General features: G+C 73.8%; 49 protein-coding genes and 1 rRNA gene (1 of these 50 only partly in view). 25 read left to right on the top strand and 25 right to left on the bottom strand.

Features of this window, described 5'->3' with window-relative positions; genetic code table 11:
* Together ACGFI1_RS33725 and ACGFI1_RS33720 are read right to left on the bottom strand one after the other, a co-directional pair.
* On the bottom strand, nt 1-46 hold the beginning of the coding sequence (locus tag ACGFI1_RS33725) for a carbohydrate ABC transporter permease (RefSeq protein WP_138641576.1). The gene continues 947 nt to the left of window position 1, outside the view; only the first 46 of its 993 coding nucleotides appear in the window; the start codon lies at nt 44-46; its stop codon lies off the left edge, out of view.
* Nucleotides 43-1335: an extracellular solute-binding protein gene (locus tag ACGFI1_RS33720; protein WP_392791231.1), complete on the bottom strand. Its 1293-nt coding sequence runs from the start codon at nt 1333-1335 to the stop codon at nt 43-45. The genes ACGFI1_RS33725 and ACGFI1_RS33720 overlap by 4 nt, the downstream gene beginning before the upstream one ends.
* A 274-nt stretch (nt 1336-1609) precedes the next feature.
* Here ACGFI1_RS33720 and ACGFI1_RS33715 point away from each other — a divergent pair, with 274 nt between their 5' ends.
* From ACGFI1_RS33715 to ACGFI1_RS33705, 3 genes are read left to right on the top strand one after another with little or no spacing between them, the layout of a single operon-like run.
* Nucleotides 1610-2656: a LacI family DNA-binding transcriptional regulator gene (locus ACGFI1_RS33715; RefSeq protein ID WP_392791681.1), complete on the top strand. Its 1047-nt coding sequence runs from the start codon at nt 1610-1612 to the stop codon at nt 2654-2656.
* Complete coding sequence (locus ACGFI1_RS33710; RefSeq protein WP_392791229.1) at nt 2653-5001, top strand: glycoside hydrolase family 3 N-terminal domain-containing protein; 2349 nt, start codon at nt 2653-2655, stop codon at nt 4999-5001. Before ACGFI1_RS33715 ends, ACGFI1_RS33710 begins: the two co-directional genes overlap by 4 nt.
* The gene (locus ACGFI1_RS33705; protein ID WP_392791227.1) at nt 4998-6533 is read left to right on the top strand and encodes a glycoside hydrolase family 43 protein; all 1536 of its coding nucleotides are present in this window, start codon (nt 4998-5000) and stop codon (nt 6531-6533) included. The genes ACGFI1_RS33710 and ACGFI1_RS33705 overlap by 4 nt, the downstream gene beginning before the upstream one ends.
* On the opposite strand, the gene ACGFI1_RS33700 is transcribed toward ACGFI1_RS33705, so the two are convergent.
* The gene (locus ACGFI1_RS33700) at nt 6530-7735 is read right to left on the bottom strand and encodes an ROK family transcriptional regulator (RefSeq protein ID WP_138640826.1); all 1206 of its coding nucleotides are present in this window, start codon (nt 7733-7735) and stop codon (nt 6530-6532) included. The genes ACGFI1_RS33705 and ACGFI1_RS33700 overlap by 4 nt on opposite strands.
* An 89-nt stretch (nt 7736-7824) precedes the next feature.
* On the opposite strand from ACGFI1_RS33700, the gene xylB reads away from it, so the two are divergent.
* Nucleotides 7825-9207, top strand: a complete 1383-nt coding sequence (xylB, locus tag ACGFI1_RS33695) for a xylulokinase (protein ID WP_386866681.1) — start codon at nt 7825-7827, stop codon at nt 9205-9207.
* 11 nt (nt 9208-9218) lie between these two features.
* Entirely contained in the window at nt 9219-10379 is a 1161-nt protein-coding gene (gene xylA, locus ACGFI1_RS33690; protein WP_364554790.1) for a xylose isomerase, read from the top strand.
* A gap of 85 nt (nt 10380-10464) precedes the next feature.
* Here the strand turns inward: xylA and ACGFI1_RS33685 are convergent, their stop codons facing one another.
* The 4 genes from ACGFI1_RS33685 to ACGFI1_RS33670 form a co-directional block, all read right to left on the bottom strand.
* Nucleotides 10465-11718 carry an ABC transporter permease gene (locus ACGFI1_RS33685; RefSeq protein WP_392737919.1) on the bottom strand — a complete coding sequence of 418 codons (1254 nt, stop codon included), beginning with the start codon at nt 11716-11718 and terminating at the stop codon, nt 10465-10467.
* A 151-nt stretch (nt 11719-11869) separates the two neighbouring features.
* Complete coding sequence (locus ACGFI1_RS33680) at nt 11870-12559, bottom strand: ABC transporter ATP-binding protein (RefSeq protein ID WP_386866685.1); 690 nt, start codon at nt 12557-12559, stop codon at nt 11870-11872.
* Nucleotides 12556-13584, bottom strand: a complete 1029-nt coding sequence (locus ACGFI1_RS33675; RefSeq protein ID WP_387067403.1) for an efflux RND transporter periplasmic adaptor subunit — start codon at nt 13582-13584, stop codon at nt 12556-12558. The genes ACGFI1_RS33680 and ACGFI1_RS33675 overlap by 4 nt, the downstream gene beginning before the upstream one ends.
* 14 nt (nt 13585-13598) lie before the next feature.
* The gene (locus ACGFI1_RS33670) at nt 13599-14144 is read right to left on the bottom strand and encodes a hypothetical protein (RefSeq protein WP_386866689.1); all 546 of its coding nucleotides are present in this window, start codon (nt 14142-14144) and stop codon (nt 13599-13601) included.
* A 179-nt stretch (nt 14145-14323) separates the two neighbouring features.
* Here ACGFI1_RS33670 and ACGFI1_RS33665 point away from each other — a divergent pair, with 179 nt between their 5' ends.
* The 3 genes from ACGFI1_RS33665 to ACGFI1_RS33655 are packed head-to-tail and all read left to right on the top strand — an operon-like array spanning nt 14324 to nt 16747.
* A complete protein-coding gene (locus tag ACGFI1_RS33665; protein WP_392791224.1) occupies nt 14324-14980 on the top strand; it encodes a response regulator transcription factor in 657 nt (218 codons plus the stop codon).
* Nucleotides 14977-16227, top strand: a complete 1251-nt coding sequence (locus ACGFI1_RS33660) for a sensor histidine kinase (protein ID WP_392791222.1) — start codon at nt 14977-14979, stop codon at nt 16225-16227. Before ACGFI1_RS33665 ends, ACGFI1_RS33660 begins: the two co-directional genes overlap by 4 nt.
* Nucleotides 16228-16237: 10 nt before the next feature.
* Nucleotides 16238-16747, top strand: a complete 510-nt coding sequence (locus tag ACGFI1_RS33655; protein ID WP_392791221.1) for a mycothiol transferase — start codon at nt 16238-16240, stop codon at nt 16745-16747.
* Nucleotides 16748-16773: 26 nt separating this feature from the next.
* On the opposite strand, the gene ACGFI1_RS33650 is transcribed toward ACGFI1_RS33655, so the two are convergent.
* From ACGFI1_RS33650 to ACGFI1_RS33625, 6 genes are all read right to left on the bottom strand, one after another.
* Entirely contained in the window at nt 16774-18492 is a 1719-nt protein-coding gene (locus ACGFI1_RS33650) for a GAF domain-containing sensor histidine kinase (RefSeq protein ID WP_392791219.1), read from the bottom strand.
* Nucleotides 18493-18529: 37 nt separating this feature from the next.
* Entirely contained in the window at nt 18530-19825 is a 1296-nt protein-coding gene (locus ACGFI1_RS33645) for a glycosyltransferase family 4 protein (RefSeq protein ID WP_392791217.1), read from the bottom strand.
* 127 nt (nt 19826-19952) lie between these two features.
* Nucleotides 19953-21086 carry a L,D-transpeptidase gene (locus ACGFI1_RS33640; protein WP_240807754.1) on the bottom strand — a complete coding sequence of 378 codons (1134 nt, stop codon included), beginning with the start codon at nt 21084-21086 and terminating at the stop codon, nt 19953-19955.
* 242 nt (nt 21087-21328) lie between these two features.
* Entirely contained in the window at nt 21329-22498 is a 1170-nt protein-coding gene (locus tag ACGFI1_RS33635; protein ID WP_392791214.1) for a L,D-transpeptidase, read from the bottom strand.
* A 107-nt stretch (nt 22499-22605) separates the two neighbouring features.
* Nucleotides 22606-23331, bottom strand: coding sequence for a VC0807 family protein (locus ACGFI1_RS33630; RefSeq protein ID WP_240807755.1), 726 nt, complete (start codon nt 23329-23331; stop codon nt 22606-22608).
* Between the two features lie 183 nt (nt 23332-23514).
* Nucleotides 23515-24438 carry a LysR family transcriptional regulator gene (locus tag ACGFI1_RS33625; RefSeq protein WP_386866702.1) on the bottom strand — a complete coding sequence of 308 codons (924 nt, stop codon included), beginning with the start codon at nt 24436-24438 and terminating at the stop codon, nt 23515-23517.
* A gap of 143 nt (nt 24439-24581) precedes the next feature.
* Here ACGFI1_RS33625 and ACGFI1_RS33620 point away from each other — a divergent pair, with 143 nt between their 5' ends.
* Nucleotides 24582-25919 carry a pyridoxal phosphate-dependent aminotransferase gene (locus tag ACGFI1_RS33620; protein ID WP_386866704.1) on the top strand — a complete coding sequence of 446 codons (1338 nt, stop codon included), beginning with the start codon at nt 24582-24584 and terminating at the stop codon, nt 25917-25919.
* A gap of 297 nt (nt 25920-26216) precedes the next feature.
* Nucleotides 26217-26789 carry a hypothetical protein gene (locus tag ACGFI1_RS33615; protein ID WP_138637468.1) on the top strand — a complete coding sequence of 191 codons (573 nt, stop codon included), beginning with the start codon at nt 26217-26219 and terminating at the stop codon, nt 26787-26789.
* 26 nt (nt 26790-26815) lie between these two features.
* Here the strand turns inward: ACGFI1_RS33615 and ACGFI1_RS33610 are convergent, their stop codons facing one another.
* On the bottom strand, nt 26816-28411 hold the full coding sequence (locus ACGFI1_RS33610; protein ID WP_392791211.1) for a Na+/H+ antiporter: 1596 nt from the start codon (nt 28409-28411) through the stop codon (nt 26816-26818).
* A gap of 221 nt (nt 28412-28632) precedes the next feature.
* On the opposite strand from ACGFI1_RS33610, the gene ACGFI1_RS33605 reads away from it, so the two are divergent.
* Nucleotides 28633-29190: a CGNR zinc finger domain-containing protein gene (locus ACGFI1_RS33605; RefSeq protein WP_138637470.1), complete on the top strand. Its 558-nt coding sequence runs from the start codon at nt 28633-28635 to the stop codon at nt 29188-29190.
* Between the two features lie 40 nt (nt 29191-29230).
* Here ACGFI1_RS33605 and folP read toward each other — a convergent pair whose 3' ends face one another.
* Nucleotides 29231-30091: a dihydropteroate synthase gene (folP, locus tag ACGFI1_RS33600; protein WP_138637471.1), complete on the bottom strand. Its 861-nt coding sequence runs from the start codon at nt 30089-30091 to the stop codon at nt 29231-29233.
* A 179-nt stretch (nt 30092-30270) separates the two neighbouring features.
* Here folP and ACGFI1_RS33595 point away from each other — a divergent pair, with 179 nt between their 5' ends.
* From ACGFI1_RS33595 to ACGFI1_RS33575, 5 genes are all read left to right on the top strand, one after another.
* Nucleotides 30271-31305 (top strand): GDP-mannose 4,6-dehydratase, encoded by a 1035-nt coding sequence (locus ACGFI1_RS33595; protein ID WP_138637479.1) that lies wholly within the window; start codon nt 30271-30273, stop codon nt 31303-31305.
* 67 nt (nt 31306-31372) lie between these two features.
* Nucleotides 31373-31600, top strand: a complete 228-nt coding sequence (locus ACGFI1_RS33590) for a UBP-type zinc finger domain-containing protein (protein ID WP_240807757.1) — start codon at nt 31373-31375, stop codon at nt 31598-31600.
* Entirely contained in the window at nt 31600-33165 is a 1566-nt protein-coding gene (locus ACGFI1_RS33585) for an MFS transporter (RefSeq protein ID WP_392791208.1), read from the top strand. Before ACGFI1_RS33590 ends, ACGFI1_RS33585 begins: the two co-directional genes overlap by 1 nt.
* Nucleotides 33166-33237: 72 nt before the next feature.
* Nucleotides 33238-34113: a LysR family transcriptional regulator gene (locus tag ACGFI1_RS33580; RefSeq protein WP_386866712.1), complete on the top strand. Its 876-nt coding sequence runs from the start codon at nt 33238-33240 to the stop codon at nt 34111-34113.
* A gap of 56 nt (nt 34114-34169) precedes the next feature.
* Nucleotides 34170-35762 carry a Na+/H+ antiporter gene (locus ACGFI1_RS33575; RefSeq protein WP_386866714.1) on the top strand — a complete coding sequence of 531 codons (1593 nt, stop codon included), beginning with the start codon at nt 34170-34172 and terminating at the stop codon, nt 35760-35762.
* A 57-nt stretch (nt 35763-35819) separates the two neighbouring features.
* Here the strand turns inward: ACGFI1_RS33575 and ACGFI1_RS33570 are convergent, their stop codons facing one another.
* Nucleotides 35820-36734, bottom strand: a complete 915-nt coding sequence (locus ACGFI1_RS33570; protein WP_138637476.1) for an Lrp/AsnC family transcriptional regulator — start codon at nt 36732-36734, stop codon at nt 35820-35822.
* 771 nt (nt 36735-37505) lie between these two features.
* Between ACGFI1_RS33570 and ACGFI1_RS33565 the strand changes: the two genes are divergently transcribed.
* From ACGFI1_RS33565 to ACGFI1_RS33550, 4 genes are all read left to right on the top strand, one after another.
* Entirely contained in the window at nt 37506-38942 is a 1437-nt protein-coding gene (locus ACGFI1_RS33565; protein WP_392791204.1) for a GuaB1 family IMP dehydrogenase-related protein, read from the top strand.
* Between the two features lie 190 nt (nt 38943-39132).
* Nucleotides 39133-40605 carry an LCP family protein gene (locus ACGFI1_RS33560; protein ID WP_386866718.1) on the top strand — a complete coding sequence of 491 codons (1473 nt, stop codon included), beginning with the start codon at nt 39133-39135 and terminating at the stop codon, nt 40603-40605.
* 62 nt (nt 40606-40667) lie between these two features.
* On the top strand, nt 40668-41726 hold the full coding sequence (locus tag ACGFI1_RS33555) for an enolase C-terminal domain-like protein (RefSeq protein ID WP_392791202.1): 1059 nt from the start codon (nt 40668-40670) through the stop codon (nt 41724-41726).
* Nucleotides 41723-42310 carry an AAA family ATPase gene (locus tag ACGFI1_RS33550; RefSeq protein WP_301177797.1) on the top strand — a complete coding sequence of 196 codons (588 nt, stop codon included), beginning with the start codon at nt 41723-41725 and terminating at the stop codon, nt 42308-42310. Before ACGFI1_RS33555 ends, ACGFI1_RS33550 begins: the two co-directional genes overlap by 4 nt.
* Before the next feature lie 89 nt (nt 42311-42399).
* On the opposite strand, the gene ACGFI1_RS33545 is transcribed toward ACGFI1_RS33550, so the two are convergent.
* Together ACGFI1_RS33545 and ACGFI1_RS33540 are read right to left on the bottom strand one after the other, a co-directional pair.
* Nucleotides 42400-42630 carry a hypothetical protein gene (locus tag ACGFI1_RS33545; RefSeq protein WP_386866724.1) on the bottom strand — a complete coding sequence of 77 codons (231 nt, stop codon included), beginning with the start codon at nt 42628-42630 and terminating at the stop codon, nt 42400-42402.
* A gap of 850 nt (nt 42631-43480) precedes the next feature.
* Complete coding sequence (locus ACGFI1_RS33540; RefSeq protein WP_392791199.1) at nt 43481-46153, bottom strand: hypothetical protein; 2673 nt, start codon at nt 46151-46153, stop codon at nt 43481-43483.
* 214 nt (nt 46154-46367) lie between these two features.
* Here ACGFI1_RS33540 and ACGFI1_RS33535 point away from each other — a divergent pair, with 214 nt between their 5' ends.
* The gene (locus tag ACGFI1_RS33535) at nt 46368-46550 is read left to right on the top strand and encodes a hypothetical protein (RefSeq protein ID WP_089327385.1); all 183 of its coding nucleotides are present in this window, start codon (nt 46368-46370) and stop codon (nt 46548-46550) included.
* A gap of 53 nt (nt 46551-46603) precedes the next feature.
* Here ACGFI1_RS33535 and ACGFI1_RS33530 read toward each other — a convergent pair whose 3' ends face one another.
* The gene (locus ACGFI1_RS33530; protein ID WP_392791197.1) at nt 46604-47281 is read right to left on the bottom strand and encodes a hypothetical protein; all 678 of its coding nucleotides are present in this window, start codon (nt 47279-47281) and stop codon (nt 46604-46606) included.
* Nucleotides 47282-47571: 290 nt separating this feature from the next.
* Here ACGFI1_RS33530 and ACGFI1_RS33525 point away from each other — a divergent pair, with 290 nt between their 5' ends.
* The gene (locus ACGFI1_RS33525; protein WP_392791194.1) at nt 47572-47787 is read left to right on the top strand and encodes a hypothetical protein; all 216 of its coding nucleotides are present in this window, start codon (nt 47572-47574) and stop codon (nt 47785-47787) included.
* A 106-nt stretch (nt 47788-47893) separates the two neighbouring features.
* On the opposite strand, the gene ACGFI1_RS33520 is transcribed toward ACGFI1_RS33525, so the two are convergent.
* The 4 genes from ACGFI1_RS33520 to ACGFI1_RS33505 are packed head-to-tail and all read right to left on the bottom strand — an operon-like array spanning nt 47894 to nt 54340.
* A complete protein-coding gene (locus tag ACGFI1_RS33520; RefSeq protein ID WP_392791191.1) occupies nt 47894-49048 on the bottom strand; it encodes an acyl-CoA dehydrogenase family protein in 1155 nt (384 codons plus the stop codon).
* Nucleotides 49045-51018: an acetyl/propionyl/methylcrotonyl-CoA carboxylase subunit alpha gene (locus tag ACGFI1_RS33515; protein WP_392791188.1), complete on the bottom strand. Its 1974-nt coding sequence runs from the start codon at nt 51016-51018 to the stop codon at nt 49045-49047. The genes ACGFI1_RS33520 and ACGFI1_RS33515 overlap by 4 nt, the downstream gene beginning before the upstream one ends.
* Nucleotides 51019-51026: 8 nt before the next feature.
* Nucleotides 51027-52619: an acyl-CoA carboxylase subunit beta gene (locus ACGFI1_RS33510; RefSeq protein WP_392791185.1), complete on the bottom strand. Its 1593-nt coding sequence runs from the start codon at nt 52617-52619 to the stop codon at nt 51027-51029.
* Nucleotides 52616-54340: an acyclic terpene utilization AtuA family protein gene (locus ACGFI1_RS33505; RefSeq protein WP_392791183.1), complete on the bottom strand. Its 1725-nt coding sequence runs from the start codon at nt 54338-54340 to the stop codon at nt 52616-52618. Before ACGFI1_RS33505 ends, ACGFI1_RS33510 begins: the two co-directional genes overlap by 4 nt.
* A gap of 100 nt (nt 54341-54440) precedes the next feature.
* On the opposite strand from ACGFI1_RS33505, the gene ACGFI1_RS33500 reads away from it, so the two are divergent.
* The gene (locus ACGFI1_RS33500) at nt 54441-55049 is read left to right on the top strand and encodes a TetR/AcrR family transcriptional regulator (RefSeq protein WP_301177792.1); all 609 of its coding nucleotides are present in this window, start codon (nt 54441-54443) and stop codon (nt 55047-55049) included.
* Nucleotides 55050-55085: 36 nt separating this feature from the next.
* Here the strand turns inward: ACGFI1_RS33500 and ACGFI1_RS33495 are convergent, their stop codons facing one another.
* Entirely contained in the window at nt 55086-55511 is a 426-nt protein-coding gene (locus tag ACGFI1_RS33495; RefSeq protein ID WP_392791180.1) for an SAM-dependent methyltransferase, read from the bottom strand.
* A 232-nt stretch (nt 55512-55743) separates the two neighbouring features.
* On the opposite strand from ACGFI1_RS33495, the gene ACGFI1_RS33490 reads away from it, so the two are divergent.
* Entirely contained in the window at nt 55744-56094 is a 351-nt protein-coding gene (locus tag ACGFI1_RS33490; protein WP_386866734.1) for a peptidase inhibitor family I36 protein, read from the top strand.
* A 75-nt stretch (nt 56095-56169) separates the two neighbouring features.
* Nucleotides 56170-57033, top strand: a complete 864-nt coding sequence (locus ACGFI1_RS33485; RefSeq protein WP_392791178.1) for a hypothetical protein — start codon at nt 56170-56172, stop codon at nt 57031-57033.
* A 49-nt stretch (nt 57034-57082) separates the two neighbouring features.
* Here the strand turns inward: ACGFI1_RS33485 and rrf are convergent.
* Nucleotides 57083-57177, bottom strand: a 5S ribosomal RNA gene (rrf, locus tag ACGFI1_RS33480); the annotation flags it as partial.

Below are 57177 nucleotides of genomic sequence, written 5' to 3'. Positions count from 1 at the left end.
GTGCGGCGTGCCGCGGCCGGTCGTCGGTCGTGGCGGACAGGGTCATTGGCTCTTGGCCACCTTGGTGACCGACTCCGTGACCTGCTGGGGCGTCTTCTTGCCGCCGATGAGCGCCGCCACGCTGTCATTGACCTCCTGGCCGACCGCGGGCGGGAACGCCTGGTCCAGGTAGAGCTGGAACCCGGTGGAGCTGTTCAGCGCGTCGGCGACGAGCTTGCGGTTCTTGTCGAGCTCGCTCTCGGCGCCCTTGACGACCGGCATGAAGGCGCCGGACGAGACGAGCTTCTTCTCGTTCTCCTGGTTCATCAGGAAGGCGAGGAAGTCGATGGCCTCCTTGGGGGCGTCCTTGCTGAGCGCGTGCCCGTTGCCACCGCCGAACACCTCGGTCGCCTGGCCCTGGCCGCCCTCCACGCTCGGGAAGGGGAACCAGCCGAGGTCCTCGCCGAGGTCCTTGCCGGAGGCGTCCTTCTGCACCGCGGGCGCCCACTGCCCCATCAGCTCCATGGCGGCCTTGCCGGCGCCCATGGTCGCGGCCTGCCCGCCTGGCGTGTCGTAGCCGGCGTTCTGGAAGCCCTTCTGGAAGGGGTCGAGGTCGGCGAGCTCCTTGACCTTCTGGCCCGCGGAGACGAAGGCGGCCCCGCCGAAGTCGTTGGCCTTCTCGGCCTGCTGCAGCGCGGGCAGGCCGCCGATGCGCATCGCGAGGTAGGCCCAGTAGTACATCTCGGGCCACTTGTCCTTGCCCGCGACCGCGATGGGGGTGACCCCCGCGGACTTGAGCTTGCGGACCGCGTCCAGGTACTCGGTCCAGGTCTTCGGGGTGTCCTTGATCCCGGCCTTGCTGAAGAGGGCCTTGTTGTACCAGAAGCCCACCCCGCCCATGTCGTACGGGATCGCGTAGGTCTTGCCGTCGAACTGGTAGGGCTTCTGCGACACCGGCGTCATCGTGTTCAGGATGGCGGAGCCGTCGGAGGTGACGTCCTTGACCAGGCCGGCGTCGATCTGCTGCTTGAGGACCCCGCCGCCCCAGGTGACGAAGATGTCCGGCAGCTTCCCGGAGGCGGTCAGCGCGGTCATCTTCGACTTGAACGCCTCGTTCTCCAGGTTGGTGAGCTTGACCCGCACGTTCGGGTGCGCGGCCTCGTAGGCCTTGGCGATCTGCGGGTAGAGCGTCTTGGACGGCTCGGTGGTCGCGATGTCCATCCACTCGATGGTGACCTTGCCGCCTCCCGAGTCGCCGTCGCCGCAGGCGGCGAGGAGGGGCGCGGCGGTGATCGCCACGGTGCCCGCGGAGACCGCGGTCAGGAACGAACGGCGCGACAGGTGCGGAATGCCCATGGTGGCCTCCTGGATCGGGGGTGGGCTTGGCCGGGGACCGGCGGGCGGGGGGAACCGTCCCGCTTCGAAAGCTTTTCGAAACTCTTCGAGCTTGCCGTTGCCGTGGAACTCTAAGAAAGGGCCACCCCAGGGTCAAGGCTTCGCCGCCCGTTGACCTAAATGAAATGTTGAGAAGTGGATCCGGGGGGCTAGGAGCGAGCGAAACATTGCGATACTGTTCGCAATCGTTTCCCTCGGGGAGGAGTGAAGCGTGCCCGTGCGCACCACCGATGAGATGCCGGACCCGCCGGCCCGGCCCACCCTGGCGCTGATCGCGTCGCAGGCGGGGGTCTCCCCCGCCACGGTCTCCAAGGTCCTGAACGGCCGCACCGACGTGGCCGCCGCGACCCGCGAGCGGGTGGAGGCGCTGCTGCGCACCCACAACTACCCGGGCCCGGGCGGCTCCCGCCGGGCCCGCAGGTCCGGCCTGATCGACCTGGTCCTCGCCGGCCTCGACAGCCCGTGGGCGGTGGAGATCCTGCGGGGCGTGGAGGCCGAGTGCGCCGAGCACGGCACCGGCGTCGTCGTCTCGCTCGTCCGCGACGACGACGCCCGGCCGCCGAGCTGGCAGAACCTGCCCGCGCTGCACCACAGCGACGGGGTCATCCTCGTGACGTCGCGGATGACGCGCCGCCACCGCGAGCAGCTGGAGCGGGCCGGTGTCGGCCTCGTCCTGGTCGACCCGGTGAACCTGCCGGACAGCGACATCGCCAGCGTCGGTGCCACCAACTGGGCGGGCGGCCTCGCCGCCACCGAGCACCTGATCGAGCTCGGCCACCGCCGCATCGCGATGATCGGCGGCCCCGCCGACATGCTCTGCACCCAGGCCCGCCTGGACGGCTACCGGACGGCGCTGGAGCGCGCCGGGATCGAGGTCGACAAGGACCTCGTCCGCTACGGCGACTTCCACCACCAGGGCGGGTTCGCCCGCACCCGCGAGCTGCTGGAGCTGCCCGTGCCGCCGACGGCGGTGTTCGCGGGCAGCGACGAGCAGGCCATGGGCGCCTACCAGGCGGCCCGGCTGGCCGGGCTGCGCATCCCCGAGGACCTCAGCGTCGTCGGCTTCGACGACCTGCCCACCTGCGAGTGGCTCTCGCCGCCGCTGACGACCGTCCGGCAGCCGCTGGAGGAGATGGGCCGCGTCGCGGCCCGCACCCTGCTGCAGCTGCTGGACGGCCGCCCGCCGCTTACCCCGCGCGTGGAGCTGGCCACCGACCTGCGTGTCCGCGCCTCCACCGCGCCGCCGCCCCCCACCCCGCCGGTCCACACGGAGGAACGATGACCGAAGCCGTCCCGGCCGCGAGCGCGACCCGCGAGCCCTGGCAGGACCGCGAGTCGCCGGTCGCCGAGCGGGTCGCCGACCTGCTGGCCCGGATGACGCCGGAGGAGAAGGCGGGGCAGCTCGCCGGGTTCTGGGCGATGCCCGCCGAGCCGGGCGAGCCGGTGGCCCCGATGGAGGACGACTCGCACGAGACCGCCCCGGCGCTCGCGGACGTCGTCGACCGCGGCCTCGGCCAGCTCACCCGCGTGTTCGGGACCGCTCCCGTCCCGGCCGCCGAGGGCGTCGCGCGGCTCCGCGAGCTGCAGGGCCGGGTCGCCGCCGGCAACCGGTTCGGCATCCCGGCGATCGCGCACGAGGAGTGCCTCAACGGCTTCATGACGTGGGGCGCGACCGTGTTCCCGAGCCCGCCCGCGTGGGGCGCCGCCTTCGACGCCGAGCTCGTCGGCGAGATGGCCGCCGCGATCGGGGCGAGCCTGCGCGCGGCCGGCGTGCACCAGGGCCTCGCGCCCGTGCTCGACGTGGTCCGCGACGCGCGCTGGGGCCGGACGGAGGAGTGCATCGGCGAGGACCCGTACCTCGTCGGGGTCCTCGGCACGGCCTACGTGCGGGCCATGGAGGGGGCCGGCATCGTCACGACGCTGAAGCACTTCGCCGGCTACTCCGCCTCCCGCGCGGGCCGCAACATGGCGCCGGTGGCGATCGGGCCGCGCGAGTTCGCCGACGTCGTCCTCGAACCGTTCGCCATGGCGCTGCGCGCCGGCGCCCGCTCGGTCATGCACTCCTACACCGACGTGGACGGCATGCCCTCCGCCGGCGACGAGCGGCTGCTGACCGGGCTGCTGCGCGGCGAGCTGGGCTTCACCGGCACCGTCGTGGCCGACTACTTCGGCATCTCGTTCCTGGAGACCCGGCACCGGGTGGCCGGGTCGCGGGGCGAGGCCGGCGCCCTCGCGCTGCGCGCCGGGATCGACATGGAGCTGCCGACGGTCCGCTGCTACGGCGAGCCGCTGATCGAACTGGTCCGGTCGGGCGCGGTCCCCGAGGAGCTGCTGGACCGGGCGGCGGGCCGGGTGCTGGCGATGAAGGCCGAACTCGGCCTGCTGGACGGCGTGCCCGGTGATGACGTGCCCGGTGATGACGTGCCCGACGACGGGGACGCGCGGGCCCTCGATCTCGACCCGCCCGAGCACCGCGCGATCGCGCGGCGGCTGGCCGAGGAGTCGGTGGTGCTGCTCGCCAACGACGGCGTGCTGCCGCTGCGCTCGGGCGACGGCGTCGTGGTGGCGGGGCCGCTCGCGGAGGACCCGTTCGGGATGATGGGCTGCTACACCTTCCCGGCCCATGTCGGCCGCCAGCACCCCGAGCTGCCGCTCGGCGTGGAGATCCGCACCGTCGCGGACGCGCTGCGCGCCGAGCTGCCCGGCGTCCGGGTGGCGGGCTCGAAGGACGTGTTCGTCGCCGACGACGCCGACATCGAGGCGGCGGCCGCCGCGGCCGCGGACGCCGAGGTGTGCGTGCTCGTGCTCGGCGACCGGGCGGGGCTGTTCGGCCGCGGCACGTCCGGGGAGGGCTGCGACGCCGAGACGCTCGCGCTGCCGGGGCGGCAGGCGGAGCTGGCCGAGGCCGTGCTGGACACCGGCACGCCCACGGTCCTCGTGATGCTGAGCGGGCGCCCCTACGCGATCGAGGGGCTCGCCGACCGCGCCGCCGCCGTCGTGCAGGCGTTCTTCCCGGGCGAGGAGGGCGGCCCGGCGGTCGCCGGCGTGCTCGCCGGGCGGGTCGACCCGTCCGGGCGGATGCCGATCAGCGTGCCGCGCCGGGCGTCCGGCCCGCCGGTCACCTACCTGCGGTCGCCGATGGACGGCGGGCACGACTGGAGCGCCGTCGACCCGGTCCCGCTGTACCCGTTCGGCCACGGCCTGACCTGGACGACGTTCGAGTACTCCGGCCTGGAGGTCGGCGAGCGCGCGGCCACCGACGGGACGGTCACGGTCAGCGCGGCGGTCCGCAACACCGGCGACCGCGCGGGAACGGAGGTCGTCCAGCTGTACCTGTCCGACCCGGTCGCGTCGGTGGTGCGGCCGGTGCGGTGGCTGGCCGGGTGGGCCCGGGTGCGGCTGGAGCCGGGCGAGGCGGCCCGGGTCGCGTTCGAGGTGCACGCCGACCGGACCTCGTTCACGGGCGCCGACCTGCGGCGCGTCGTCGAGCCCGGCACCGTCGGGGTCGAGGTCGGGCGGTCGAGCGCGGACCTTCCGCTGCGCGGCTCGTTCACCCTGGACGGGCCCGTCCGGGAGCTCGGCCCCGACCGGGTCATGACCGTGCCCGTCGAGGTGACGCCGCTGTGACCCGGTTCCTGAACCCGGTGCTGCCGGGCTGCCATCCCGACCCGTCGGTCTGCCGCGTGGACGGCGACTTCTACCTCGTGACGTCCACGTTCGAGTGGTTCCCCGGGCTGCCGGTGTTCCACAGCCGCGACCTGGTGCACTGGCGGCAGATCGGGCACGCCCTCGACCGGCCCGATCAGCTGCCGCTGGACGGGGTGCCCGCGTCGGGCGGCCTGTACGCGCCGACCCTGCGCCACCACGACGGCACCTTCTACCTGGTGTGCACCCTCGTGGACGGGACGGACTGGTCCGGGCACTTCGTGATGACCGCGTCCGACCCGGCGGGGCCGTGGTCGGACGCGCACCGGCTGGACGGCGCGGGCATCGACCCGTCGCTGTTCTTCGACGACGACGGCCGCGCCTGGTGCACCGGCACGCGGCTGACCGGCCGGTACGAGGGGCACACCGAGATCTGGCTGCGCGAGTTCGACCCGGCGGCCCTGGCGCTGACCGGCGACGAGCACGTGATCTGGGACGGCGCGGTGAAGGGGTCGATCTGGTCGGAGGGCTCCCACCTCTACAAGATCGGCGGGCGGTACCACCTGCTCACCGCGGAGGGCGGCACGGCGCTCGACCACGCGGTGATGATCGCGCGCTCGGACTCGGTGACCGGCCCGTACGAGGGGAGCCCGCGCAATCCGGTGCTGACCCACCGGAACTTCGGCACCGGCCACCCCATCGTCGGCACCGGGCACGCCGACCTGGTCGAGACGCCGGACGGCGAGTGGTGGATGGTGCTGCTGGCGATGCGCCCGCACCGCGGCGACCGGTGCGTCCTCGGACGCGAGACCTTCCTGGCCCCGCTCGCCTGGGAGGACGGCTGGCCGGTCACCGGCGGGCGCGTCGAGCCGAGCCACCCGGTCCCGTCGCTGCCGCCGCATCCGTGGCCGGCCGTCCCGCGAAGCGGGCAGTTCGACGGCCCGGAGCTCGGCCCGGAGTGGAACATGCTGCGGCCCCCGCGCGAGCGGTGGTGGAGCCTGTCCGAGCGGCCGGGGCACCTGCGGCTGCGCGTCCGGCCGGAGAGCCTCGCGGACGTCGCCAACCCGTCGTTCGTCGGCCGGCGCCAGCAGCACCACGACTTCGCCGCCTTCACGGCGCTGGACTTCGTCCCGGCCGACGAGGAGTGGGCGGGGCTCGCGCTCGTGCAGAACAACGACTTCCACGTCCTCCTGGTGTCGGCGGCCCAGGGCGTGCTCCTGGTGAAGCGCGAGCAGGGCATCGAGACGGTGCTCGCCATGGCGCCGCCCGCTCCCGGACGGGTGGGGCTCGGTTTCGAGGCCCACGGGCGCTGGTACCAGGCGTCCTACAGCGCGGAGCCGGGCATCTGGACGCCGCTCGGCGACCCCGTGGACGGCGACATCCTGACCAGTCAGGTCGCGGGCGGCTTCACCGGCGCCTACATCGGCCTCTACGCCACGTCCAACGGGCGGGCGAGCGCGAACCACGCCGACTTCGCCTGGTTCGAGTACACCCCGCTCCCGGACGCGCCCTAAAGCAGCAGCGCGGGGTCGGCGATCACGCGTTCCACCACCAGGCCGGCGGCGCCGAGGACGGCGGCGCCCTCGGCGAGGCCGGAGACCTCGACCGGCGGGACGCCCCGCCGCAGCGATCCGGAGCCGCCCGCGAGGACGTCCTGGAGCGGGGGCCGCACCCACGCGGCCAGCGGCGAGAACACGCCGCCGAGGACGATGGTGTCGGGGTCGATCAGGTTGACGACGGAGGCGAGCGCGCCGCCGAGCGCCCGCCCGGCCCGCGCCACCGCGCCGAGCGCGGCGGCGTCGCCCGCCTCCAGCCGCTCGACGAGCCGCCCGACCGAGCCGCCGGGCCCGCCGGCGGGCCGCGTCACCGGCAGGCCGGCCGCGCGCAGCATCGCCTCCTGCCCGGCGACCTGCTCCAGGCAGCCGCGCCCGCCGCAGGAGCAGGGCGGGCCGGCGGGCTCGGCGATGAGGTGGCCGAGCTCCCCGGCGAAGCCGTGGGCGCCGCGGAAGACCCGCCCGTCCACGACGATCCCGGCACCGATCCCGATCTCGCCGGAGACGTGCACGTAGTCGCCGAACCGGGCGCCGCCGCCGAACCAGAGCTCGCCGAGTGCGGCGAGGTTGGCCTCGTTGTCGTACTCGGCGGGCAGCGGCGCGGCGAGGCCGGGCGCGCCGGTGACGGGGACGTCGGTCCAGCCGAGGTTCGGGGCGTGCCGGACCACGCCGTTCTCGCGGTCGAGCAGGCCGGGCAGCGCGACCGCGGCGCCGGCGACGGCGAGGCCCTGCCCGGCGGCGGCCGCGACCGCCTCGGCGGCGAGCGCGGACAGCGCGGCGAGCACCGCTCCGGGCTCGCGGCCGCGGTTGTCGGCGCTGACCACGTGCCGGTAGCGGACCTGCTTGGCGAGGTCGAGGACGCAGGCGGCGAGGTAGTCGACGTTGACCTCCAGGCCGAGCCCGGCGGCGCCGTCGCCGTGCAGGGAGACGCCCACGCCGGGCCGGCCGCGCTCCCCCTCGTGGACGAGCGCGCCGTCGCGCACCAGCCCGGCGCCCTCCAGCAGGGCGACGAGGTTGGAGACGGTGGTCTTGGTGAAGCCGGTCAGCTCGGCGAGCCGCGCCCTGGTCACGGGCTGGTGGCGGGCGACCCGCTCCAGGACGACGGCGAGGTTCCGCTCGCGCATCGTCGCGTGCCGGACGGGGGCGTTCGCGGACTTTGTCATGAATGAACCCTAAATGAAGCGCGACTATAGGCAGGGCTGCGGCCCTCTGCTACGTTAATTAGTCCACGCTCTTTACGAAAGGGGTCGGGATGGCCGAGAGCCTGGTCGCGGGCGTCGACTCCTCCACGCAGTCGACGAAGGTCGTCCTGTGCCGCGCCGCCGACGGCGCCGTGGTCGCGGAGGCGTCCGCGCCGCATCCCGACGGCACCGAATGCCACCCCGACCACTGGTGGAACGCGCTCTCCCAGGTCCGGGAGCTGCTGGAGCGGGCCGACGCGGTCGCCGTCGGCGCGCAGCAGCACGGCATGGTCGCGCTCGACGGCGGCGGCGAGGTCGTCCGGCCCGCGCTGCTGTGGAACGACACGCGCTCGGCGCCGCAGGCCCGCGCGCTCGTCGCCGAACTCGGCGGCCCGAAGGCGTGGGCGGAGCGGACCGGCAGCGTGCCGGTCGCCTCGTTCACCGTCACCAAGCTGCGCTGGATGGCCGAGCACGAGCCCGAGAACGCGCGCCGCACCGAGCGGGTCATGCTCCCGCACGACTGGCTGACGCTGCGGCTCGGCGCCGCCGAGCCGGTCACCGACCGGGGCGACGCGTCCGGCACCGGCTACTGGTCCCCGGCGACCGGCGCCTACCTGCCCGACCTGCTGCGCGCCGCGCTCGGCCGCGACGCCGAGCCGCCGCGCGTCGCCGCCCCGGGCGAGCGGGTCGGCGAGACCTCGTGGGGCGCCGCGCTCGGCCCCGGGACCGGCGACAACATGGCCGCCGCGCTCGGCCTCGGGCTGCGGCCCGGCGACGTGGTCGTCTCGATCGGCACGTCCGGCACGGCGTTCGCCGTCGCGGACGTCCCCGCCGCCGACCCCTCCGGCCTGGTCGCCGGGTTCGCCGACGCGACCGGCCGGTTCCTGCCGCTCGTCTGCACACTGAACGCCGCGCGGATCCTGACCGCCGCCGCCGCGATGACCGGCGCCGCTCTCGACGAGCTGTCCGCGCTCGCGCTCGCCGCCGAACCCGGCGCCGGCGGCCTGACCCTGCTGCCCTACCTGGACGGCGAACGCACCCCCGACCGGCCGGACGCGACCGGCGTCCTCGCCGGGCTGACCACGTCCAACGCGACGCGGGAGAACGTGGCGCGGGCCGCGGTGGAGGCGCTGCTGTGCTCGCTCGCCGACGCCGTCGACCACCTGGCCGCGCAGGGCGTCCGGCCCCGCCGCACGCTGCTGATCGGCGGCGGCGCCCGGTCCGCCGCCGTCCAGGCGCTGGCCCCGGCGATCCTCGGGACGCCGGTGACGGTGCCCGAGCCCGCCGAGTACGTCGCGCTCGGCGCCGCCCGCCAGGCGGCATGGGCGCTCGCCGGGACGCCGGAGCCCCCGGCGTGGCCGGCGCCGCCCGCGACCGAGCACACGAGCGACCGCACCGAGACGGGCGTCCGCGAGCGCTACGCGGCGCTGCGCGACTCCGCCCCGGAGATCTGAGGAGGAACCCCATGAGCGACTACACGCCCACGCCCGAGGACCGGTTCTCGTTCGGCATCTGGACGGTCGGCTGGCAGGGCGTCGACGTGTTCGGCCCCGGTACCCGGCCGCCGATGCCCGCCGACCGCGCCGTCCGCAAACTGGCCGAGATCGGCGCCTACGGCGTCAACTTCCACGACAACGACGTGTTCGACTTCGACGCCTCGCCCGGCGAGCGGCAGGAGAGGATCGGCGCGTTCCGCAAGGCCCTCGACGAGACCGGCCTCGTGGTCACCACCGCCACCACCAACCTGTTCGGGCACCCGGTCTTCAAGGACGGCGCGTTCACCGCCAACGACCGCGACGTCCGCCGGTTCGCGCTCCGCAAGGTCATGGACAACCTCGACCTCGCCGCCGAGCTCGGCGCCAAGACCTACGTGTGCTGGGGCGGGCGCGAGGGCGCCGAGTCGGGCGCCGCCAAGGACGTCCGCGCCGCGTTGGACCGCTACAAGGAGGCGTTCGACGTCCTCGGCGCCTACGTCGCCGACCAGGGCTACGACCTGCGGTTCGCGATCGAGCCGAAGCCGAACGAGCCGCGCGGCGACATCCTGCTGCCCACCATCGGGCACGCGCTCGCGTTCATCCAGACGCTGGAGCGCCCCGACGACGTCGGCCTGAACCCCGAGGTCGGGCACGAGGAGATGGCCGGCCTCAACTACGCGCACGGCCTCGCCCAGGCGCTGTGGCAGGGCAAGCTGTTCCACATCGACCTGAACGGGCAGCACGGCCCCCGCTACGACCAGGACCTGCGCTTCGGCGCCGGCAACGCGCGCGGCGCGTTCTGGGTCGTCGACCTCATCGAGAACAGCGACTACAGCGGCCCGGTCCACTTCGACTTCAAGCCGCCGCGCACCGAGGACGACGAGGGCGTGTGGGAGTCGGCGGCCGCGTGCATGCGCAACTGGCTGATCCTGCGGGAGAAGGTCCGCGCGTTCCGCGCCGACCCCGACGTCCAGGACGCCCTGCGCCAGGCCAAGGTGGAGGAGCTCGCGCAGCCAACCCTCGCCGAGGGCGAGGACTGGCGCGCCGTCCGCGCCGCCACCGCCGACGCCGAGGCCCTCGGCGCCCGCCGCACCGCGTTCGAGCTGCTCGACCAGCTCGCTCTGGAGCACCTCTACGGCGTGCGCTCCTGAGACCGTCTCCCTGGAAGCCCGCCCCCTTGGAAGCCCGCCCCGCCTCCCCGGGGGCGGGCTTCCGCCTTGCCGCGGCGACGGCCGGCTAGGGCGCCGCCAGCGCCTCGGTCGGCGCGAGCCGGGCCGCCCGGAGGGCCGGGTAGAGGCCGGCGACGCCGCCGATGAGCAGGGTGGCGAGGATGCCGCCCGCCATCGCCCAGACCGGGACGACGGTCGGCCAGCCCTGCGTCACGGCGAAGACTGCGGTGACCACGATGCCGATCGCCACGCCTCCGACGCCTCCGAGCGCGGCGAGCAACTGCGACTCGGTGAGGAACTGCAGCCGGATCTGACCGCGGGTCGCGCCGAGCGAGCGGCGCAGGCCGATCTCGGCACGGCGTTCCAGGACGGAGATCACCATCGTGTTGGCGACGCCGACGCCGCCGACCAGCAGTGCGACGCCGCCGAGGCCGAGGAGCAGGCCGGTGAACGCCTTGTCGGTGGCGTTCTGGGCGGCCAGCGCGTCCGAGGGACGGCTGACCTCGACCTCGTTCGGCGCCTGCGGGTTCGCGGTGGCCGCGAGCAGGTCCCGCACCGTCTCCACCGCGTCCTTGCGTGCCCGGGTGTAGACGGTGGTGGGGTGGCCGTCGAAACCGAGGTGGGCCGTGGCGGCGTCCCAGCCGACGAGCGCGGCCGAGTCCAGCTCCGGCGCCAGCTGGGTCGGTTCCAGGATGCCCACCACCGTGAACCACTGCGAGCCGAGCCACACCTGGACGTTCGGCGTCGACACCCCGAGCCGCTCAGCCGTGTCCGAGCCGAGCACCACCGCCGGGTACTTCGCGGTGCCCGCGTTCAGCCACGTCCCGGTGGCCATCGTGAGGCCGATGGTCTTCGGCAGGTCGAGACGGGCCGCGAGGACGCTGATCCCGCCGCTCTCGCCCTCCGGGATGTGGTCGTTCCGGTACACGTTGGTGTCGCTCAGCTTCGCCGTCGCGGACGCCGACTCGACCTGCGGCATCCGGCTCACCATGCCGACGGACTCCTCCGGCAGCTTGGAGTCCTCCCCGAAGAAGTCCCGGCCGGGTCCCACCGTGAGCAGGTTGGTGCCGAGCCGGTCGAGCGTCGCCTGCAGCTGGGCCCGGCTGGACGTCGAGATGCCGACCACGCCGATCATCGCGGCGATGCCGATCGCGATGCCGAGGGCGGACAGGAACACCCGCATCGGGCGGGACCGCAGACCGGCCGCGCCGACCCGCAGCACGTCGCGCGGGCCGAGCCGCGCCGGTCCGTCCCCGGGCGGGGCCGTCGCGTTCCCCGCGCCGCCGTCCCCCGTGCCGTCCTTCTGTGCGCCGCCGTTCATCGGGCCCTGCCTTTCTGGGGGCGCCCCCCAGACCCCCGGGCCCGGCGGCCCGAAAATCCTCGCTTCGCTGCGGTCATCGGGCCCTGCCTCTCTGGGGGGCGACCCCCAGCCCCCCGGGCCCGGCGGCCCGAAAATCCTCGCTTCGCTGCGGTCATCGGGCCGCCTCCAGCCGTGCGTCGTCGTGCACGATCCGGCCGTCGCGCATCCGCACCTGCCGGGGCAGCAGCGCGGCGATGTCCCGGTCGTGCGTGATCAGCACGACCGTCGTCCCGCCGCCGGACAGCTCGCGCAGCAGGTCCAGCACGCCCGCGCCCGACGCCGAGTCCAGCGCGCCGGTCGGCTCGTCCGCCAGCAGCAGCGCGGGCTCCCCGACGACCGCGCGGGCGATCGCGACCCGCTGCCTCTCCCCGCCGGACAGCTGGTGCGGCCGGTGGCCGAGCCGGTGCCCGAGCCCGACGCGCTCCAGGGCGCGGCGCGCCCTGCGGCGCCGCTGGGCGAGCGGCACGCCCCCGTACAGCAGCCCGTCGGCGACGTTGTCGAGCGCGCTGACCCCGGCGGCGAGATGGAACTGCTGGAACACGAAGCCGATCCGGCGGGCACGCAGCGCCGACAGGCGCCGGTCCGACAGCCGCGACACGTCCGTGCCCTCGACCAGCACGGTGCCGGCGCTCGGCCGGTCGAGCGTGCCGAGCAGGTGCAGCATGGTCGACTTCCCGGAGCCGGACGGCCCCACGATCGCGACCAGCTCGCGCGCCTCGACGGTCAGCGACACCCCGTCCAGCGCGGTGACCCCTCCCGGATAGGTCTTGGTCGCCTCGCGAAGTTCCACGACCGGGCTCACGAGGGCACCCCGACCTTCATGCCCTCGGACAGTCCCGATCCGGAGATCTCGACCCGGCCGTCGGTGAAGACGCCCGTCTCCACCGGCACCGTGCGCACCCGCCCGCCCTCCACGACCTGGACGGCGTAGCCGCCGTCGCCCTGCGCGAGCAGCGCGCCGATCGGCACGGCGAGGACGTCGGCATGCTTGTTCGCGGTGACGTGCACCTCGACGGGCGCCTTGTCGTAGGAGCCGAGCTTCCGCTGGCTCGCCACCGCGATCTCGACCTCGACGGTCGTCGGCTGGTCCTGCTGCCCTTCCTTGGCGACCTTCCCGACCGAGGTGATCCTTCCCTTGACCGTGTCGCCGGACGGCAGCTCGATCTCCACCTCACCGCCCTTCTTCGCCAGCCGCTGGTACTCGACGTCCAGGTCGACGCTCACCACGCGGGTCGTGCCGGTGTAGGTGAGGACGGCGCCGCCGATACGGTCGCCGACGTTCGCCTTGCGCTCGGCCACGCGGATCCGGCCGGGCGCGACGACCGCCGAGCCCGGCTGGATCCGGCCGGTCTCCTCCAGGCCGAGATCGTCCTGCCAGCGCTTCACGGCCGCGGTGGTGGAGGAGCCGAACGTCTTGTCGACGGTGAACCCGGTGTAGCCGAGGGCCCGCAGGTTCCGTTCGAGCTGCAGGACGTCGGCGCCCTCCGCCCCTTCGGCGAGCGCCCGGTACAGCGGCAGCCTCCCGTACAGCAGCGGCACCGGCTTGTTGTCGACCCGGTACACCGACCTGCCTCTGGGGATCACCGAGCCGGGCCCCGCCAGCCAGGTGAGGGTGCCGCTCCCGGCTCCGGCGATGGTGTGGGTGTTGCCGTAGCCGAGCGTCCCGTCCACGTCCTGGGTCTCGACGAGCGTGGTCCGCTCGATCGCCGCCGTCGCGGGGGGCAGTGAGCTGTGCGCGGCGGCCGGGTCGCCGCCTCCGCCCAGCCCGGCCGTCGCGAGACCCGCGCCGCCGGCCACGATCACACCCGCCGCACCGAAGACGATCACGCGTGTCCTGGCCACTAGTCGCCGCCGACGGTCGTCGAGGGCCCCTTGCCGCCGTCCGGCGCGTACTTCGAGCACGCCTTCTGCGCGTTCTTGAACCGCTGGCTCCCCGGGTCGACGCCGGTGCCCTTCCCGGCTTGGATCTTGATGCCGCCGTCGGGGTCGGGATCGGGGAACTCGCTGATGCCGTTGTCGCGCATGCACTCGGACATGGCGCGCATCTTCGCCAGCTCCTCCGGCTTCGGCTTGGGCGGCTTGCCGCCGTTCGGCATCAGGTGCGCGCACTTCTTCTGCGCCGCCTGGATCTTGCCGTCCGTCTTGCCAGGACCGCCCTTGCCGGGCCCGGCGGACGCATGGATCTCGACCCGGCCGTCCCCGCTCGGGTCCTTCATGTCCACCCCGTTGTCGCGCATGCACTGGGCGAACTTCCGCATCTTCTCCTGGTCGCTCGCCTTCTTGGCGGTGCTGCTCGGCCCCGCGCCCTCGCCCTCGGCCCCGCAGCCCGGCAGGCCGAGGGCGAGGGCCGGAACCAGCGCCAGTGCCGCGAGCGTCTGTCGTCGCATCGATCGGTCTCCTTGTCGTCCCGCCGGACGGTGCGCCGGCGGCGACCGCAAGTTCAGCCCCGGGCCGGTAACCCCGGCGTAACCGGATCGCGTTATGCCGGCGTTACGCCGCCTCCCCGAAGCTTGTGCGGCAGGACGCGCCGGGCGGCGCGTCCCGGAGACGGCAGGGGACGGAAGACGTGCGGGTACTGATCGCCGAGGACGAGCGGATGCTCGCCGATTCGATCGCCGAGGGGCTCCGGGCCGAGGCCCTCGCCGTGGACGTGGTCTACGACGGGGACGCCGCGCTCGAGCGCCTCGGCGTGCACGACTACGACGTGCTCGTCCTGGACCGGGACCTGCCCGTCGTGCACGGCGACGACGTGTGCCGGGCGGTGGTGGAGTCGGGCGCGCTCGTGCGGGTGCTGATGCTGACCGCGGCCGTGGCCGTCCCGGCGCGGGTCGCCGGGCTGCGGCTCGGCGCGGACGACTACCTGACCAAGCCGTTCGCGTTCGAGGAGCTGGTGGCGCGGATCCAGGCGCTCGGCCGGCGGTCCCGCCCGGCCGCGCCGCCGGCGCTGGAGCGCGCCGGCATCCGGCTCGACCCGGCCCGCCGGGAGGTGTACCGCGACGGCCGGTACGTGCACCTGGCGCGCAAGGAGTTCGGGGTGCTCGCCGAACTGCTGCGCGCGCAGGGCGCGGTCGTGTCCGCCGAGCGGCTGCTGGAGAAGGTGTGGGACGAGCACACCGACCCGTTCACCAACACCGTCCGGGTGACGCTGATGAAGCTCCGCCGCAGGCTCGGCGATCCCCCGGTCATCGAGACCGTCCCGGGAGTGGGGTACCGGATTCCATGACGCACGTCACCGACCGGCTGCGGCCGACGATCCGGATGCGGCTCACCCTGCTCTACACCGGCCTGTTCCTGTGCGCCGGGATCGTCCTGCTGGGGCTGACCTACCTGCTGCTGAAGAGCAGCCTGCCGAGGCAGGCCGACCCGGTGGACGTGAACCGGGTCTTCGCGAGCGCCCCCTCGGAGTGGTCGCTCACGCCGCCGCCGGGCGGGCGGCCCCCGGAGGCCACTGTCCAGAGGTTCAAGGGGGTGCTGACCCAGGAGCGGGAGAACTACCAGCGGGAGACGCTGAACGCGCTGCTCACCCAGGGCGGCGTCGCGCTCGGGCTGGTGGCCGCGGCCGGGCTCGGGTTCGGCTGGCTGCTCGCCGACCGGGCGCTGCGCCCCGTCCACACGATCACCGAGACGGCGCGGCGGGTGGCGCGCAGCCACGACCTCACCGAGCGGATCTCCTACGAGGGGCCGCGCGACGACGTCAAGGAGCTGGCCGACACCTTCGACACCATGCTCGGCCGGCTGGCGCGCGCGTTCGACGGCCAGCGGCGCTTCGTCGCGAACGCCTCCCACGAGCTGCGCACCCCGCTCGCCATCAACCGGACCCTCGTCGACGTCGCGGTGCGCCGCCCGGACGCCACCGACGACGTCAAGCGGCTCGGCGAGTCGCTGCTGGTGGTGAACGGCCGGCACGAGCGGCTCATCGACGGGCTGCTCACGCTCGCCGGCTCGGAGAACGCCGTGGCGGACGCGGCGCCGCTCGACCTCGCGGACGTCGCCGGGCACGTCCTGGAGCAGGCCGGACCCGAGGCCCGCGCCCGCGGCGTCACCACCGACCGCAGGCTCGGCCCGGCGCCCACGTCCGGCGATCCCGTGCTCGTCGAGCGGCTGGTGCAGAACCTGGTCGAGAACGCGGTCCGGCACAACCGCGACGGCGGCGAGCTGTCGGTCGCCACCCGCGGCCGGGACGGCTGGGCGGAGCTCACCGTCGCCAACACCGGGCCGGTGGTGCCCGGCTACGAGATCGAGACGATCTTCGAGCCGTTCCGGCGGCTCGGCAACGACCGGGTGCGGTCCGACCGCGGCGCCGGGCTGGGCCTGTCGATCGTCCGGGCGACCGCCACCGCGCACGGCGGCACGGTCACCGCCGTGCCGCGCCCCGGCGGCGGCCTCACCGTCACCGTCCGGCTGCCCTCCCGCGCGCCCGCCGGGGAACTCGCGGCGCCCGGGACGGGAGATCCGGCGCGATCGGGGTAGCGTCAGCCCAATGACCAGTGCGCAACTGCTCACCGACGGGTTCGGCAGGATCAGGGAGGTCGTCCACGGCGCGGTCGGCGGGCTCACCGCCGAGGAACTCGCGTACCGGCCCGCCGAGGGCGCCAACTCGATCGCGTGGCTCGGCTGGCATCTGACCCGCATCCAGGACGACCATGTCGCCGGCGCCGCCGGCACCGGCCAGGTGTGGACGGACGACGGCTGGGCCGACCGGTTCGGCCTGCCGCTGGACGTCTTCGACACCGGGTACGGGCACGGCCCCGACGAGGTCGCGGCGGTCGAGGTCGGGTCGGCGGACCTGCTGACCGGCTACCACGACGCCGTCCACGACCGGACGATCGAGTACGTGTCCGGGCTGACCGACGCCGACCTGGAGCGCGTCGTCGACCGCTCCTGGGACCCGCCCGTCACGCTCGCCGTGCGGCTCATCAGCGTGATCTCCGACGACCTGCAGCACGCCGGCCAGGCCGCCTACGTCCGCGGCCTGCTGGACGAGGGCTGAACGACGAGGGCTGAACGCGGCGCCGGCTAGGCGTCCCCGAGCGGGACGCGCCAGACGAGGACGGTGCCGCCGCCCGGCCGGTCCCGGGTGGTGAAGGACCCGCCGTGGCCCTCGGCGCGCTCGCGCATGTTGCGCAGGCCGCTGCGGCGGCCGCCCTCGGGGATGCCGGCGCCGTCGTCCTCGACCCGCAGGGTGAGGTCGTCGCCGACGTCGACGACCACGGCGGCCTCGGTGGCGCGGGCGTGCCGGGCCACGTTCGACAGCGCCTCCCGGACGACGGCGAGGAGGTCCTCGCCGACCGCGTCGCCGACGGCGGTGTCCAGCAGCCCGGCGAGCCGCACCGACGGGGCGAACCCCAGCCGCTCGGCGGCTTCGTCGACCACCCGGTGCGTCCGGCTGCGCAGCGACGCCTCGTCGGGCGGCGCCTGCAGCGCGAAGATGGTGGAGCGGATCTGCCGGATGGTGTCGTCCAGGTCGTCCACCGCCCGCCGCACCCGCGTCGCCACCTCCGGCCGCTCGGTGATCTTGACGGCGGACATCAGCGTCATCGCGGTGGCGAACAGCCGCTGGATGACGGTGTCGTGCAGGTCCTTGGCGATCCGGTCGCGGTCCTCCAGCAGCGTCAGCCGCTCGGTGTCGCGGCGCCGGTCGGCCAGCTCCAGCGCGACCGCGGCCTGCCCGGCGAACGCCTCCAGCAGCCGCCGGGTCGCGTCGGTGAACGGCGCGCCGCCCGGCGGGTCGATCACCATGATCGTCCCGCGCGCGGCGGCGCCGGTGCCGAGCGGCACCACCAGCAGCGGCCCGACCGGCGCCTCCGCCGGCGCGCCCGCCTCCCGGACCGCCGCCGAGCCGTCGGGCAGCCGCAGCGCCGCCCCCTCGGCGAACACCTTCCCCGACACCGAGCTCTCGAGCGGCAGCCGCTTCCCCAGCAGGTGCCGGGCGCCGTCGCCGTCGACCGCCTCCACCACGGCCTCCCCGCGCGCCTCGTCCACCAGGGCGACGCCGCTCAGCCGCGCCCCGGCGATCTCCCGGGCGCGCCGGGCGACGAGGTCGATGACCTCGCCCGTGCCGGTGCCCGACAGCAGCGCCGTGGAGATCTCCGCGGACGCCTCCAGCCACCGCTCGCGGCGCCGCGTCTCCTCGTACAGCCGCGCGTTCTCGATCGCCACGCCCGCGGCCGTGGCCAGCGCGGTCACCACGACCTCGTCCTCGGGATCGAACTCGCCGCCGCCGGCCTTCTCGGTCAGGTACAGGTTGCCGAACACCTCGTCCCGGACGCGGATCGGGACCCCGAGGAACGTCTTCATCGGCGGATGGTTCGGCGGGAAGCCGTAGGAGTCCGGATGCTCGCCGAGGTCGGGCAGCCGGATCGGGTGCGGCTCGCGGATCAGCAGCCCGAGGATGCCGCGGCCGTGCGGCCAGTGCCCGATCGCCTCGGTCTCCGCCTCGCTCACCCCGGCCGTGACGAACCGGGCGAGCCGCTCGCCGTCGTCGCCGATGACGCCGAGGGCGCCGTAGCGGGCGTCGACCAGGGCGGTGGCGGCCTCGGTGATCCGCCGCAGCACGGTCTCCAGGTCGAGCTCGCCGCCGATCGAGACGACCGCCTCCAGCAGCGCGTGCACCCGGTCCCGGGTGGCGCGGGCGGTGTCCAGCCGCGCCTGCAGCTCGGCCAGCAGATCGTCCAGCTTCAGCTCCGGCAGGACGAGCCGTGCGCGTTCCTCCCCGGAGCGGGACTCCTCACTCACACCGCCAAGTATTCCGGCCGGGTCCGGGATGCCGGATTCAGGGCCGCGGTAACGGCCGGGGCCGCCCGGCCGCGGCGTCGGTGATGAGGCGGGACCAGCGGGCGCCGATGTGGTCCAGGTCATGGCGGCGCACCGACCGCAGCGCCTGCTCGCCGAGGCGGTCGCGCAGGGCCGAGTCGGTGATCAGCTTGCGCAGTGCCGCGGTGAGGGCGTCGACGTCGCCGTTCGCGACGAGCAGCCCGTCCGCGCCGTCGGTGATCAGCTCGGCGGGCCCGTGCGGGCAGTCGAACGACACGACCGGCAGGCCCATCCCCATGGCCTCGATGACGACCATCGGCATGCCCTCGCGGCGCGAGGACAGCGCGTAGACCGACGCGCGCCGCATCTCGGCGGGCAGGTCGGGGGTGCGGGGGCGCAGCTCCACCCGGCCGGTCAGGCCGAGCTCGCCGATCATCGCGTGCAGCCGGTCCCGGCGGGCGCCCGACCCGAAGATGCGCAGCGTCCAGTCGGGATGCTCGGCGGCGATCGGCGCGAAGGCGCGCATCAGCAGGTCGAAGCCCTTGGTCCGGACGAGCCGCCCGGCGGCGAGCACGACCTTGTCCTCGCGCCGGGAGGGCGGGTCCGGCAGTGCCGGCGCGGCGTTCGGGATCCGCACGATGCGGACGCCGGCCCCGGCGAGCGCCCGCGCGTAGTCGGCGCGGGCGGCCTCGGTGAGCGTGGCGAGGACGGTCAGCCGCCGGTACCCGCGCACGACCTGCCGGTGGAGCGCGGGCTGGTAGGAGCCGAGGTTCATGTGGTCCTGCCCGATCACGGCGACGCCGCGCGGGGCGAGTTCGGCCGCCAGCAGGACGAGGGAGGGCCGGGTCCCGATGAGGACGTCGGCCGGCGTGCCGTACAGGATGCGGAGGAGCCGGACGTCCGTCCACAGGGTCATGTGGCGGAAGGACGCCTCGTCGGCCGGCACGAGGAGGCTCGGCAGCCGGCCCAGGAGCCGGGCGGGCCGGCTCCGCCGGGCGAACCGGTCGTCCGCGTAGGTGACCGCGACGCCCTCGGGCAGCGGGAAGAACGGCTTCTCATTGCCCTTCAGCGCGCTGACGATCTCGACGTCGTGGTCGCGGGCCAGGTGGCCGCACAGGTTGAGCACGGTGCGGATCGTGCCGCCGGTGCCGTGCGCGTTCTGCAGGAGGACCCGCACGCGGAGCCGGTCGCCGCGGCGCGGCGGCCGCCGCCACCGCAGCGGGCGCAGTGTGAGGAGCGCCGCGCGGCGCAGGACCCGATGCGTCCTGCGCCGGACGCGGCGGCGAAATCGCAGCGGGCGTACCGGTTCGTTCACCTCGTCCCCGTTCGCAGACGGCCTTTTCCGGCCCTCTGCCCGTTCCAGGACGGGTCAACGCCAACCGGTGGTCAACGCCCTTCCCGGGCTTCCCCGGCGGTGGTCGGCCGCCGGGGACCGGGGACGGTCAGCCGGTGGTGACGCTGCGGTCGAGAGCGCTGCCCTTGACCCAGCGGCTCCACGACATCTCGTAGTAGCTCCAGCCGTTGTTCCAGTCCAGGCCGCGCTTGCTGCCGGTGATGATCACCGGGTCGCCGCGGTAGGAGAAGTTGTAGAACCAGCGGGCGTCGGCGGGCGGGGAGTTGACGCAGCCGTGGCTGACGTTCTGCCGGCCCTGCGCCCACACCGTGGAGGCCATCGAGTGGACGTACTCGCCGCTGTTGGAGATCCGCACCGCGAACGGGATGACCTCCTTGTAGCCGCCGTTCTTCTTGTCCTTGGGGTCGACGCCCATCCACTCCGACGTCATGATCGCCGGATTCTCCTTGCCCATCGTCAGGTGGATGCCGCTGGTGGTGAGGAAGGTGTCGACGCCGTTGACCACGCGGCCGCCGCGCCCGGCGCTGATCGGCCAGGAGCGGACCGTCTTGCCGTTCTCCTTGACGATGGCCTTCTTCTTCTTGGTGCTGATGTGCGTGATGTGCGAGTCGCCGATGCGGAAGGTGCGCGTGAAGTCGGTCATGCCGTAGGTCCGCTTGCCGGACCTGACTCCGGCCAGCCGGGCCTTGAGGGCGACCTTCTGGTTCGGCTGCCAGTACGTGCCGTTCTTCGTGCGGAAGACGACGGTGGTGTCGTTCATCCAGTACCACGCGCCGGTGGCGGGCTTGGTGGACTTGACCTCCAGGGCCTTCTCCACGGCCTTCTTGTCGGCGACCGCCCGGTTGAAGACGACCTGGATCGGCATGCCGACCCCGACCTTCTCGTTCTTGCCGGGCGTGACGTCGACGATCTCCAGCTGGTTCGCGGCCTTGGCCGTGGCGAACGAGGCGTTGACCGTGGCCGACTTGCCCTGCGGGCTCTTGGCGACCGCGGTGACCTCGTACTTGGCGCCGGGACGCAGCGTCCGCGACTTCCAGCTGGTCTTGTCGGCGGCCATCTCGCCGGTCACCGGCCTGCCCTTGAGGGTGACGGTGACCTGCTCCAGCGTCCCGCCGACCGCGGTGACGACCACGCCGGCCTCCGGCTTGGCCTTGGTGTTGCCGTTGCCGGGGTCGATCGTCACCTGCGGGACGCTCGCGTCCCCCTTCTCCCCGACCGTCACGCCGGAGTCCTTCTCACCCCCGCTGCACGCGGTCGTGAAGACCAGCACGACCCCCGCGATTCCCGCGCCCGCCCGAACACCTGCGGAAACCCTCCGCTGCACCGCGACCTCCAGTGACCCCGCCGTCTACCACCAGCGACATTAGCGACAAAAGACGAGGATCATGCCACGACTTGGGGTTTTGGCCGGTGTCCGAGATCAAAGCGTTGCACGGCGGCGGCCCTCGCCGCGGGGCGCGGCCCTCAGCGCAGCGCGCTGCCCTCGCGCCACTTGTCGAAGGACAGCTGCCAGAAGCTCCAGCCGTTGTCGTACTCGACCTCGCGGTCGCTGCCGGTCAGCTTGATGATGTCGCCGCGCTGCATGATGTCGTAGTACCACTTGGCGTTGGCGGGGCTGATGTTCAGGCAGCCGTGGCTGACGTTCGCCGACCCCTGCGACCCGACCGACCAGGGCGCCGAGTGGACGTACTCGCCGCTGTTGGAGAAGCGGACCGCGTAGTTGACGACCGTCTTGTAGTAGCCGGGGTCGCCCTCCTTCCGGCCGGGCGAGATCATCGTGACGGGGTTGCCCTTCTCCATCAGGAGGTGGACGCCGCTGGTGGTGGTGTACTCCCGGGTCTGCCCGTTGCCGGCGCTGAACGGGATCGTGCGCAGCTTCTCGCCGTCCCGCGTCACGGTCATGCTGTGCTCGCCGATGTCGCCGGTCGTGACCTGCTTGGCGCCGATCGTGATCGCGGCCTGGGAGTCCTTGGCCCCGTACACGCCGCCGCCCGCGTTCACCCCGGCCAGGGCGGCGTTGAAGCGGACCGTCTGGTGCGGCTGCCAGTAGGTCTTCGTGCGGTAGACGACCTGGTCGGGCGCCAGCCAGCGCCAGGCGCCCTCGACGGGCTTCTCGGGGGTCACCCGCAGCGTCCGCTCGACGGCGGCCTTGTCGGCGACCGCGCGGTCGAACCGGACGAAGATCGGCATGCCGACGCCGACCTTCTCTCCCTTGAGGTTCGGGGTGACGTCCACGATCGACAGCGTCTTGGCGGGCTTCAGCGTGGTGAACGAGCTGGTCACCGTGCGCGCCTTGCCGCCGTCGCCGGCCTGCGCGGTGACGGTGTAGGACGTGCCGGGCGTCAGGGTCCGGGTGGAGCGCCAGGTCTTGCGGCCCTCGCCGTACGCCCCGGTGATCGCGGCGCCCTCGCCCTGGACGGTGACGTCGCGCAGCTCGGCGCCGGACGCCTTCACCTCGATGGTGCCGTCCGGCTTGACCTCGGCGGTCCCGTTGGCGGGGGTGATCGTCACGGCGGTGTCGGATCCGCCCGCGGCGAGCGCGCCCTCGCCGCCGATCGCGCAGCCGCTCACGAGCATCGCCACCGCGCCCGTGCCCCCGGCCAGCCCGAGGCCCACACGACCCTTGATCGCCACAAATCCCCCAAATGCTCTTGATTCACCCCGTGCCCGGTGAATCTACCTGCATATGGAGACGCCCCGAACCCGGTGAAGGTTCGGGGCGTGCGGCGGGAGAACGCCGTTCAGGCGGCCGTCGTGGACGGGGCCGGCTCGCGGTTGATGCGCCGGACGAGGCGCTTGAAGCCCCACACCGACACGGCGATGCCGATCGCGCCCAGCCCGGCGACGATGCCGGTGCGGATCCACAGGTACATGCTGATCGACTGGTTGAACAGCATCCACAGGCTGACGCCGACGTTCGCCAGCAGCACCGCCGACCACAGCAGCGAGATCCGCAGGAAGAACCGGTGGACCCTGTCGTGCTTGTAGAAGGCGTCCGGGATCGGCGCCATGTCCTTGGCGAGCTTCATGGCGAGCGGCTTGCCGAGCGGCACCGAGGCCAGGAACGCCATGCTCACGCAGAGCGTGCCCAGGGTCGGCTGCAGGAAGTAGATGACCGCGCTGTGCGTGGCGGCCGCCAGGCCCGCGCGGACGGTCACGCCGACCGCGGCCAGCATCAGCATCCCCGACACCGGGTGGCCGCGCACGTAGCGGTAGATGATCCCGCCGTAGACCCAGGCCACGGCGGCGACCAGCGCGCCGTTCAGCCCCAGCAGCATCAGCGCGGCGTAGAACACCGCCACCGGGGCGATGACGCCCTCCACGAAGCGCGGGAGCGCGTGCATGAGCAGCGCGGTCACCCGCGGCAGCTCGAACACGTGCTGGCCGGGCTCCGCCGGCGTGGTCGCCGTTCGTTCCATCGAGTACTGTGCTCCCCGGTCGGCGTGCATGGACTCGGATGTGGTCACGATTCGCCCCACCGTACGTGATGATCCGCGCGAGTCCGTCCGTTTTCAAACGAACCGGCACGCGCGGCCTGTTCCCTCCTTAGTTCGGCCCCCGGCGCCGCGGGGTGCGGGCCGCGGCCGCATGCGGCCAGAATCGAACCGCCGCCCCGGCTTTGTTTCCGACTTTCGGCGTCCCTCACCTCGCTAATCGGGCGGAGACGGCTGGACGTCCCTGGCGGCGGCGTAAATCGCGCGCAGGGTCACCGCCACCGACGGCCTGCGCACGCTCGCGGTGCGGGTGACGGCGTAGACCTCGCGGGCGAGCGTGCACTCGGGGATGCGCCGGACCGCCACGCCCCGGTCCCCGGCGGCGAGGGCCAGCGCGGGCACCGCGGTGATGCCGATGCCCCGCGCCACCAGGCTGAGGATCGTGTGCAGCCCCTCGAACTCCCACGGCACCGGGCGGGCGCCGCCGACGGTGTCCAGCAGCCGCTCGACGGCCTGCCGGGACGGCTCGCCGGGCGGCGCGGCCATCCAGGGCTCCTCGCGGAGCCGCTCCAGGTCGACCGGGCGGGACGGGTCCGACATCGGGTGCGCCTCCGGCACCACCAGGACCAGCGGGTCGCGGCGCAGGTGGAAGAACTCCAGCGCGGCGGGCGCCTGGTCGGGGACCTTGCCCGTCCAGTCGTCGATGAGCGCGATGTCGACCTCGCCGCTCTGCACCTGGCGGATGCCCGCGCCGGGCGCGGTCTGCCGCAGCACGAACGTCAGCCCGGGGTGCTCGCCCAGGCTGCGCGCCAGCGCGGGGGCGAAGGCGACGGCGGCGGTCGGGAACGCCGTGACGACGATCCGCCCGGAGGGGGCGTCGGCCTGCGCCGACAGCTCCGCCTCGGCCGCCTCGACCATGCCGAGGATCTCCTCGGCGCGCTCGGCCAGCCGGCGCCCGGCGTCGGTCAGCTCGGCGCTGCGGGCCGTCCGGTCCAGCAGCGGGACGCGGGCCTCCCGCTCCAGCGCGGCCAGCTGCTGGGAGACCGCGGACGGGGTGTAGCCGAGGGCGGCCGCGGTCGCGGCGATGCTGCCGCGGCGGGCGAATTCGGCGAGCAGCCGCAGGCGGCGCACTTCGAGCATCAGCTCAGCTTACGGTAACCATCGGTGAGACTCGCTTGTAATGATGCTTGCAGCGGGCAAGAGTTAGTCGAGCCCGGCCGGGCCGTACACACGGGGATTCCACGGTTGCCCACCGTCACTTACGCATGCCCTTTGGAGCATTGATGCCTGCCCAGAACCAGTCAGCACCCGTCCGGCCGCTGTCGTTCGCGCCCCGCCCGGTCCCGCTCTCGGCGACGCTCGCGGTGAACGAGGCGATCGCCCGCAAGCGCAGGAAGGGCGAGCGCGTGCTCCCCCTCGGCTTCGGGGAGGCCGGGATCCCGATACATCCCGCCCTGGTCCGCGAGTTGGAGTCGGCCGCGGACCGGGGCGCCTACGGCCCGGTCGCCGGGTCGGCGGCGCTGCGCGCCGCCGCGGCCGGCTACTGGAGCCGGCGGGGGCTGCCCACCGACCCGGCCGCGGTCGTCGCCGGGCCCGGCAGCAAGCCGCTGCTGTTCGCCCTGCTGACCTCGCTGGGCGGCGACGTCGTGGTGGCGGCGCCGAGCTGGGTGAGCTACGCCGCGCAGGCGTCGCTGGCGGGCGCCGAGCCGATCCGCGTCGCGACCCCGCCGGGCGAGGGCGGCGTGCCGAGCCCGGCGCTGCTGGCCGACGCCGTGGTGCGGGCCCGCGCGCGGGGCCGCGAGGTCCGGGCCGTCGTGGTGACGCTGCCCGACAACCCGACCGGGACGCTGGCGTCCGAGGAGACCGTCCGGCGGCTGTGCGCGGTGGCGCGCGAGCACGACCTGGTCGTCGTCTCCGACGAGATCTACCGCGACCTGGTGCACGACCCGGCGCGGCGGGTGCCGAGCCCCGCGCTGTACGCGCCCGAGCGGACCGTGGTGACGACCGCGCTCAGCAAGAGCCTCGCGGCGGGCGGCTGGCGGCTCGGCGTCGCGCGGCTGCCGGACGGGCCGTTCGGCGGCGCGCTGCGCGACAGCCTGCTCGGGGTGGCGAGCGAGCTCTGGTCGAGCGCGCCGGCCCCCATGCAGCACGCCGCCGCCTACGCCTTCGCCGAGCCGCCCGAGCTGGTCGAGCACGTCGACCGCAGCCGGCGGCTGCACGCCGCGGTCGCGGGCGCGGTCGCCGACCGGTTCGCCGCCGCCGGGGCGCTCGTCAAGCGCCCGGAGGCCGCCTTCTACGTCTACCCCGACTTCGGGCCGCTCCGGGACGTCCTGCACGAGAACCACGGCGTCCGCACGGCCGGCGACCTCACGCACCTGCTGCTGGACCGGTACGGGGTCGGCGTCCTGCCCGGCAGCTCGTTCGGCGACGCGCCCGCGGCGCTGCGGATGCGGGTGGCGCCGAGCCTGCTCTACGGGGAGGACGACGAGCAGCGCCGCGCGGCGCTGGCGTCCCCGGCGCCGACATCCCTGCCGTGGATCGCGAGCGCCCTGGACCGCCTCGGCGAGGTGCTCGCCGATCTTTCGGTGAGCGTGACGGCCGGTGAGCCGGCGCTCACCTGACGCGAGAGAAAAGGAGGGCCGCGGGCCGCCGTAAAGGCGGTCCGCGGTCCGCCGTGTGAGGGGCCGGAAACGGACCGTCACCGCGCGGGAAACGGCGGCCGGGAACGGCCGTGTAAAGCTTCCCCGCCCGGTCCGACCGGCACGGATAAGCGTGGTGTAAGGTCCAACGACGCACGGGGCGAACGTCACTAATCGACCAGCGGCAGGGCATTGAGACGCCCGGCCGGCCTCGCCCGTGGTAAACCCAGGACGAGCGCGAAGTCACGTGAGTGATGAAAGAAGGCGAGGGGGCCCGTCATGAGGCATGCACGGGACGGGGCTGCCGCGGCGATGAGCGCCGCCTCCAGGATTCTGGTCGCGCGGGGCAAGAACGAGCCGCAGGAGATGGAGAACCCCGACGTCGCGTGGGGCCAGCGGGCCCGTGACGGGGTCTGGGTGCCGACCAGGGACGGCCAGCGCATCCACCTCGGCATCGACGCGACGGCCGCCGACACGGTCGCGCAGGTGCTGCGCCCCAGCCTGCGGGTCTTCGTCGGCGTGGACGTCGACACCGACATCGTCGCGCAGACCACCGCCGGCGGGGTGCGGCTGCTCACCGTGATCCACGGCCCCGACGCCCCCTCGGAGTTCAGGTTCGCGGTCTCCCTCGCCGACGGGCTGGCCCTGGAGTCGATGCCGTCCGGCGGCTACGACGTCGTCCACCTGCGCTACGGCGCCACCGTGGGCCGCCTCTACAACCCGTGGGCCAGCGACTCGATGTTCCGCCAGGTGAAGGCCGACTACACGCTCGAGGGCACGGCCGTCACGATGCGCATCCAGCACACCGACGCCTATTACCCCGTCGTCGCCGACCCCCACTACGAGCGCTGACCGGCCGCCCCCGGCGCGGCCGCCGGTCAGGGGCGTGACCCCTGGGTCGTCGGGTCCTCGAAGTCGAGTTCCCGGCCGATCTCGCGGAGCGTCCCGGCGCCGATCCGGCCGTCGCGGTACAGGGCGCGCAGCTTGCGGCGCTGGGCCCTGACCAGCTCGCCGCGCACCCGCCGCCCGGCGGGCGCGCCCCCGCCGCCCCCTTCGCCCGCCGCCTCGGCCGCCCGGTCCCGCCGGTCCAGGAGGTAGTGGACGCGCTCCAGCCGCAGTTCGAGCATCTGCCGGAACGCCTCGGCGGTCTGCTCGTCCACGTCGTCGTCCTCGGCCAGTTCCGCGAGCCGGGCCAGCGCCGCCTCCAGCCCTGCCTTGCGGGCGAGCATCGCCTCGGCCCGCCGGCGGTCCGGCTGCGCCAGGCCGAGGCGGCGCAGCAGGACCGGCAGCAAAGGCGCCTGCCCGACCAGCGTGACGAGGACCACCAGCGCGGCGACGATCACCAGCAGCCCGCGCTCGTCCCCCACCGCGGCGGGCAGCGACAGCGCGATCGCCAGCGAGATGGCACCGCGCATGCCGCCGAGCCCGATGACGAGGCGCTCCCGCCGGCCGAGGCCCCGTTGGCTGCGCGGCCCGCCGGGCAGCAGCCGGGCGAGCGGCCCGTTCCCGAGCTGCCACAGCACCCGGACGCCGATCACGACGGCGGACACCGCGAACGTCGCCGCCGCCACCATGCCCCAGGTCTGGCCGCCGGGCGCGCGGAGGATCTCGCGGATCTCCAGGCCGAGCAGCACGAACAGCGCCGACTCCAGCAGGAATGTCAGGATCCGCCAGAACGTCGTGCCGGCCAGCCGCGACGCCGGCTGCAGCACGCCCTCCCCGCGCGTGCCGATGTAGAACCCGGCGGTGACGGTGGCGAGCACCCCGGAGACGCCGACGTGGTCGGCGGGGATGAACGCGATGTAGGGGGTGACGAGCGAGACGATGATCTGGCTGACCGGGTCGCTGATCCAGCGGCGCACCCAGCGGACGGCGAACCCCACGGCGAAGCCGTAGGCCACGCCTCCGAGGACGATCTGGACCACCCGCACCGCGCCGTGCCCGGCGGTGAAGCCACCGCCCAGCGCCTCCACCGCCAGCATGAAGATGGTGAGCGCGGCGCCGTCGTTGATCAGGCTCTCGCCCTCCAGGATCGTGACCATCCGGGGCGGGGCGCCGAGCCGCTGCATCACCGCGGTCGCGGCCACCGGGTCGGTCGGCGACACCGCGGCGCCGAACGCCAGCGCGGCGGCCCAGCCGACGGCCGGCACGAGCGCGTGGACGGTCGCCGCCACCGCGACCGTCGTGACGGTGGTGAGCCCGAACGCCAGCGTGAAGATCGGCACGGCGTCGGCGCGGGCCTCGCGCGGCGCGGTGAAGAAGGCCGCGTGGTAGAGCAGCGGCGGCAGGAAGCCGAGCAGGACCAGCTCGGGCGGGACGACCACGCCGGGCAGCGCGGGCACGAACCCGGCGGCCATGCCGAGCAGGACCAGCAGGATCGCGTCCGGCATGCGCAGCCGCTCCGACAGCGCGCGGGCCAGCAGCACCACGGCCGCGACGGCCAGGAAGACGATGAAGAGCCGGTCCTCAGCCACGGTCGTGATCCTCACCGGATCGCGGCCGGGTACGCGCGCGGCGGCGCCGCCGGGTGGAACGTTCCGGCCGGATCGGGCCACCGGGCGCGCCCGCGCGGTGCGCCGGGGCGGACCCCTGCGGGCGCGGCCGGCGTCATAGGGTGGGGGCCACGGGCCGCGTTCCGGCCCCGGCGAGGGCGCCGGGAGCACGACCGCCCCGGTCCCCCGAGACTGGAGTCATCGTGATCTTCACTCATGACACCGAGCACGCGCTCGCCGTCGTCGTCGACCTGATCAACACCGGCGCGGCGACGTCCGGCGCCGAGGAGCTCGGCGGGCTGCCCGGCCTGCGCGCGTTCGTGGACCGCAACTCCTTCAGCGACGTGGACCAGCTCACCGAGGCCGACCTGGTCCGCGTGCTGGACCTGCGCGCGCGGTTCCACGAGGTGTTCCGCGCCGGCGGCGTCCCGGCCGCCGTCCGGCTGATCAACGAGATCGTCGGCGAGGTCCGCACCACCCCGCACCTGACCGACCACGACGGCTACGACTGGCACGTGCACTTCTTCGCGCCGGGCGCCCCGCTCGGCGAGCACCTGGCCGCCGACTGCGGCATGGCGCTGGCGTACGTCGTGGCGGCGGGCGAGCTGGACCGGCTGCGCACCTGCGAGGCGCCGGACTGCTCACGCGTGCTCGTCGACCTGTCCCGCAACCGCTGCCGCCGCTACTGCGACAGCCGCACCTGCGGCAACCGCATGCACGTCGCCGCCTACCGGGCCCGCCAGCGCGAAGCCGCGCACTGACGGCGCACGGAGCGGAGCGCCGGCGAAGCGGAGGGCGCTGTCAGTCCCCCGGGGGTCCGGAGGTCGTCCCGAGGTCGGCGACCGCGGCCAGGGCGCGGCGGGCGGCGGCGACGTCGTGGACGCGGAAGACGCGGGCGCCGAGCAGCGCGGACACCCCCAGCACGGCCATGGTGCCGACGCCGCGCCGGTCGACGGGGCGGCCGAGCGTCTCACCGATGAAGTCCTTGTTGGACACCGCGACCAGTACCGGCCATCCGGTGGCGGTCAGCTCGCCGAGCCGCCGGGTGATCTCCAGCGACTGGCGGGTGTTCTTGCCGAAGTCGTGGGCGGGGTCGATGAGGATCGCGTCGCGCGGCACCCCGAGCGCGGCGGCGCGCTCGGCCTCGGCGGTCACGTGCGCGACGACGTCGGCCACGACGTCGTCGTAGCCGACCCGGTGCGGGCGGGTGCGGGGCTCCAGGGCGCCGGCGTGCGCGCAGACCAGGCCGATGCCGTGCGCGGCGGCGACCTCGGCCAGCCGCGGGTCGGGCCCGCCCCAGGTGTCGTTGAGCAGGTCGGCGCCGGCGCGGGCGACCACCTCGCCGACCTCGGCGCGCCAGGTGTCGACGCTGATCACCACGCGGGGGTGCCGCTCGCGGACGGCGGCGACGAGGTCCACCACGCGGCGCAGCTCCTCGGCGACGCCGACGTCCTCGCCGGGCCCGGCCTTCACACCGCCGATGTCGACGATGTCGGCGCCCTCGGCGACGGCCCGGTCGACGGCCTCCAGCGCCGCGCCGAAGCCGTAGGTGGCGCCCCTGTCGAAGAACGAGTCGGGCGTGCGGTTCACCACCGCCATGATCGCGCGGGGTCCGACCTCGCGCCCGTTCAGCCGCAGCGGCGGCGCGTCCGGAGAGCTCATGATGGGTCTCACCGTGGCATACGGGCGGCCCGGCGGGCGAACCAGAAGTGAATTCGGTTCAAACGGTGCCCTCCCTCGTCATCGCCCCTCCGTGGTCGGTAATCTCATAAATCACGCTCGTTACGGGTTCCACCCGTGGTGGGCCCCACATCGGACCTATTTCAGCCATGGAGGATCCGCTGTCCAGGCGAGCACTCATCACCGGCATCACCGGACAGGACGGCTCGTATCTGGCCGAGCATCTGCTTGAGCTGGGATACGAGGTCTGGGGCCTGGTGCGGGGGCAGGCGAACCCCCATGTGTCGCGGCTGCGCAAGCACATCGGCGACGTGCAGATCACCACCGGCGACCTGCTGGATCAGGGCAGCCTGATCTCGGCGGTGGAGCGGGTGCAGCCCGACGAGGTCTACAACCTGGGCGCGATCTCCTACGTGCCGATGTCGTGGCAGCAGGCCGAGCTCACCGCCGAGGTCACCGGGATGGGCGTGCTGCGCATGCTGGAGGCCATCCGCGTGGTGTCGGGCATCAGCCCGTCCCGCACGCCGGGCCGCGAGCAGATCCGCTTCTACCAGGCGTCGTCCTCGGAGATGTTCGGGATGGTCCGGGAGACGCCGCAGAACGAGCGGACCCCGTTCCACCCGCGCAGCCCCTACGGGGTCGCGAAGAGCTACGGGCACTACATCACGCAGAACTACCGCGAGTCCTACGGGATGTTCGCGGTCAGCGGCATCCTGTTCAACCACGAGTCGCCGCGCCGCGGCGCCGAGTTCGTGACGCGGAAGGTGTCGCTGGGCGCGGCCCGCATCAAGCTGGGCCTGGCCAAGGAGCTGCGCCTCGGCAACCTGGACGCGCGGCGCGACTGGGGCTACGCGGGCGACTACGCGCGCGCGATGCGGCTGATGCTCGCGCAGGACGCCCCGGAGGACTTCGTCATCGGAACGGGCCAGACCCAGTCGGTGCGGGAGCTGGTGGAGTTCGCGTTCCGCACGGCGGGCCTCAACTGGGAGGACCACGTCGTCCTGGACGCCAAGTACACCCGTCCCGCCGAGGTCGACCTGCTGTGCGCGGACCCGAAGAAGGCCCGCGAGCAGCTCGGCTGGGAGCCGGAGGTCACGTTCGAGGGCCTGGTGACCATGATGGTCGAGTCGGACCTGCGGCTGCTGTCGCAGTCCGCGCGGCCGGAGGACGAGCCGTTCAGCCCGGACCACTGGTAAGCATCTGATGCACGCGTGGCACGATGCATATATGGCCACTTGTGAGCATGTGCAGTCCCTTCCGGCGGTGGATCCGTCCCCGAACACCCCGCAGGGGTGCCAGGAGTGCCTGGCGGAGGGCACTCGGTGGGTGCACCTGCGGCTGTGCCTCGCCTGCGGTCACGTGGGCTGCTGCGACTCCTCCCCGATGCGGCACGCGACCGCGCACTTCCACAAGGAGGGGCACCCGATCGTCCGGTCGTTCGAGCCGGGCGAGGACTGGCGCTGGTGCTTCGCCGATGAACTGATCGTCTGATGCCGGACGTCCCCCTGCGCAGCGGGCCGGGACGGTGGATCCTGCTCGCGACCGTGCTGGGGTCGGGCATCGCGCTGCTGGACTCCACGGTCGTGAACGTCGCGCTGCCCGCGCTGGCGCGCGACCTGCACGCCGACATCGCCGGGCTGCAGTGGACGGTGAACGCCTACACGCTGACCCTCGCCGGCTTCATCCTGCTCGGCGGGTCGCTGGGCGACCGGTTCGGGCGGCGCCGGGTCTTCCTCATCGGCGTGGTGTGGTTCGCGATCGCCTCCGTGCTGTGCGGGCTGGCGCCGAACATCGAGATGCTGATCCTCTCGCGGGCGCTGCAGGGCGTCGGCGGGGCGCTGCTCACCCCGGGCTCGCTGGCGATCATCCAGGCGTCGTTCGCCGCCGACGACCGGCCCCGCGCGGTCGGCGCCTGGTCCGGGCTCGGCGGCGTCGCGAGCGCGATCGGGCCGTTCGCGGGCGGCTGGCTGGTCGAGGCGGCGGGCTGGCGGTGGGTGTTCCTGCTGAACGTGCCGCTGTCCGCCGTGGTGGTGCTGGTGGCGGTGCGGCACGTCCCGGAGAGCGTCGACCCGGACGCGCACGGCCGCTTCGACGTGCTCGGCGCCGTGCTGGCGGCGCTCGCGCTGGCCGGGACGACGTACGCGCTCACCGAGGCGCCCGGCGGGAACGCCGCGCCGCCGGTGATCGGCACCGCCGCCGTCCTCGGCATCGCGGCCGCGGCGGCGTTCGTGCTGGTCGAGCGGATGCGCGGCAAGGGGCGGCACCTGCCCGGCGCGCGGTGGGGACGGGCGGCGCCGCAGCCGATGCTGCCGCTCGGCGTGTTCTCCTCCCGGCAGTTCTCCGCCGTCAACGTCGTCACGTTCCTCATGTACGGCGGGATGGGCGTGATGTTCTTCCTCGTCGTCGTGAACCTCCAGGTGGTCTCCGGGTTCTCGCCGATCGCGGCGGGCACGGCGCTGCTGCCGGTGACCCTGCTGATGCTGCTGCTGTCGGCGCGGGCGGGCGCGGTCGCCCAGAAGATCGGCCCGCGGCTGCCGATGACCGCGGGGCTGGTGGTCGCCGCGGTCGGCATGCTGCTCGTCGGGCGGCTCGGCGAGGGCACCTCCTACGTCCGGGACGTGCTGCCCGCCGTGGTGGTGTTCGGGCTGGGGCTGTCGGCGGTGGTCGCGCCGCTCACCGCCACCGTCCTCGCCACCGCCGACGTCCGGCACGCCGGGGTGGCCAGCGGCGTCAACAACGCGGTGGCGCGGGCCGCCGGGCTGCTGACGGTCGCGGCGATCCCGCCGCTGGCGGGGCTGACCGGCGACGCCTACAACAACCCGGCGGACTTCTCCCACGGGTTCCAGATCGCGATGGCGGCGAGCGCCGTGCTCCTCGTCGCCGGCGCCGTGCTCAGCTTCTTCACCATCGGGAACGACGCGCTGCGCACCCCGGCCGGGGCGGCGGTGGAACCGGAGTGCAGGCGCCACTGCTCGGTCGCCGCCCCGCAGCTGCAGCCGGAGCCGGACACCGTCCCGGCCGCGGAGGCCGGCGGCCCGCCGGGCACGCGGAGCTGACCGGCGGGCGATTCCCCGGGCCGATTCCGGCATGTCCGGGACCGGAGCTGTTCGTTGGCATACGGTCGGCACATGAATCTGCGGCAGCTGCGCTATGTCGTGGCGACCGCCGACCACGGCACGATGACGTCGGCGGCCCAGGCTCTCTACGTGGCCCAGCCCGCGCTGTCGCGGGCGGTCCGCGAACTGGAGCGCGAACTCGGCGTGGAGCTGTTCGCCCGCTCCGGCCGCGGCGTGGTCCTCACCCCCGAGGGCGAGCAGGTCGTCCGGCAGGCCCGCATCGCGCTCGGCGCCGTCGAGGCGATCGAGGGGCTGTCGGTCGCCCGGGCCAACGGGCGCGGCACGGAGCTGCGCATCGCGGTCACCGCGTCGCTGGAGCCGGAGCTGACCGGCCGGCTCGTGCCCGGCTTCGCCCGCCGCCAGCCGGCCGTCCGGGTCCGGGTGGTGCGCTGCGCGGACCGCGACGCCGTCGCGGCGGCGCTGCGCGCGGGCCGCGCCGACCTCGGGCTCACCGACCTGCCCGTGCCCGGCGACCTGTCGGCGCACCCGTTCGAGCAGCGCGAGGTGGTGCTGGTCTCGCCGCCCGGGCTGCGGGTCCGCGAGCCGGTGCCGCCGGCCGCGCTGGACGGCATGCGGCTCGTGCTGCCCGCCGCCGGCGGCCCCCGCCGCGCCGAGATCGACGCGGTGCTGCGCCGCGCCGGCGCGACCCCGGTCGCCGCGGTCGAGTCCGACGAGCGGGGCGCGTGGCTCGGCTGGGTCCGCGCCGGGATGGGCTCCCTGCTCTGGTACCGCAACCAGCTCGACGACACCGAGGGGGTGGCGGTCCGCTCGTTCATGCCGCCGATCACCCGCATGATCGGGCTCGTCCACGCGCACCGCCGGCTGCCGCCCACCGCGCGCGACTTCCTCGCCTTCGCCAAGGAGACCGGCCGCGACGCGCACCGCTGACCGGCGGCGGCGTCCCCGGCCGAGTGGGGGACGCCGGACATGCCATGATCTGGCGGGTGGAGACGACGCACGCACTCTGGCTGCTGGCCATCCCGGTCGGGGCCCTGGCGGTGGCCGCCGGGGCGCGGCGCGCCGGGCTGCCCGCCCCGCTGATCCTGGTGATCGCGGGCCTGGGGTTCTCGTTCGTCCCCGGGGTCCCCGAGTTCCAGCTCGACCCGGAGTTCGTGCTGTACGTGTTCCTGCCGCCGCTGCTGTTCGCGGCGGCCTGGCAGAGCTCCTTCAGCAACCTGCGCGACAACGTCTGGTCGATCGGGCTGCTGTCGGTGGGCCTGGTGCTGTTCACCGTGTTCGCCGTGGGCTACGCGGCGCACCTGCTCGTCCCCGGGCTGCCGCTCCCGGCGGCGTTCGTGCTCGGCGCGATCGTGGCGCCGCCGGACGCGGTCGCGGCGGTGAGCGTCGCGCAGCGCCTCGGCCTGCCCCGCCGGACGACGACGGTGCTGGTCGGCGAGAGCCTGTTCAACGACGCGACGGCGCTGACGGCGTTCCGGGTGGCGCTGATCGCGGCGACCGGCGCCGGGTTCACGCTGATGGAGGGCGTCGGGCGGTTCCTGTTCGCGGCGGCCGTCGGCGCGGCGATCGGGCTGCTGCTCGGGCCGCCGCTGCACTGGCTGCGGACCCGGCTGAAGGACCCGCTCGTGGAGAACGGCATCGCGCTCGTGGCGCCGTTCGCCGCCTACCTGCTCGCCGAGACCGTGCACGCCTCCGGGGTGATCGCGGTGGTCGTCAGCGGCCTGTACCTCGGCCACCGGGCCACCGAGTCGGCGGCGGTGACCCGGCTGATCGGCCACTCGTTCTGGAAGGTCATGGTCTTCCTGCTGGAGTCGGTGGTCTTCCTGCTCATCGGGCTGCAGCTGCCGCCGGTCGTGCACGGCCTGTCGGACCGGAGCTGGCAGCAGCTGGCCTGGTGGGCGGTCGCGGTCTTCGCGGTCACCGTCGCGGCCCGCTTCGTGTGGGTGTTCCCCGCCTCCCGGCTCCCCCGGCTGCTGTCGCGGCGGGAGCGGGAGAGCGAGGACCTGGGCTGGCGCGGCCTCACGGTGGTGTCGTGGGCCGGGATGCGCGGGGTGGTGTCGCTCGCGGCGGCGTTCGCGATCCCGTTCACCGCGTCCGGCGAGCCGTTCCCGGGCCGCGACCTGATCCTGTTCCTGACGTTCACGACCGTCCTCGGGACGCTGCTCGTGCAGGGGCTCACGTTCCCGGCGCTCATCCGCGTGCTGCGCATCGGCGGGGACCGCGAGCGCTACACCGACACCGTCGCGGAGGCCGGGGCCCAACACGCGGCGGCGCGGGCGGCGCTGGAGCGGCTGGAGGAGCTGAACACCGCCGAGGCGCTGGACGCGGCGGTGGTGGAGCGGCTCCGGCAGCTCGCCGAGCACCGGCAGCTGCGCGCCTGGGAGCGGCTCGGCGGCGGGACGGGCCCGGCGGGCGAGGAGGTGCCGACGGCGACCTACCGGCGGCTGCGGCGGGAGATGCTGGCGGCCGAGCGCGAGGTGTTCGTCCGGATGCGGGACGAGCGGCGCATCGACGACGCGGTGCTGACCCGCGTCATGCACGAGCTCGACCTGGAGGAGGTCGCGCTCGACCGCGACTGAGCGGCCGGCGCGGGGCCGTCGCCCCGGCCGCGGCGGGCACCGCGGCCGGGGCTCCGGTCAGGACGACCCGTTGAGGGGCTGCTCGGGCAGCTCGACGGCGTAGGACTCCTTCACCACGTCCAGGTGGTGCCAGGACTCCCGCACCGTCGCGCCGGGCACCGAGCGGACGGCGTCGAGCACGGCCACCAGCTCGCGGCGGGACGCCGCCTCGGCCTGCCCGACGATGTCGTACCGGCCGAAGCCGGTCGCCAGGTAGCGGACGCCGTCCTGGGCGGCGACCGCGTCCGCGACCTTCCGCAGCCCGCCGCTCACCACCAGGCCGAAGCCGCCGAGCTCGGCGGCGCCGAGGGCGAGCGGGTCGGCCAGCCCGGTGACCTGGATGACGCCGGTGCGCATGAGCCGGACCACCCGGGCCCGGGTGGCGGCCTGCGACAGCCCTATGACGTGCGCGAGCCGGGTGTAGGGGGCCCGCCCGTCCCGCTGCAGCTCGTGCAGGAGCCGCCAGTCGATGTCGTCGAGGGTGACCTCGCCGAGCTCGCGCACCACCGAGTGCTTGTCGCGCACGGTGGACACCGACCGGAACACCTCCGCCGCGCGCACCCCGGGGAGGGACCGGATGTGGTCCACCTCGGCCGCGAGCGCGGCGTCGTCGCGCGTCCGCACCTGGGCGACCGCGTCGTACGGTCCGGCGGTCAGCGCGGCGAAGCAGACGGCGGGCCGCTCGGCGACGGCCTCGGCCACCTCCCGGGCGGAGCCGTCCACGGTGACCGAGACGTGCCCGATCGCCTCCGCGCCGACCACGGCCGCGTGCACGATGCCCACGACGCGGACGACCTGCGTTTCGAGAAGGTGCTGCACCCGTGCCCGCACGGCCGTGCGGGAAAGCCCGACGCGATCGGCGAGCGCCTGGAACGTCGCCCTGCCATCCCGCTGGAGCTCGCGGACGAGCACGGCGTCGACCGCATCCAGCACGGCTCTCCTCCTCGACGTGTCATGAATCGGTTTGTCGGCAACTGCAAGATCATTCCATTTCAGGACGGTAGGACGTCAAATATTGATCTTGCCCGTGTTCGCCATGCCCGGCGGCCGTCGAAGCGTCGGCGACCGGATCGGCACGGCGACGTTTCCGGCGCCGTGAAAACCGGTACGGCAGCGCAACGCTGCCGGACGGGGGCACGGCGGGCCCGGACCGGGCGGGGGGCGCGCGGGGTGGTGCCGGTCACTCCGGAAGACGGCCGCGCGGGCGGCGGGACGGGCGGCGGGGCGGGGCCGGCACGCCGGGGACGGGGCGGCGCGCGGCCGCGGTCGGCGGCGCGGGCGGGCCGGTTCGCGGCGCGGGCGGGCATGGCCGACCGGGCCCAAGTGCGTGACCTGCATGCGCTTCTCCCGGGGGTTCTGCCGTCACGCCCAATTACGGCGGGTCCGCCGCCGTCCGCGTGAGACACATGTAAAAAAAGTGCATCGTGGGCGCAGTTACGTCAAGAGGTAACTTTACAGAGAGCCAAGCCCCACGTTGCACCGTTTTCCACCGGGTCAGGCGTTTCACTTTCGTCCTGCCTGGAAGAGCCCGGGGACATCGCCGCGGAGCGGCCGGTCGCACCCCGGGGACACACAGTCATCACCCCTGGGCACGGGGCCGCGGCGGCCCCGCGGCACCGCGTGGCGGGACCATCGCCGGGTATGGCGGAGAATGTACGGTGGCCCAGCCACCCCGGATCCGCGATTGGTGTGTGTAGTACAGCCGTGCACCTGCTGAACGGTGAGCGTTCCGCTCACGACCTGACCTACAACGACGTCTTCATGGTCCCGCGCCGCTCTGCGGTCGGTTCCCGCCTGGAGGTCGACCTGTCGACCTCCGACGGCAGCGGCACGACGATCCCGCTCGTGGTGGCGAACATGACGGCCGTGTCCGGCCGCCGGATGGCCGAGACCGTCGCCCGGCGCGGCGCGCTCGCCGTGCTCCCGCAGGACATCCCGGCCGACGTCGTCGCCGAGGTGATCGGCTGGGTCAAGGGGCGCGACCTGGTCGTGGACACCCCGATCCGGCTGGACCCGGGCAGCACCGCCGGGGACGCGCTCGCGCTCCTGCACAAGCGGGCGCACAACGCCGTGATCGTGGTCGAGGACGACCGCCCCGTCGGCGTGGTCACCGAGGCCGACTGCCAGGGCGTCGACCGGTTCGCGCAGCTGCGCGACATCATGTCCCGCGACCTGGTGACGCTGCCGGCCGGCGCGGACCCGCGCGAGGCGTTCGACCGGCTGCACGAGCGCGGCCACCGGCTCGCCCCGGTCGTCGACGCCGGCGGGCGGCTCACCGGCGTCCTCACCCGGACCGGCGCGCTGCGCGCCACCCTCTACCGGCCCGCCGTGGACGCCGCCGGCCGGCTCCGCATCGCCGCCGCGGTCGGCGTGAACGGCGACGTCGCGGGCAAGGCCAAAGCGCTGCTGGAGGCGGGTGCCGACCTGCTGGTCGTCGACACCGCGCACGGGCACCAGGAGAAGATGCTGAGCGCGCTGGCCGCCGTCCGCGGCCTCGACCCGGCCGTCCCGGTCGTGGCGGGCAACGTGGTGACCGCCGAGGGCACCCGCGACCTGATCGAGGCGGGAGCCGACATCGTGAAGGTCGGCGTGGGCCCCGGCGCGATGTGCACGACCCGGATGATGACCGGCGTCGGCCGCCCCCAGTTCTCCGCCGTGCTGGAGTGCGCCGCCGAGGCGCGCCGCCTCAGCCGGCACGTGTGGGCGGACGGCGGAGTCCGGCACCCGCGCGACGTGGCCCTGGCGCTCGCCGCCGGCGCCGCGAACGTGATGGTGGGGTCCTGGTTCGCCGGCACCTACGAGTCGCCCGGCGACCTGCAGCGCACCGCCGACGGCCGGCTCTACAAGGAGAGCTTCGGCATGGCGTCCGCGCGGGCGGTGCGGCTGCGCACCGCCGAGGACTCCCCCTTCGACCGGGCCCGCAAGGCCCTGTTCGAAGAGGGGATCTCCACCTCGCGGATGTTCCTGGACCCGCGCCGCCCCGGCGTGGAGGACCTGATCGACCAGATCGTGGCGGGGCTGCGCAGCTCGTGCACCTACGCGGGCGCGCGCACGCTGGAGGAGTTCCACGAGCGGGCCACGGTCGGGATCCAGAACCCGTCCGGGTTCGCCGAGGGGATGCCGCTGTCCACGAGCTGGTAAAGCATCCGGAGAGTCGATGATCCGCGCCGGGCTCCCCAAAACGGGGTCCGATTCTCTATCCTGATCAACAGCTGCACCAGAGGCAACACCCGCTCGCATTCGGTCGACTCCCACGCAACCTTTGCCCGGTTCCGCGCGTCCATCATGTGAGCCGGGGCTTAAATCACCGTGGGTGGGAATCGGAGCGTACATGGGTCGGTCGTCGAGTCGGCACGCTCGGGACGGGGGCGGGGACGGTCCCTCCGGCGGGGGGCGGGGTCTCTCCCGCGCTCTCGCGCTGACCCTCGCGTCCGCCCTGGTCTGGGGTGTCGCCCACGTCGTCACCGGCCGCAGGATCGCCGGCTCGCTGCTGCTCGCCCTGTGGGCGGCGATCGCCGCCGCGCTGGCCGCGGCCGCCACCGTGTACCGGTCCGACCTGCTGCACCTGGCCGTCCAGCCGGACGTGGTGCAGCGGGTGGCGGCCGCGCTCGTCGCGTTCGGCGTGCTGTGGATCCTGGTCGTGATCCGCTCGTACCAGATCCTGCGGCCGCTGGGCATGTCGATCAGCGCGAAGACGCTCGGCGCCGCGTCCGTCGCGGTGATGTGCTTCGCCGTCGGCGTCCCGGTGGCGTGGTCGGCGCACAGCACCTACGTCTACCGGGACGCGCTGACCAGCATCTTCCGCACCGGCAGCGAGAACGGTAAAAAGGTCGACACCGAGGACCCGTTCAACGGGCAGGCCCGCGTCAACATCCTGCTGCTCGGCGGCGACGCCGCCGCCGACCGCACCGGCGTGCGCACCGACAGCATGACGCTCGCCAGCGTGGACACCGAGACCGGCGACACGGTGCTGCTGAGCCTGCCCCGCAACCTGGAGCGCTTCCAGATGCCGCCCGGCCCGGCCCGGGACCGGTTCCCCTACGGCTTCACCGGCGACGGCCCGCTGAACCCGGGGCTGCTGAACGAGGTGTACGAGTACGCCGAGCAGCACCCGGACGTGGTGCCCGGCGTCCCGAAGAACCACCGCGGGCCCGAGCTGCTGAAGGCCACGATCGCGGGCATCCTCGGGCTGCGCGTCGACTACTACATCCTCGTCGACATGTTCGGCTTCGCCGACATCGTCGACGCCATGGGCGGCGTCCGGCTCAAGATCACCGAGCCGATCCCGTACGGGCAGCAGGGCGCGGTCCTGCAGCCCGGCTACCGCAAGCTGGGCGGCAAGGAGGCCCTCTGGTACGGGCGCTCCCGCACCAACAGCAGCGACTACGTCCGGATGGGCCGGCAGAAGTGCCTGATGCGCGCGATCGCCGAGCAGGCCGACCCGCAGACCGTGCTGACCAGCTTCGACAAGCTCGCCGCCGCCGCCAAGCGCACCCTCGCCACCGACATCCCGCAGGAGCTGCTGCCCGCGCTGGTGAAGCTGTCCAACAAGGTCAAGGACGGCGCCGGGATCCGCAGCCTGCAGTTCGTGCCGCCGCTGATCTACACCGGCAACCCCGACTTCAAGCTGATCCGCAAGCTGGCGTCCGAGGCCGTCAACAGCGACCCGCGCGCGGTGAGCGCGAGCGGCTCCCCGAGCGCCTCGCCGAGCGGGCCGGAAAGCCCCTCGTCGGGTTCGCCGGGCACGTCGTCCTCCCCCAAGCCCGACACCAAGCCGGTCTCGCTGGAGGACAGCTGCCCGTGACCGACCGCGCCCGCGCGGGTGGATCATAGAGGGAGACGACCTCGGCGAAAGGGCGGGTGAGGGTGCCTCTGATCCAGGGCTGCGACGCCTTCCAGGTGGCGATGCCGCGCGGGCGGCGGCCGGAGAGCGTGCTGGTCCGCCTCGCCGGCGGCGACGCGGTCGGCTGGGGCGAGATGGCCGTGCCCGGCGGCGCCGCGGGCGCGGACGCCGCGTGGGCGGACATCGAGACGCGGATGGCCCCGGCCCTCATCGGGCTCGACTGGGACCGGCCCGAGGACGTGTCCGCCGCCGCCGACCTCGGCGCCAGCGAGGCCGCCGCGGCCGTGGACACCGCCTGCTGGGACCTGTGGTGCCGGACGCGGGGCCTGCCGCTCGCGCACGCGCTCGGCGGCACCCGCACGTCCATCGTGACGGGCGCGCGGATCTCCCCGGAGCCGGCGCTCGACACGGTCTCGGCCCGCGTCAACAAGGCGGTCGGCGCGGGCCACACCCGCGTCACGCTGGACATCCGCCCCGGCTGGGACATCGAGCCCGTCCGGGTGATCCGGCAGGCGTACCCGGCGCTGGCCCTCGTCGCCGACGCGGGGCACGCCTACACCGAGTCGCCCGAGCACCTGGCGGTGCTGGAGGCGCTGGACGCCTACGGCCTGGCGGCGGTGGAGCGCCCGTTCCCGGCCGGCGACCTGGCCGCGCACGCCCGGCTGCAGCTGCGGCTCCGCACCGCGGTCGCGCCGGCGGTCGGCGACCTGGAGACCCTCGACGCGGCGCTGACGGCGGAGGCGGGCCGGGCGCTGCACCTGCGGCTGGACCGGCTCGGCGGGCTGACCGCCGCGCGCAGCGCCCACGACCTGGCGTACGCGGCGGGCTGGGACGTGTGGTGCAGCGGCACCGGCGCCTTCGGGATCGGGCAGGCCGCGGCGGTGGCGCTGGCCGCCCTGCCGGGCTGCACGCTGCCGAGCGACGTGTCGGACCCGGCGGGCGGGCCGGTGTTCGTGACGCCGCCCGTCCGCTCGTCCGGCGGCGTCGTCGGCGTCCCGCTCACGCAGCCGGGCCTCGGCCACGAGATCGACGAGGCGCGCATCGAGCGGCTGGCGACGCGCCGCATGCGCCTGACGGCGTGACCGGCACGGCCGCCGACGCGGCGCCCGCCGCGGTCTGGGTGGTGGCGGGCGCGCCGGGCGCCGGCAAGACGACCGTGGCGGAACTGCTGCTGCGGCGCCTGCGGCCGGTGCCCGCACTGCTCGACAAGGACACGATGTACGGGCCGTTCGTGGCGGCCGTCCTCGCGGCGGCCTCCCGCGACCCCGGCGAGCGGGAGGGCCCCTGGTACGACGAGCACGTCAAGAAGCACGAGTACGCGGGCATGACCGCCACGGCCCGGGAGATCCGCTCGCACGGGTGCCCGGTGCTGCTGAGCGGGCCGTTCACCGGGCAGATCCGGGACGCGGCCCGGTGGGCGGAGTGGGTCGCGGCGCTGGGCGGGGCGCCCGTCCGGCTGGTGTGGATCCGGTCGGACGCGCGGACGCTCCGCCACCGGCTGGAGGCGCGCGGCTCGTCCCGCGACACCGCCAAGCTGGCCGCGTTCGAGGCGTTCACGGCGCGGATGCGCCCGGCGGAGCCGCCGCCGGTGCCGCACGTCGCGGTGGACAACCGCCTCGGCGCCCCGGTGCCGCTGGAAGCCCAGCTGGACGCGCTGCTCGGCTGAGCGTCCGGCGGGCGGGGGAATGCGACTGGCGGAGGCCGCACGGACCTCCGCCAGCGCCGGCCGGGCCGCCGTGCCGGCGGCCGGCGGGATCAGACGTTGATGTTGATGTTGGTGTTCTCGTTGTCGTTGTCGCCGTGGCCGTGGCCGTGGTGGTGACCGTGGCCGTCGTGGTGACCGCAGCAGCCGCAGTCGCAGTGGGCCATGGCGGGCGCGTGGACCGCGGGCGCCGCCGGAGCGGCCGAGGCCGCCGCCGCAAGGCCGAAGAACCCGGCCAGGGTCGTGCCGGCCGTCAGGACAAGAACCGAGAGAAACCTGCTCATTTGATCGTTCCTTTCGCCCTTCCGATACTTCCTCCGCGATCCTCTCCGAGGAAGTACTTAGAGTGGTCAGATCACTACTCTAAGTAAGGCAAAGGATGAGTGTCCGTTGCTCCGGCCGATCAGTAGGACTTGGGCAGGCCCAGGGTGTGCTGGGCGACGAAGTTGAGGATCATCTCCCTCCAGGTACGAGCTGTCCACTGACGGAGCAACACCTTCCCACCCGTCTCTGACCTGCGACATTGAAAGCTCGCCTGGCCTGTTTTCGTTACGACCACGCTAGGACCCGTACCGAGCACGCCTCGGCCCGCATGATCATCTCCCGTTCGTCTCCCACCGAGGGGGCGGGGACTGGCGTGCAACAGGGACGACCGCAACCCCGCGCGGCCGTCCCTCCCCCGGCGCACAGAACCGGTCCTGTGCGCCCGTTCCGGGTGTTTGAACCCTGGCCGTGGAAGAGATTCGGCTGGTGTAGCGTCGGATCCGACACGTTCCTGGGGGGATACGCGTCACGGCAACGAGAGGGCCTGCTGTATCGGGGGGTGCGGCAGGCCCTCTCGCATGTCTGGCCCCTGGCGGGGCGCAGCGCTCAAGGGGTTGGCGCGTCCGCCTGGAGGGTGTCGAGCGTCAGGGCCGGGTCGATCTGGCGATCACTGCGGACTGCGGCTCGGTGCGCGCCTGCTGGAGGGGCACAACAACGCGCGTGGCCAGTCCGCTCCCAGGCGTCTTCCTTCGGGAGTTCGCCCTGGACCGGGCACGCATGAGCTGAGTGCCTCCGCCGCTCGCTCTGCCGTCCCGTTAGCGAGAGGGTACGGAACGCCCCTCGATGCAAGGCGAAAGCGCGGCCGGTGGATCACTCCAGGTCCTCCCACCCCCAAGGTTCCGCGGGGCGCCCATCCGGTTCCCGCCCAAACACGCCCACGGGTGCTATCCGGTCAGACAGCGTGACAATCTGCTCACCGGCCCCGACATGCCGCAACACCCTCAGCAGGCGGGCGACGGCGGCCGGGTTGTCGAGTGGGACGTGCGCGGCGGCCCGGTCGGCCAGCGCCACCAGCTGCTCCCCGGCCCCGACATGCCGAAACCCGTACAGCAGCTGGGCGACAGGGTCCGGGTTGTCGAGGGGAATGTGGGCGGCAGGGTTGCGAGCCACGAGCGCGGCGACCTGCTCGGCTCCAACCTCCCGCAACCCGTACAGCAGGGTGGTGACGGCGTCCGGGTCGTCGAGGGAAATGTGCGCGGCGGCCCGGTCGGCCAGCGCCACCAGCTGCTCCCCGGCCCTGACCTCCCGAAACACGCCTAGCGAGCGAGCGACAGCGGCCGGGTCGTCGAGTGGGACGTGCGCGGCGGCCCGGTCGGCCAGCGCCACCAGCTGCTCCCCGGCCCCGACCTCCCGAAACCCGGACAGCAGCTGGGCGACCTCGTCCGGGCTGTCGAGGGGAACGTGCGCCGCCGGATCACGAGCCACCAACGCGGCGACCTGCTCCCCGGCCCCGACCTCCCGAAACACGCGTAGCAGGCGAGCGACAGCGGCCGGGTCGTCGAGGGGGACGTGCGCGGCGGCCCGGTCGGCCAGCGCCACCACCTGCTCACCGGCCCCGACATGCCGAAACACGCCTAGCAGGAGAGCGACAGCGGCCGGGTCGTCGAGGGATACGTGCGCCGCCGGATCACGAGCCACCAGCGCAGCGACCTGCTCGGCTCCAACCTCCCGCAACCCGTACAGCAGGGTGGCGACGGCGTCCGGGTTGTCGAGGGGAATGTGGGCGGCGGGGTCGCGAGCCAGCAGCGCGGCGACCTGCTCACCGGCCCGGACCTCCCGCAACCCGTACAGCAGACGAGCGACGGCATCCGGGTCGTCGAGGGGAATGTGCGCGGCGGCTCGGTCGGCCAGCGCCACCACCTGCTCACCGGCCCCGACCTCCCGAAACTCGGACAGCAGCAAGGCGACGTCCCGCGCCTGATCGAGGGACACGTGCGCGGCGGCGTGTGCCGCTGGGCGGAAGTCGCCGGGATGCAGGACGTTCAGATGGCCGACGAGCCTGCACGCCGCCAATGGGTCGCCGTGGGTGGTGGCGTTCTTGTGGAGTTGTGTGGCGTCGCGGTACAGGCCCCGGTCCCAGGCGGCGTTGCCCAGCTGGCGCAGGTCGGCGGGGTGGGCGTGGGCGGCCGCAGCAACCCAGAATCCAACAGGTGGAATGTGGTGGTTACGGGTGGCGCGGCCGTGCTGATCGAGGTAGTCGGCCAGCCGGTACACCGGACCGCCACCGGGTGCGGCGGCGGGCGAGCGGGTCCGTTCCCGGTCGTTGCGGCGCTGGATGATGCGGGTGACGGGCCCGCGGGCGCCTTTGCACGGCCGGGAGGTGTAGGCCAGGGCTTGTTCCAGCCAGTTCTCGTCCAGCTGCTCGTACTGGGTGTCGGTCAGATACGCCGTGGCGGCCTGTTCCAGCAGCGGCAACGGCAGGGCGTTGCGGTGCCCCATCCGGCGGGCGTCCATCGCCGCCCACATCAGAGCCTTGGCCTCCGGCGGCGCGGTGGCCAGCCGGTCCAGCAGTGCCGGCCCGCCGGCCAGGTACTGGGTGATCTGCCCGTCCTCGGCACGGTCGGCCGCCTGCTCCAGCCGCGCATCGGCTCGGGCGGCCTGCCGGAGGGCGTCCAGGTCGGCGCCGGTGAACGATTCGGGCACCTCGATTACCGTGCCGTCCAGCAACTGCCGCACCTGCGACTCGTGGCAGCGAGTCAGGTCGGTGTGATGCCCGGGCCACAAGGTGCCCAGCACCAGCACCGGTGCCCGGCTCGGGTCGGTCAGCAGGGTGCGCAGCTTGGCCGCGACCCGTTCACCGGCCTCACCGCCGCCCAGGTAGTCCTGGGTCTCGTTCAGCCACACCACCGTCCGCGGCCCCACGCGGTCCAGCTCCTGCACCGCCGCTTCGGCCCGGCTCGGATCGAACGGGTGCCACAACCGCCACCCCTCCTGCCGGTCCTGCAACCGGTGCAGGGCCTCCCAGCAGGCCCGGGTCTTGCCCGCCGACGACCCGGCCACCAGCACCGCCATCGCGCTGTGCCTGGCGGCTGCCCGCTCGACCACCTGGGCGAGCCGATCGTCATGCGCCCGCCGCACATACGGCGGCAACAGCGGCGCCGACCCGCCCGCCCGCTCCGAGGCGATCGGCCGGTGCACCTCCAGCACGAACGGGTCGGTCACTTCATTCAGCGGCCGGCCGACGCCGGCCCTGCCGCCCCCGGTATCCGGCGGAGCGGGTGCTTCGCCGCGCGCCTTGCCGGCTCTGTCGGCGGTGAGTAACCGTGACCACACGGCCTGGGGGTGCGGCTTCTCCCTGGCCCATTGGGCCAGCACGGAACCGACCTGCGTCAGCTGGTCCAGGTCGCGCGGCAAGGACTTACCGGTCGACCACGAGTTCACCGTGGTCAGCGGCACATCAGCCTGCGTGGCCAATCGGTCCTGCGACACCGGCTCACCATGGTGAATCGCTTGATCCCACAACCGGGCGAGCTCGTCCAGCACCTTAGAAGACGTATTTGGGCCGCTTTGTGGACGAAACGGACTGCCCACGCTCACCCTCCCGCACCACCGGATCCGACCCGGATCAACCCGGACCCTTACGTTTCCAGCAGCGTAACCACCGCGCACTCAGCCGGATCCGCATTCCATGGGATCGCCCTGATCCGGTCCCGCAAATGGGTGTTCAACAGCCTCGACGACGTGAGGGAGCACCCCGATGAGCACGGTCCAGATCCTGTCCCTGCTGCTCGCCCTGTCCACCGCACTCAACATCGCGGTCACCACCGGCCTGCTCACCCGCAGCACCGGCGCCGGCACCGCCAACGCAATCCTGACCGGCGCCGGCACGGCAGCCACCTTCCTCGGCTTGTACCTCGCCGCCGTCGCCGCCTACCACTGAGCACCATCGGCAACGGGGACGGCTTGGGGCGCGTACCGGCACACCGGCCGAGGTCAGGCATGCCTCGCCTCGGGCGGGAGACGGTAGTCGGTGGGCAGCAGCGCGGCGGCGTCGGCGGGCGGCAGCCGCCGCCACACCCGGCCGGTGCCGGGCTCGGACACTTGGACGACCTTCAGCGGCGGCGTGGTCAGCCGGCCGCCGTGGACGGCGATGCGGCGGTGCCGGCGGCCGTCGTGGACGGTGTCGGTCTCCTGCACGGTGACGGCGTAGCCGGCGGGGTCGATGAACACCGCATACCAGGCGCGGGCCTCCCGCTCCTCGGCCCGGCCGATGTCGAGCGGCACCCAGCCGTCGCAGCCGCAGGCCGGGTCCGGGCAGGTTCCGCCCCTCCGCCCCTCCGACAGGCGCGGCCGGGCGGGTGAACGGTCCTGCCGCCCGGCGATCATCGGGCACGCGCGGGAGGTGTATGCGGCGCACGCCGTGCACAGCGGCGGCTCGTTGAACTGCCCTGCGGCGAGTTCGTCGGGGCCGCCGAACAGCACCACGGGACGTCCGGCGGGACGGTCGCAGACCTGGCAGCGGGTTTTGAGCCAGGACCGCTCCAGCACCGTCTGGTGGCGGGCACGGAAGTCGACACCGCCGCCGGTGAGCCGCACGTTCACCGCCGGGATCACCAGCCCGCCGATGGTGGGGCGGTGCGCACACGACGCCGGAAAGTCGGTACCGGGCACCGCATCGCCAGTGCGTCGATGAAGGGTTCGTCCCATGCGGGCAGCCCGACTCCACGAGGAGGCTGCCACTCGCCCGGTCCCGCCCGGCTGCCGCAGCCCGCGCTGAGAGCATGCGGGGCGGGGCCGTATAAGCCGTGCCGTTCCACGAGTGGCCGTCAGATCACCGCCCACCATCAGCGGATGAACGCGGCGGTCTAGGCCGGGCATGTACACGACCGCGAACTGGCGGTGTGGCTGCCGATCAAACGGAGCATCACCCCCACGGGATGCGGCACAGCCAGAAAGTCTGGATGGACGAGGACCCGATCCCCACCGTCCTCAGCGCGACCGCATGGGGCAGGCGATGCCCGACATCGGGCGGCACCTACTCCCACGCGTTGGAGACGATGCGCGAACGGCTCGTGACGGCGCTGCAGACGCGCAGGGAGACTGCGCTAGAGCAGCGCGCGGCAAAATGCCCGACGTCCCCGGTGCCACTGCTGAACGACCTGCTCGCCAGACAGTAAGAAAGATCATCTCCCGATCGTCTCCCAAACGCCATCTCTACTCAGCCCGGCCGGGCCCGTCTACTTCAAGGCCCGGCCGGGCTTGAGCAGGTCCAGGGGGTGCGCCTCAGTAGGACTTGGGCAGGCCCAGGGTGTGCTGGGCGACGAAGTTGAGGATCATCTCCCTGCTGACCGGGGCGATGCGCATGAGGCGGACGACGCCGGCGAGCATCCCGACGCCGTACTCGGTGGTGAGGCCGTTGCCGCCGTGCGTCTGGATGGCCTGGTCGACGCAGTGGATCGCGGCCTCGGCGGTCGCGTACTTGGCCATGTTCGCGGCCTCGCCCGCGCCCGCGTCGTCGCCCGCGTCGTAGAGCCAGGCGGCCTTCTGCGCCATCAGCCGGGCCAGCTCCAGCTCGATCTTCGCGGCGGCGAGCGGGTGCGCGAGGCCCTGGTGGGCGCCGATGGGCGTCTTGAAGACCTGCCGGTCCCGGGCGTAGGCGGTGGCCTTGCCGAGCGCGAGCCGGCCGATGCCGGCGCCCATCGCGGACGCCATGATCCGCTCGGGGTTGAGGCCGGCGAACAGCTGCAGCAGCCCGCCGTCCTCGTCGCCCACGAGCGCGTCGTAGGGCAGCCGGACGTCGTCGAGGTGGCAGACGAACTGCTTCTCCGGCGACACGATCTCCATGTCGATGGGCGTATAGGTGAAGCCCTCCGCGTCAGTCGGGACGATGAAGAGCGACGGCCGCAGGTTGCCCTTCTGGTCCTGCGAGCGGGCGACGAACAGGACGGCGTCCGACTCGTCCACGCCGGAGATGAACGTCTTCTGCCCCTTCAGCACCCAGCCGTCGCCGTCCCGGCGCGCGGTGGTGGTGATGCGGTGCGAGTTGGAGCCGGCGTCGGGCTCGGTGATCGCGAACGCCATCTTCACCGACCCGTCGGCGAAGCGCGGCAGCCAGTGCCGGCGCTGCTCCTCGGTGCCGGACCGCGCGATGATCGTCGCGCAGATCGCCGGGGACACGACCATCAGCAGCAGCGGGCACCCGGCGGCGGCCAGCTCCTCGCACACGGCGGCGAGGTCGCCGATCCCGCCGCCCCCGCCGCCGTACTCCTCCGGCACGTTGACGCCGAGGTACCCGAGCCGCCCGGCCTCGGCCCACAGCTCGTCGGTCTTCTGCCCAGCCCTGGCCTTCTCCACGTAGTAGGAGGGGCCGTACTTCGCGCCCAGCTCGGCGACGGCCGCGCGCAGCGCCCGCCGCTCCTCGGTCTCGACGAAGCTCATGCGGGGGTCCCTTCGGTGACGGCTTCGATGACGGCGAGGACGGCGCCGGACTCGACCTGCCCGCCCGCGGCGACGTTCAGTTCCGCGACCGTCCCGGCGGACGGGGCGGTGATGCGGTGCTCCATCTTCATGGCCTCCAGGACGACGAGGACCTGCCCCTCGGCGACCTTCGCGCCCGCCTCGGTCTCGACGCGGACGACGGTCCCGGGCATGGGGGCGAGCAGGGAGCCCGGGGCGAGCCGGCCGCTCGGGTCGGCGAACCGCGGGACGGCGGTGAGCGCCACCGGGCCGAGGCGGGAGTCGACGTGCACCGCGTCCCCGACCGCGGTGACGGCGAACGTCTCGCGGAGGCCGCCGCGGTCGAGGACGACCCGGTCCGGCGCGGCGCTGACCAGGGAGGTGTCCGGGCACAGCTCGGAGGTGAGGCCGTCCCTGTGCAGCAAGTAGTCGACGTCGACCGTTCCGTACGGGCCCTCGAACGTCCGGCGCTGCGGCCGCGACCGCACGTTGCGCCACCCGGACGGCAGCCCGCCGAGTACGGGCGCCGCCGACCGGTTCGCGGCGGCCAGCGCGAGGGCGGCGGCCAGCGCGGAGACCCGCACCGCTGCCTCGTCCGCCAGCGGCGCCGCCAGGGCGCTCAGGCCGACGCGGTCGAGGTAGCCGGTGTCGGTGTCGCCGTCCAGGAAGCCCGGTTCCTCCAGGATGCGGACGAGCAGGTCCCGGTTCGTGGTGAGGCCGTGGATGCGGGCGCCGCGCAGGCCCGCGGCGAGCCGCCGGGCGGCGGCGGGCCGGGTGGGAGCCCACGCGATCACTTTGGCGAGCATCGGGTCGTAGTGGACGCCGACCTCCGCGCCGCTCTCCACGCCGCTGTCGAGCCGCAGCCCGTGCTCCGCCGGGACGGCGAACTCTGCGTCCGCGCCCGGCACCTCGAAGGTGTGGAGGGTGCCGCTGGCGGGGCGCCAGTCGTGCGCGGGGTCCTCCGCGTACAGGCGGACCTCAATGGCGTGGCCGCGCGGCTCCGGCGGGGCCTCGGGCAGGCGGGCGCCCTCGGCGACCTCGATCTGGAGCCGGACGAGGTCCACCCCGTACACGCATTCGGTGACCGGGTGCTCGACCTGGAGGCGGGTGTTGACTTCAAGGAAAAAGAAGCGGCCGTCGCGGGCGAGCATGAACTCGACCGTCCCGGCGCCGGTGTAGCCGATCGCGCGGGCCGCGTTCGCCGCCGCCGCGCACAGCTCGGCGCGCAGCTCCGGGCCGACGGCGGGCGACGGCGCCTCCTCGACGATCTTCTGGTGGCGGCGCTGGATCGAGCATTCGCGCTCGCCGAGCGTCCAGACGGTGCCGTGGGCGTCGGCGAGGACCTGCACCTCGATGTGCCGCGCGTCCTCCAGCAGCGGCTCGCAGAACACGGCCGGGTCGCCGAACGCCGACTCCGCCTCGCGGCGCGCCGCCGCCACGGCGTCCTCGAGGTCGCCGGGCGCCCGGACGATCCGCATGCCGCGCCCGCCGCCGCCGGCGGACGCCTTGACCAGCAGCGGGAAGTCGGCGGCGGTCACCGCGGCCGGGTCCAGCTCCGGCAGCACCGGGACGTCGGCGGCGGCCATCAGCTTCTTGGCCTCGATCTTGGAGCCCATCGCGGCGATCGCGTCCGGCGGCGGGCCGATCCAGGTCAGGCCCGCGTCCAGCACGGCCCGCGCGAACCCGGCGTTCTCCGACAGGAACCCGTAGCCGGGATGGACGGCGTCGGCGCCCGCGCTCGCCGCGACGGCGAGGAGCCGCTCCGCCGACAGGTACGTCTCGGCCGGGGCCGCCCCGGGCAGCCGCCCGGCGGTGTCGGCCTCGCGGACGTGCGGCGCGTCCGCGTCGGGGTCGGAGAACACCGCGACCGTCCCGATGCCGAGGCCCCGGCAGGCGCGCAGCACGCGGCGGGCGATCTCGCCGCGGTTGGCGACCAGCACTGTGTTGATCATTGATTCGCTCACATCCGGAAGACGCCGAAGCCGTCGGCTCCGCGCACGGGCGCGTTGTGGACGGCGGACAGGCACAGGCCGAGGACGGTGCGGGTGTCGCGCGGGTCGATCACGCCGTCGTCGTAGAGCCGGCCCGACAGGAAGAACGGCAGCGACTCGGCCTCGATCTGCGCCTCGACCATCTCCCGCATGGCGCGGTCCTGGTCCTCGTCGTAGGCCTGCCCGCGCGCCTCGGCGGCCTGCCGCGCCACGATCGACAGGACGCCGGCGAGCTGCTGCGGCCCCATCACCGCCGACTTCGCGCTCGGCCAGGTGAACAGGAACCGGGGGTCGTACGCCCGGCCGCACATGCCGTAGTTGCCCGCCCCGTAGGAGGCGCCCATCACGATCGAGATGTGCGGCACCCTGCTGTTGGCCACCGCGTTGATCATCAGGGCGCCGTGCTTGATGATCCCGGCCTGCTCGTACTCCTTGCCGACCATGTAGCCGGTGGTGTTGTGCAGGAACAGCAGCGGCGTGTCGCTCTGGTTGGCGAGCTGGATGAACTGGGCCGCCTTCTGCGCCTCCGCGCCGAACAGAACGCCCTGCGCGTTGGCCAGCACCCCGACCGGGTAGCCGTGGACGCGCGTCCAGCCGGTGACGAGGCTCGTGCCGTAGAGCGGCTTGAACTCCTCGAACCGCGAGCCGTCCGCGATCCGGGCGATGACCTCGCGCGGGTCGAACGGGACCTTCAGGTCCTCGGGGACGATGCCCGCGAGCTCTTCCGGGTCGTACAGGGGCTCCTCCACCGGGCCCGGCGCCGGGCCGAGCTTGCGGTGGTTGAGGTTCCGGACGATCTGCCGCCCGAGGCGCAGCGCGTCCGCCTCGTCGGCGGCCATGTAGTCGGCGAGGCCGGACGTGCGGGCGTGCATCTCCGCGCCGCCGAGCTCCTCGTCGTCGGCCTCCTCGCCCGTCGCCATCTTCACCAGCGGCGGCCCGCCGAGGAACACCTTCGCGCGCTCCTTCACCATGACCACGTAGTCGCACATGCCCGGGATGTACGCGCCGCCGGCGGTGGAGTTCCCGAAGACCAGCGCGATCGTCGGGATCCCGGCCGCGGACAGCCGGGTCAGGTCCCGGAACATCCGCCCGCCGGGGATGAAGATCTCCTTCTGCGTCGGCAGGTCCGCGCCGCCCGACTCGACCAGGTTGATGACAGGGAGCCGGTTCTCCAGCGCGATGTCGGACGCCCGGAAGCTCTTCTTCACCGTCCACGGGTTGCTGGAGCCGCCCCGCACGGTCGGGTCGTTCGCCACGATCACGCACTCGACGCCCTCGACGACGCCGATGCCGGTGACGACACTGGCGCCGACGGGGAAGTCGCTCCCCCAGGCGGCGAGCGGGCTCAGCTCCAGGAACGGCGAGTCGGGGTCCAGGAGCAGTTCGATGCGCTCGCGGGCCAGCAGCTTCCCGCGCTTGCGGTGCCGCGCGACGTACTTCTCGCCGCCGCCTTCGAGGGCCTTGGCGTGCTCGGCGTCCAGCGCCGCGAGCTTGTCCAGCATGGCGGCGCGGCGCTCCCGGTACTCGGGGCTCCGCGCGTCCAGCGTGCTCTTCAGGGTCAAAGGAGTGCCTCCGGGATGTCGACGAGGCGGGACCGCAGCCACTCCCCGAGGGCCTTGCCCTGCGGGTCGAACCGGGTCGAGGCGGATACGCCCTCCTGCAGCAGCCCCTCGACCACGAAGTTGACCGCACGGAGGTTGGGCAGGACGTGCCGGTGGACGGTGTGCTCACGGGTCTCGGGCAGCAGCTCCTTGAACCTCTCCACGGTGAGGAAGGGTTCGAGCCAGGCCCATTGGGCGCCGGTCCGGGCCCAGACGCCGATGTTGGCGTCCCCGCCCTTGTCCCCGCTCCGCGCCCCGGCCACCCGCCCGAGGGGCACCGATGCCACCGGCCCTTGGGGGACGGACGCGGCGTCTTCTTGCTCGCCCGGCGCCGCGATCGCCTCAGTGATCGGCGCCGTGACCGGTGCCGGGGCGATCGGCACGCGAGTGCCGTCCGGGGTGACGGCGACGTGCTCGACCGCCTCGTTGGGGACGTACGCCGGCGAGTACACCCCGTACGGGCCGCCCTTGCCGGGCGGGGAGGTCATCGTGAAGCCCGGGTACCCGGCGAGGGCCAGCTCCACCGCCGCGTTGCTGAACGCGCGGCCGACCTTGTGCGGGTCCGGGTCGAGGACGGCGCACCGGAGCAGCGCGGTCGCCTCCCCCTGCGTGGCCGGGTCGGCCTTGGCTGCGCCGATGAGCGTCCACTCCACCCGGGCGGGCGGCGCGTCGCCGAACGCGGCCGCCATCCGCGCCTTGACCGACTCCGCCTTGGCCTCGATGCCGAGCCCGGTGAGGACGAACGTCATCTCGTTGCGGTGGCCGCCGAGGTGGTTCAGGCACACCTTGGTGGACGGCGGCGGCGGTGTCCCCTTTACGCCGCTGATCCGCACGCGGTCGGGCCCGTCCTGGGCCAGCTCGATCGTGTCGAAGCGGGTCGTCACGTCGGGCCCGGCATAGGACGGCGCGCCGATCTCGTAGAGCAGCTGGGCCGTGACGGTCTCGGTGGTCACGGCGCCGCCGGTCCCGTCGTGCTTGGTGATGACGCTGGAGCCGTCGGCATGGATCTCCGCGATCGGGAAGCCCGGCGCCTTTACATTGTAGATTTCTTCGAAGAAGGCGTAGTTGCCGCCCGTGGCCTGGGCCCCGCACTCCAGGACGTGCCCGGCGACGGTCGCGCCCGCCAGGGCGTCCCAGTCGTCTCGCGCCCATCCGAAATGCGCGGCGGCCGGGCCCACCACCAGCGAGGCGTCGGTGACGCGGCCGGTCACCACCACGTCGGCGCCGGCCTTCAGGCACTCGGCGATCCCCCAGGCGCCCAGATAGGCGTTAGCGGTGAGGGGCGCTCCGTAAGGAGAATCCGTGAAGCCGAGCTCTCCGGCGCGCGGCAGCAGGTCGTCGCCCTCCACATGGGCGACGCGCACCTCGATGCCGAGCCGCGCGGCCAGCTCGCGCAGCCGGTCGGCGAGCCCGCGCGGGTTGAGCCCGCCGGCGTTCGCGACGATCGCGGTGCCCCGCTCCACCGCCAGCCCGAGGGACTCCTCCATCTGACGCAGGAACGTGGTGGCGTACCCGGCGTCCGGGTCCTTCATCTTGCCGCGGCCCAGGATCAGCATCGTCAGCTCGGCGAGGTAGTCGCCGGTGAGGACGTCCAGCGGCCCGCCCTCCAGCATCTCCCGCACCGCGGCGAAGCGGTCGCCGTAGAAGCCCGAGGCGTTCCCGACCCGCAGCGGTTGGCTCATGGCTGAACACTGCCAGCCCCGCCCGAAAAAATCAATCGCGCATGATTGTTTTTCTGCGGGCCCGTTTGGTTGACTGGAAGCCCGTCGAGCCGAGGAACCCATGACCGCCCAGGCACTCCCCCGCGAACCGCAGCAGGACCGCAGCCGCGCCACCCGGCGGCGCCTCCTGGAGGCCGCGATCGACTGCCTCGCCTCCGTGGGCTGGGCCGGCACCACCGTCGCCGTGGTCGCCGAGCGCGCGGGCGTCTCCCGGGGCGCGGCCCAGCACCACTTCCGGACGCGGGAGGAGCTGGTGACGGCCGCGGTCGGCTACGGCTCCGAGGTGCGGATGACCCAGATGCGCGAGCGCCTGGACGGGCTCGCCGGCCGCCGCCCGTCCACGCTGGACGTGGTGGCCCTGCTCGGCGAGATGTACACCAGCCCGCTGTTCCGCGCCGCGCTGCAGCTGTGGGTCGCGGCCAGTTCCGACGAGCAGCTCCGCGCGCAGGTGCTCCCCCTCGAAGCCCGCGTCGGGCGGGAGGCGCACCGCCTCACCGTCGAGGCGCTCGGCGCGGACGAAAGCGTCCCCGGCGTCCGCGAGACCGTCCAGGCGACCCTCGACCTGGTCCGCGGCCTCGGCCTCGCCGACCTGCTCACCGACGACTCGGCGCGCCGCACCCGCCTGCTGACCCAGTGGGCCGCCACGCTCGACCGGGCCCTCGGCCGCTGACTCCGCCCGCCACGCCCGGCCCGTCCGGCCACGCGGTCAGAGGGGGATCTCCCGCAGCGGGTCACCGCCGTCGATGAGGAGGCGGCCGCCCGGCGCCAGCACCGCGGCAATGCGCCGCACGGCGCGGCGCCCGGCCTCCGGGTGGCGGCCGTCGAGCGCCCCGACCCGCACGGCGAACACCAGGTCGAAGGGCGCCTCACCGGCCTGGAGCGCGAAGTCCTCGATGGCGGCCCGCCGGACGCTCATCCGCCCGGACGCGATCTCCTCGTCCGCGGCCGCCTCCGCCTGCGCGACCGCCTTCGCGGACCGGTCGATCGCGAGGATGTGCCCGCCGCCGTCGAGCCGGGCCGCGACGGCCCGCGCGGCGGCCCCCGGTCCGCAGCCGATCTCCAGGACGCGCATGTCCGGCGTGAGCGGCAGCGCGTCGACGATCTCCTGGAGGCGGGGCGAGAGCGGCGGCATGGCCTCACCGTAGAGCACCGCTCCGACACTGGGCCGGTCCGGTGGACGCGTCCGCGGGCGCGCGAAAAACCGCCGGCGTGTCGCGAACCCGCACCCGCGACGGGCAGGAACGCCTGCCCACCAGGTCAGACGCGCCTCCGGCCACTTCTCCGCCGGCCACCGGCGTGACAATCTGTGTTCGCCCGACTACGGATCGGCGCCATCTCGGCGCCGCGGGTGAAAGGAGATCGACATGGCGAAAAGGACATGGCGCCTCGTGGCCGCGACCGCGCTCTGCGGGGCGGCCTGCCTCACGGTGGCGCCGCCCGCCCAGGCGACGAGCTGCTTCTGGGAGGACCCGGGCCAGCAGGGTTCGAGCCGCTGCTACGACAACAACGTCCAGGACTTCGGCGGCCAGCGCTTCCCCAACGGCCACAACGTCCAGCAGACGGCCAGCTCGTGGCGGAACCTCAACACCGTCTGGAACGAGGTCGTCTACAGCGAGCCCAACTTCACCGGCCAGTCGCAGGAGCTCGAGGACGAGACCGACGGGAACCTGAACCCGGGGATCAACGACCACCTCGGTTCGTTCGACGCGGCCTGACCCGATGAGAGGGTCCGGGCGTGGAACCCCGCGCCGCCCGGACCCGCCATTCGCGATGCGAGAGAGGCACCCACCGTGAACCACGCACGGGCGACCGCCGCGCTGCTCGTCCCGCTCGTCCTCGCGGGGTGCGCGACCCAGCGCCCGGACGAGCCCGCCGTCCGCGTCCGCCACGTCGGCGACGTCGACGCGCTCACCCTCCCCCTCGACGCCTACCGGACGAGCCCCGCGCAGCGGAGGACCGTCCAGCGCGCGGAGAAGAAGCTCGTGTCCGCATGCCTCCGGCGCTACGGCATCACCTTCGACCTCGGAGACCCGGCGCCCCCGCCGTTCTCCCAGAACGCCCGCCGCTACGGTCTCGCCGACGAGGAGCGGGCGGGCAGGCTCGGCTACAGCAGTCCCGAGATCACCGAACGGCCGCCGCGGCCGGACCTGCCGCCGCGGGCGCGCAAGGCCGCCTGGGGCGACGGGCCGGCGAAGATCCGCGGCCGGGACGTCCCGGACGGCGGCTGCGTCGGCGAGGCCGGCCGGACACTGAACGCCGGCGCCCGGCCCGACGGAACGCTCGCGGACCGCCTGGCCTTCACCAGCCTGCGAACGGCGGCACAGGACAGCCGCGTCCGCACCGCGTTCGCCGCCTGGAGCCGCTGCATGAAGCGGGCGGGCCATGCGTATGCGACGCCGCGGGACGCCAACCGCGACCGGCGGTTCATCGACGGGCCCGGACACCGCGTCACCGGGGTCGAAACCGCGACCGCCGTGGCGGACGTGCGGTGCAAGCACGAAGCCCGCCTCGTCGACATCTGGGCGAGTGTTGAGGCCGCTTACCAGAAGCGTCTGATCGCCCGGCACAAGACCGAACTCGACCGGGAGCGCACGGCCGTCGCCACCCGTCTCGGCAACGCGAACCGAATACTGACCGGGTCGCCCCGAGGCTGAGAAATGAGAAAGGCCCCGCCGAAAACGGCGGGGCCTTCCTGCAATATGAGTCCGGCGGCGTCCTACTCTCCCACACGGTCTCCCATGCAGTACCATCGGCGCTGAAGGGCTTAACTTCCGGGTTCGGGATGGGACCGGGTGTTT

The organism is Actinomadura geliboluensis (genome assembly GCF_043197915.1).
GTDB lineage: Bacteria > Actinomycetota > Actinomycetes > Streptosporangiales > Streptosporangiaceae > Spirillospora > Spirillospora geliboluensis.
The sequence above is the reverse complement of the archived record's forward strand: the minus strand, read 5'-3'. Positions and strand labels throughout refer to the sequence as shown.

Excerpts from the sequence above, each read along its gene's own strand:
- ACGFI1_RS33720 (WP_392791231.1), bottom strand. The coding sequence starts at position 1,335 with ATGGGCATTCCGCACCTGTCGCGCCGTTCGTTCCTGACCGCGGTCTCC.
- ACGFI1_RS33715 (WP_392791681.1), top strand. The coding sequence starts at position 1,610 with ATGCCGGACCCGCCGGCCCGGCCCACCCTGGCGCTGATCGCGTCGCAG.
- ACGFI1_RS33710 (WP_392791229.1), top strand. The coding sequence starts at position 2,653 with ATGACCGAAGCCGTCCCGGCCGCGAGCGCGACCCGCGAGCCCTGGCAG.
- ACGFI1_RS33700 (WP_138640826.1), bottom strand. The coding sequence starts at position 7,735 with ATGACAAAGTCCGCGAACGCCCCCGTCCGGCACGCGACGATGCGCGAG.
- xylB (WP_386866681.1), top strand. The coding sequence starts at position 7,825 with ATGGCCGAGAGCCTGGTCGCGGGCGTCGACTCCTCCACGCAGTCGACG.
- xylA (WP_364554790.1), top strand. The coding sequence starts at position 9,219 with ATGAGCGACTACACGCCCACGCCCGAGGACCGGTTCTCGTTCGGCATC.
- ACGFI1_RS33685 (WP_392737919.1), bottom strand. The coding sequence starts at position 11,718 with ATGAACGGCGGCGCACAGAAGGACGGCACGGGGGACGGCGGCGCGGGG.
- ACGFI1_RS33670 (WP_386866689.1), bottom strand. The coding sequence starts at position 14,144 with ATGCGACGACAGACGCTCGCGGCACTGGCGCTGGTTCCGGCCCTCGCC.
- ACGFI1_RS33660 (WP_392791222.1), top strand. The coding sequence starts at position 14,977 with ATGACGCACGTCACCGACCGGCTGCGGCCGACGATCCGGATGCGGCTC.
- ACGFI1_RS33655 (WP_392791221.1), top strand. The coding sequence starts at position 16,238 with ATGACCAGTGCGCAACTGCTCACCGACGGGTTCGGCAGGATCAGGGAG.
- ACGFI1_RS33625 (WP_386866702.1), bottom strand. The coding sequence starts at position 24,438 with ATGCTCGAAGTGCGCCGCCTGCGGCTGCTCGCCGAATTCGCCCGCCGC.
- ACGFI1_RS33620 (WP_386866704.1), top strand. The coding sequence starts at position 24,582 with ATGCCTGCCCAGAACCAGTCAGCACCCGTCCGGCCGCTGTCGTTCGCG.
- ACGFI1_RS33615 (WP_138637468.1), top strand. The coding sequence starts at position 26,217 with ATGAGGCATGCACGGGACGGGGCTGCCGCGGCGATGAGCGCCGCCTCC.
- folP (WP_138637471.1), bottom strand. The coding sequence starts at position 30,091 with ATGAGCTCTCCGGACGCGCCGCCGCTGCGGCTGAACGGGCGCGAGGTC.
- ACGFI1_RS33585 (WP_392791208.1), top strand. The coding sequence starts at position 31,600 with ATGCCGGACGTCCCCCTGCGCAGCGGGCCGGGACGGTGGATCCTGCTC.
- ACGFI1_RS33580 (WP_386866712.1), top strand. The coding sequence starts at position 33,238 with ATGAATCTGCGGCAGCTGCGCTATGTCGTGGCGACCGCCGACCACGGC.
- ACGFI1_RS33560 (WP_386866718.1), top strand. The coding sequence starts at position 39,133 with ATGGGTCGGTCGTCGAGTCGGCACGCTCGGGACGGGGGCGGGGACGGT.
- ACGFI1_RS33545 (WP_386866724.1), bottom strand. The coding sequence starts at position 42,630 with ATGAGCAGGTTTCTCTCGGTTCTTGTCCTGACGGCCGGCACGACCCTG.
- ACGFI1_RS33535 (WP_089327385.1), top strand. The coding sequence starts at position 46,368 with ATGAGCACGGTCCAGATCCTGTCCCTGCTGCTCGCCCTGTCCACCGCA.
- ACGFI1_RS33525 (WP_392791194.1), top strand. The coding sequence starts at position 47,572 with ATGGACGAGGACCCGATCCCCACCGTCCTCAGCGCGACCGCATGGGGC.
- ACGFI1_RS33520 (WP_392791191.1), bottom strand. The coding sequence starts at position 49,048 with ATGAGCTTCGTCGAGACCGAGGAGCGGCGGGCGCTGCGCGCGGCCGTC.
- ACGFI1_RS33515 (WP_392791188.1), bottom strand. The coding sequence starts at position 51,018 with ATGATCAACACAGTGCTGGTCGCCAACCGCGGCGAGATCGCCCGCCGC.
- ACGFI1_RS33505 (WP_392791183.1), bottom strand. The coding sequence starts at position 54,340 with ATGAGCCAACCGCTGCGGGTCGGGAACGCCTCGGGCTTCTACGGCGAC.
- ACGFI1_RS33500 (WP_301177792.1), top strand. The coding sequence starts at position 54,441 with ATGACCGCCCAGGCACTCCCCCGCGAACCGCAGCAGGACCGCAGCCGC.
- ACGFI1_RS33495 (WP_392791180.1), bottom strand. The coding sequence starts at position 55,511 with ATGCCGCCGCTCTCGCCCCGCCTCCAGGAGATCGTCGACGCGCTGCCG.
- ACGFI1_RS33490 (WP_386866734.1), top strand. The coding sequence starts at position 55,744 with ATGGCGAAAAGGACATGGCGCCTCGTGGCCGCGACCGCGCTCTGCGGG.